This is a genomic window from Vreelandella hamiltonii (assembly GCF_014651775.1).
Classification (GTDB): Bacteria; Pseudomonadota; Gammaproteobacteria; order Pseudomonadales; family Halomonadaceae; genus Vreelandella; species Vreelandella hamiltonii.
This window is the reverse complement of the sequence record NZ_BMXN01000020.1, coordinates 1-56,385: the sequence shown is the minus strand read 5'-3', so window position 1 is coordinate 56,385 and position 56,385 is coordinate 1. Positions and strand designations below refer to the sequence as shown.

Annotated in this window: 53 protein-coding genes and 2 riboswitches (1 of these 55 only partly in view); of the genes, 35 read left to right on the top strand and 18 right to left on the bottom strand. The window is 61.9% G+C overall.

Annotated elements, in window-relative coordinates; translation table 11 throughout:
- The 9 genes from otnK to IE091_RS14555 all read left to right on the top strand — a co-directional run.
- Window positions 1–59, top strand: partial view of a 3-oxo-tetronate kinase gene (otnK, locus tag IE091_RS14595; protein WP_189463977.1) — the final stretch only. Its footprint begins 1,237 nt before the window's first position; 59 of the gene's 1,296 nt are visible here — the last part of the coding sequence; its start codon lies beyond the left edge, outside the window; the stop codon is at window positions 57–59.
- Window positions 56–715 carry a 3-oxo-tetronate 4-phosphate decarboxylase gene (otnC, locus tag IE091_RS14590; protein WP_189463976.1) on the top strand — a complete coding sequence of 220 codons (660 nt, stop codon included), beginning with the start codon at window positions 56–58 and terminating at the stop codon, window positions 713–715. Before otnK ends, otnC begins: the two co-directional genes overlap by 4 nt.
- Window positions 716–767: 52 nt before the next feature.
- Window positions 768–1,565 (top strand): 2-oxo-tetronate isomerase, encoded by a 798-nt coding sequence (otnI, locus tag IE091_RS14585; protein WP_096921969.1) that lies wholly within the window; start codon window positions 768–770, stop codon window positions 1,563–1,565.
- A gap of 58 nt (window positions 1,566–1,623) precedes the next feature.
- Window positions 1,624–2,598, top strand: coding sequence for a D-erythronate dehydrogenase (gene denD / locus IE091_RS14580; RefSeq protein ID WP_189463975.1), 975 nt, complete (start codon window positions 1,624–1,626; stop codon window positions 2,596–2,598).
- A gap of 103 nt (window positions 2,599–2,701) precedes the next feature.
- Entirely contained in the window at window positions 2,702–3,700 is a 999-nt protein-coding gene (locus IE091_RS14575; RefSeq protein WP_189463974.1) for a TRAP transporter substrate-binding protein, read from the top strand.
- 125 nt (window positions 3,701–3,825) lie between these two features.
- Window positions 3,826–4,419, top strand: a complete 594-nt coding sequence (locus IE091_RS14570) for a TRAP transporter small permease (RefSeq protein ID WP_189463973.1) — start codon at window positions 3,826–3,828, stop codon at window positions 4,417–4,419.
- On the top strand, window positions 4,416–5,693 hold the full coding sequence (locus IE091_RS14565; RefSeq protein WP_039175070.1) for a TRAP transporter large permease: 1,278 nt from the start codon (window positions 4,416–4,418) through the stop codon (window positions 5,691–5,693). The genes IE091_RS14570 and IE091_RS14565 overlap by 4 nt, the downstream gene beginning before the upstream one ends.
- 120 nt (window positions 5,694–5,813) lie before the next feature.
- Window positions 5,814–7,271, top strand: a complete 1,458-nt coding sequence (locus IE091_RS14560) for an aldehyde dehydrogenase family protein (RefSeq protein WP_189463972.1) — start codon at window positions 5,814–5,816, stop codon at window positions 7,269–7,271.
- Window positions 7,272–7,311: 40 nt separating this feature from the next.
- The gene (locus IE091_RS14555) at window positions 7,312–8,184 is read left to right on the top strand and encodes an NAD(P)-dependent oxidoreductase (protein ID WP_189463971.1); all 873 of its coding nucleotides are present in this window, start codon (window positions 7,312–7,314) and stop codon (window positions 8,182–8,184) included.
- A 27-nt stretch (window positions 8,185–8,211) separates the two neighbouring features.
- On the opposite strand, the gene IE091_RS14550 is transcribed toward IE091_RS14555, so the two are convergent.
- The gene (locus tag IE091_RS14550; RefSeq protein ID WP_039175073.1) at window positions 8,212–8,865 is read right to left on the bottom strand and encodes a TetR/AcrR family transcriptional regulator; all 654 of its coding nucleotides are present in this window, start codon (window positions 8,863–8,865) and stop codon (window positions 8,212–8,214) included.
- A 106-nt stretch (window positions 8,866–8,971) separates the two neighbouring features.
- Here IE091_RS14550 and IE091_RS14545 point away from each other — a divergent pair, with 106 nt between their 5' ends.
- The gene (locus IE091_RS14545; protein WP_229800850.1) at window positions 8,972–10,159 is read left to right on the top strand and encodes an efflux RND transporter periplasmic adaptor subunit; all 1,188 of its coding nucleotides are present in this window, start codon (window positions 8,972–8,974) and stop codon (window positions 10,157–10,159) included.
- Window positions 10,146–13,214 carry an efflux RND transporter permease subunit gene (locus IE091_RS14540; protein ID WP_189463970.1) on the top strand — a complete coding sequence of 1,023 codons (3,069 nt, stop codon included), beginning with the start codon at window positions 10,146–10,148 and terminating at the stop codon, window positions 13,212–13,214. Before IE091_RS14545 ends, IE091_RS14540 begins: the two co-directional genes overlap by 14 nt.
- Here IE091_RS14540 and madM read toward each other — a convergent pair.
- The 4 genes from madM to IE091_RS14520 all read right to left on the bottom strand — a co-directional run bounded on the left by madM (window position 13,211) and on the right by IE091_RS14520 (window position 17,529).
- Window positions 13,211–13,972, bottom strand: a complete 762-nt coding sequence (madM, locus tag IE091_RS14535; RefSeq protein WP_039175076.1) for a malonate transporter subunit MadM — start codon at window positions 13,970–13,972, stop codon at window positions 13,211–13,213. The genes IE091_RS14540 and madM overlap by 4 nt on opposite strands.
- 15 nt (window positions 13,973–13,987) lie before the next feature.
- Window positions 13,988–14,422, bottom strand: a complete 435-nt coding sequence (madL, locus tag IE091_RS14530; RefSeq protein ID WP_039175078.1) for a malonate transporter subunit MadL — start codon at window positions 14,420–14,422, stop codon at window positions 13,988–13,990.
- A gap of 189 nt (window positions 14,423–14,611) precedes the next feature.
- Entirely contained in the window at window positions 14,612–16,156 is a 1,545-nt protein-coding gene (locus IE091_RS14525; RefSeq protein ID WP_189463969.1) for a malonate--CoA ligase, read from the bottom strand.
- 38 nt (window positions 16,157–16,194) lie between these two features.
- Window positions 16,195–17,529, bottom strand: coding sequence for a malonyl-CoA decarboxylase (locus tag IE091_RS14520; protein ID WP_096923385.1), 1,335 nt, complete (start codon window positions 17,527–17,529; stop codon window positions 16,195–16,197).
- Window positions 17,530–17,661: 132 nt separating this feature from the next.
- On the opposite strand from IE091_RS14520, the gene IE091_RS14515 reads away from it, so the two are divergent.
- Window positions 17,662–18,324, top strand: a complete 663-nt coding sequence (locus IE091_RS14515) for a GntR family transcriptional regulator (protein WP_189463968.1) — start codon at window positions 17,662–17,664, stop codon at window positions 18,322–18,324.
- Window positions 18,325–18,372: 48 nt separating this feature from the next.
- Here IE091_RS14515 and IE091_RS14510 read toward each other — a convergent pair whose 3' ends face one another.
- On the bottom strand, window positions 18,373–19,614 hold the full coding sequence (locus IE091_RS14510) for a D-amino acid dehydrogenase (protein WP_039175082.1): 1,242 nt from the start codon (window positions 19,612–19,614) through the stop codon (window positions 18,373–18,375).
- A 59-nt stretch (window positions 19,615–19,673) separates the two neighbouring features.
- Window positions 19,674–19,781: riboswitch (glycine riboswitch) on the bottom strand.
- A riboswitch (glycine riboswitch) is annotated at window positions 19,782–19,872 on the bottom strand.
- A 128-nt stretch (window positions 19,873–20,000) separates the two neighbouring features.
- Between IE091_RS14510 and IE091_RS14505 the strand changes: the two genes are divergently transcribed.
- Together IE091_RS14505 and IE091_RS14500 are read left to right on the top strand one after the other, a co-directional pair.
- Complete coding sequence (locus IE091_RS14505; RefSeq protein ID WP_016915216.1) at window positions 20,001–20,294, top strand: hypothetical protein; 294 nt, start codon at window positions 20,001–20,003, stop codon at window positions 20,292–20,294.
- A 157-nt stretch (window positions 20,295–20,451) separates the two neighbouring features.
- Window positions 20,452–20,979 carry an HPP family protein gene (locus IE091_RS14500; protein WP_016915214.1) on the top strand — a complete coding sequence of 176 codons (528 nt, stop codon included), beginning with the start codon at window positions 20,452–20,454 and terminating at the stop codon, window positions 20,977–20,979.
- On the opposite strand, the gene IE091_RS14495 is transcribed toward IE091_RS14500, so the two are convergent.
- The gene (locus tag IE091_RS14495; protein ID WP_039175083.1) at window positions 20,970–21,557 is read right to left on the bottom strand and encodes a gamma-glutamylcyclotransferase; all 588 of its coding nucleotides are present in this window, start codon (window positions 21,555–21,557) and stop codon (window positions 20,970–20,972) included. The two genes, IE091_RS14500 and IE091_RS14495, sit on opposite strands and share 10 nt — an antisense overlap.
- Window positions 21,558–21,632: 75 nt before the next feature.
- Between IE091_RS14495 and IE091_RS14490 the strand changes: the two genes are divergently transcribed.
- The 3 genes from IE091_RS14490 to IE091_RS14480 all read left to right on the top strand — a co-directional run bounded on the left by IE091_RS14490 (window position 21,633) and on the right by IE091_RS14480 (window position 24,478).
- Window positions 21,633–21,884 (top strand): arginase family protein, encoded by a 252-nt coding sequence (locus tag IE091_RS14490; protein WP_229800849.1) that lies wholly within the window; start codon window positions 21,633–21,635, stop codon window positions 21,882–21,884.
- A 26-nt stretch (window positions 21,885–21,910) separates the two neighbouring features.
- Window positions 21,911–22,777: a sirohydrochlorin chelatase gene (locus IE091_RS14485; RefSeq protein WP_189463967.1), complete on the top strand. Its 867-nt coding sequence runs from the start codon at window positions 21,911–21,913 to the stop codon at window positions 22,775–22,777.
- Window positions 22,778–22,891: 114 nt separating this feature from the next.
- On the top strand, window positions 22,892–24,478 hold the full coding sequence (locus IE091_RS14480; RefSeq protein WP_189463966.1) for an ABC-F family ATPase: 1,587 nt from the start codon (window positions 22,892–22,894) through the stop codon (window positions 24,476–24,478).
- A gap of 1 nt (window position 24,479) precedes the next feature.
- On the opposite strand, the gene IE091_RS14475 is transcribed toward IE091_RS14480, so the two are convergent.
- The 8 genes from IE091_RS14475 to IE091_RS14440 form a co-directional block, all read right to left on the bottom strand.
- Window positions 24,480–25,073 carry a cell division protein ZipA C-terminal FtsZ-binding domain-containing protein gene (locus IE091_RS14475; RefSeq protein ID WP_189463965.1) on the bottom strand — a complete coding sequence of 198 codons (594 nt, stop codon included), beginning with the start codon at window positions 25,071–25,073 and terminating at the stop codon, window positions 24,480–24,482.
- A gap of 28 nt (window positions 25,074–25,101) precedes the next feature.
- Window positions 25,102–25,569: a TspO/MBR family protein gene (locus IE091_RS14470; protein ID WP_189463964.1), complete on the bottom strand. Its 468-nt coding sequence runs from the start codon at window positions 25,567–25,569 to the stop codon at window positions 25,102–25,104.
- A 167-nt stretch (window positions 25,570–25,736) separates the two neighbouring features.
- Entirely contained in the window at window positions 25,737–26,855 is a 1,119-nt protein-coding gene (locus IE091_RS14465; protein ID WP_039175090.1) for an alkene reductase, read from the bottom strand.
- 190 nt (window positions 26,856–27,045) lie between these two features.
- Window positions 27,046–27,417 (bottom strand): hypothetical protein, encoded by a 372-nt coding sequence (locus IE091_RS14460; protein WP_144980866.1) that lies wholly within the window; start codon window positions 27,415–27,417, stop codon window positions 27,046–27,048.
- A 119-nt stretch (window positions 27,418–27,536) separates the two neighbouring features.
- Window positions 27,537–28,739 carry a M24 family metallopeptidase gene (locus IE091_RS14455; RefSeq protein WP_096921984.1) on the bottom strand — a complete coding sequence of 401 codons (1,203 nt, stop codon included), beginning with the start codon at window positions 28,737–28,739 and terminating at the stop codon, window positions 27,537–27,539.
- A 70-nt stretch (window positions 28,740–28,809) separates the two neighbouring features.
- A complete protein-coding gene (locus tag IE091_RS14450; protein WP_039175092.1) occupies window positions 28,810–29,550 on the bottom strand; it encodes a sulfite exporter TauE/SafE family protein in 741 nt (246 codons plus the stop codon).
- Between the two features lie 11 nt (window positions 29,551–29,561).
- Entirely contained in the window at window positions 29,562–30,218 is a 657-nt protein-coding gene (locus IE091_RS14445; protein WP_052196287.1) for a transglycosylase SLT domain-containing protein, read from the bottom strand.
- A gap of 34 nt (window positions 30,219–30,252) precedes the next feature.
- The gene (locus tag IE091_RS14440) at window positions 30,253–31,680 is read right to left on the bottom strand and encodes an aminotransferase-like domain-containing protein (RefSeq protein ID WP_039175093.1); all 1,428 of its coding nucleotides are present in this window, start codon (window positions 31,678–31,680) and stop codon (window positions 30,253–30,255) included.
- A gap of 233 nt (window positions 31,681–31,913) precedes the next feature.
- Between IE091_RS14440 and IE091_RS14435 the strand changes: the two genes are divergently transcribed.
- From IE091_RS14435 to IE091_RS14410, 6 genes are all read left to right on the top strand, one after another.
- Entirely contained in the window at window positions 31,914–33,329 is a 1,416-nt protein-coding gene (locus IE091_RS14435) for an APC family permease (protein WP_039175094.1), read from the top strand.
- Between the two features lie 33 nt (window positions 33,330–33,362).
- Window positions 33,363–34,814 (top strand): NAD-dependent succinate-semialdehyde dehydrogenase, encoded by a 1,452-nt coding sequence (locus IE091_RS14430; RefSeq protein WP_189463963.1) that lies wholly within the window; start codon window positions 33,363–33,365, stop codon window positions 34,812–34,814.
- Window positions 34,815–34,825: 11 nt separating this feature from the next.
- Complete coding sequence (gene gabT / locus IE091_RS14425; protein WP_189463962.1) at window positions 34,826–36,097, top strand: 4-aminobutyrate--2-oxoglutarate transaminase; 1,272 nt, start codon at window positions 34,826–34,828, stop codon at window positions 36,095–36,097.
- Window positions 36,098–36,529: 432 nt separating this feature from the next.
- Window positions 36,530–37,771, top strand: coding sequence for an AAA family ATPase (locus IE091_RS14420; protein ID WP_189463961.1), 1,242 nt, complete (start codon window positions 36,530–36,532; stop codon window positions 37,769–37,771).
- Window positions 37,772–38,431 carry an HNH endonuclease family protein gene (locus IE091_RS14415; protein ID WP_189463960.1) on the top strand — a complete coding sequence of 220 codons (660 nt, stop codon included), beginning with the start codon at window positions 37,772–37,774 and terminating at the stop codon, window positions 38,429–38,431.
- A gap of 88 nt (window positions 38,432–38,519) precedes the next feature.
- Window positions 38,520–39,884: an ATP-binding protein gene (locus tag IE091_RS14410; RefSeq protein ID WP_189463959.1), complete on the top strand. Its 1,365-nt coding sequence runs from the start codon at window positions 38,520–38,522 to the stop codon at window positions 39,882–39,884.
- 298 nt (window positions 39,885–40,182) lie between these two features.
- Here IE091_RS14410 and IE091_RS14405 read toward each other — a convergent pair whose 3' ends face one another.
- Window positions 40,183–41,760, bottom strand: a complete 1,578-nt coding sequence (locus IE091_RS14405) for a cryptochrome/deoxyribodipyrimidine photo-lyase family protein (protein ID WP_189463958.1) — start codon at window positions 41,758–41,760, stop codon at window positions 40,183–40,185.
- A gap of 111 nt (window positions 41,761–41,871) precedes the next feature.
- Between IE091_RS14405 and hmuQ the strand changes: the two genes are divergently transcribed.
- A complete protein-coding gene (hmuQ, locus tag IE091_RS14400) occupies window positions 41,872–42,174 on the top strand; it encodes a heme-degrading protein HmuQ (RefSeq protein ID WP_016915196.1) in 303 nt (100 codons plus the stop codon).
- 36 nt (window positions 42,175–42,210) lie between these two features.
- Here hmuQ and menA read toward each other — a convergent pair whose 3' ends face one another.
- Window positions 42,211–43,137, bottom strand: coding sequence for a 1,4-dihydroxy-2-naphthoate octaprenyltransferase (gene menA, locus IE091_RS14395; protein WP_189463957.1), 927 nt, complete (start codon window positions 43,135–43,137; stop codon window positions 42,211–42,213).
- A gap of 186 nt (window positions 43,138–43,323) precedes the next feature.
- Between menA and IE091_RS14390 the strand changes: the two genes are divergently transcribed.
- From IE091_RS14390 to menH, 4 genes are read left to right on the top strand one after another with little or no spacing between them, the layout of a single operon-like run.
- The gene (locus IE091_RS14390; RefSeq protein WP_189463956.1) at window positions 43,324–43,806 is read left to right on the top strand and encodes a DoxX family membrane protein; all 483 of its coding nucleotides are present in this window, start codon (window positions 43,324–43,326) and stop codon (window positions 43,804–43,806) included.
- 6 nt (window positions 43,807–43,812) lie between these two features.
- Entirely contained in the window at window positions 43,813–45,162 is a 1,350-nt protein-coding gene (locus IE091_RS14385; protein WP_189463955.1) for an isochorismate synthase, read from the top strand.
- Between the two features lie 4 nt (window positions 45,163–45,166).
- Window positions 45,167–46,870 carry a 2-succinyl-5-enolpyruvyl-6-hydroxy-3-cyclohexene-1-carboxylic-acid synthase gene (gene menD, locus IE091_RS14380; RefSeq protein ID WP_189463954.1) on the top strand — a complete coding sequence of 568 codons (1,704 nt, stop codon included), beginning with the start codon at window positions 45,167–45,169 and terminating at the stop codon, window positions 46,868–46,870.
- Window positions 46,860–47,645 (top strand): 2-succinyl-6-hydroxy-2,4-cyclohexadiene-1-carboxylate synthase, encoded by a 786-nt coding sequence (gene menH / locus IE091_RS14375; protein WP_189463953.1) that lies wholly within the window; start codon window positions 46,860–46,862, stop codon window positions 47,643–47,645. Before menD ends, menH begins: the two co-directional genes overlap by 11 nt.
- Before the next feature lie 38 nt (window positions 47,646–47,683).
- Here the strand turns inward: menH and IE091_RS14370 are convergent, their stop codons facing one another.
- On the bottom strand, window positions 47,684–49,153 hold the full coding sequence (locus tag IE091_RS14370; RefSeq protein ID WP_189463952.1) for an anion permease: 1,470 nt from the start codon (window positions 49,151–49,153) through the stop codon (window positions 47,684–47,686).
- Between the two features lie 305 nt (window positions 49,154–49,458).
- Here IE091_RS14370 and frdA point away from each other — a divergent pair, with 305 nt between their 5' ends.
- The 7 genes from frdA (at window position 49,459) to IE091_RS14335 (ending at window position 56,090) form a co-directional block, all read left to right on the top strand.
- A complete protein-coding gene (gene frdA, locus IE091_RS14365) occupies window positions 49,459–51,246 on the top strand; it encodes a fumarate reductase (quinol) flavoprotein subunit (protein ID WP_096923386.1) in 1,788 nt (595 codons plus the stop codon).
- Window positions 51,243–51,977 (top strand): succinate dehydrogenase/fumarate reductase iron-sulfur subunit, encoded by a 735-nt coding sequence (locus IE091_RS14360; RefSeq protein WP_189463951.1) that lies wholly within the window; start codon window positions 51,243–51,245, stop codon window positions 51,975–51,977. The genes frdA and IE091_RS14360 overlap by 4 nt, the downstream gene beginning before the upstream one ends.
- Before the next feature lie 32 nt (window positions 51,978–52,009).
- Window positions 52,010–52,411: a fumarate reductase subunit C gene (locus IE091_RS14355; protein WP_016915187.1), complete on the top strand. Its 402-nt coding sequence runs from the start codon at window positions 52,010–52,012 to the stop codon at window positions 52,409–52,411.
- The gene (gene frdD / locus IE091_RS14350; protein WP_189463950.1) at window positions 52,408–52,803 is read left to right on the top strand and encodes a fumarate reductase subunit FrdD; all 396 of its coding nucleotides are present in this window, start codon (window positions 52,408–52,410) and stop codon (window positions 52,801–52,803) included. Before IE091_RS14355 ends, frdD begins: the two co-directional genes overlap by 4 nt.
- A 64-nt stretch (window positions 52,804–52,867) precedes the next feature.
- The gene (gene menB, locus IE091_RS14345; RefSeq protein ID WP_137093054.1) at window positions 52,868–53,728 is read left to right on the top strand and encodes a 1,4-dihydroxy-2-naphthoyl-CoA synthase; all 861 of its coding nucleotides are present in this window, start codon (window positions 52,868–52,870) and stop codon (window positions 53,726–53,728) included.
- Window positions 53,728–54,699 carry an o-succinylbenzoate synthase gene (gene menC, locus IE091_RS14340; protein ID WP_189463949.1) on the top strand — a complete coding sequence of 324 codons (972 nt, stop codon included), beginning with the start codon at window positions 53,728–53,730 and terminating at the stop codon, window positions 54,697–54,699. The genes menB and menC overlap by 1 nt, the downstream gene beginning before the upstream one ends.
- Window positions 54,696–56,090 (top strand): AMP-binding protein, encoded by a 1,395-nt coding sequence (locus IE091_RS14335; RefSeq protein WP_189463948.1) that lies wholly within the window; start codon window positions 54,696–54,698, stop codon window positions 56,088–56,090. The genes menC and IE091_RS14335 overlap by 4 nt, the downstream gene beginning before the upstream one ends.
- Window positions 56,091–56,385: the final 295 nt, after the last annotated feature.

Here is a 56,385-nt window from a genome sequence, read left to right as displayed (position 1 = left end):
AGTCCGGCAACTTTGGCGGCGTGGACTTCTTCACCCGGGCCTTCGAGGTGCTGGCATGAGCACGCCCCTTCGCCACCGACATCAGAACGCCCTGCGCGAGCAGATCAGCACGCTCGGTAAATCCTTGTTCGACCGCGGCCTGACCATGGGCTCCAGCGGCAACATCAGCGTGCGGCTGGACGATGGCGGCTGGCTGATGACCCCCACCAACGCCTGTCTGGGGCGGCTGGACCCGGCCCGTATTTCGCACCTGGACCCCAAAGGCCAACTGCTCAGCAGTGATGCGCCCACCAAGGAGCAGTTCCTGCACATGGCCATGTACGACGAGCGCCCGCAGTCTGGCGCCATCGTGCACCTGCACTCCACCCACTCGGTGGCGGTGTCGTGCCTGCCGGGGGTAGACCCCTGCGACTGTATTCCACCGCTCACCGCCTATTACGTGATGCGGGTGGGCAAGCTGCCGCTGGTGCCTTATCACATCCCGGGCGACCCCCAGTTGGGCGAGGCGGTACGGGGCCTGGCAGGCAAGCACAGCGCGGTGCTGCTGGCCAACCACGGCCCGGTGGTGGCGGGCAAGACCCTCGAAGCGGCGGTGTATGCCACCGAAGAGCTGGAAGAGACCGCCAAGCTGTACCTGCTGCTGCGAGGCGAGAACCCGCGCGGGCTGACGCCGGAGCAGGTTGCCGAGCTGGAAGCGCGCTTTCCCAGGGATTAATGACGCACTTGGACCCCTTTCACCAGGTACTGGATAACAACAAGAGCACGCCATGATTCGATTAGCCGCCAACCTCAGCATGCTGTTCAACGAACACGCCTTTCTCGACCGCTTTGCTGCTGCCGCCGAGTCGGGTTTCAAAGGGGTCGAGTATCTATTCCCCTATGCGTTTGCCGCGCGTGATGTGCAGCACGCGCTCAAGGATGCCCAGTTGGAGCAGGTGCTGTTCAATATGCCGCCAGGCGATTGGGACGCCGGTGAGCGTGGCCTGGCCAGCCTGCCGGGCCGGGAAGCCGAGTTTCGCGATTCGGTCACGGCGGCGCTGAGCTACGCCGAGGCGCTCGGCTGCCCGCGGGTTCATGCCATGGCGGGGCTGTTACCGGACAACGCCGATGCCGCGACCCAGGCAGAGCACCACGCCACGTATATCCGCAATCTGCGTTTTGCGGCGAACGAGGCGGCCAAAGTGGGCCGCGACATTCTCATCGAGCCGATCAATACGCGTGACATGCCGGGCTTTTTTCTCTCTCGCCAGGCCCAGGCCATGGCGGTACTGGAAGAGGTCGGTGCCAAGAATCTCAAGCTGCAGTTCGACCTTTACCACTGCCAGATCATGGAAGGCGACCTGATTCGCCATCTCGAACGCCAGTTCAGCGCCATTGGCCATGTCCAGATTGCCGGGGTGCCTGATCGTCACGAGCCCAATGTGGGCGAGGTGCACTACCCCGCCATTTTCGAACGCTTGAGCGCGCTGGGATATCGCGGCTGGGTTGGCTGTGAATACCGCCCACAAGCCGCCACCCGAGCGGGGCTGTGGTGGGGAGCACCCTGGGGGTTGACCCCACGCTGAGCACCACGCTGAGCCCCCCGGCCACCAACAATAACAACGCCATATCAGGAATCACATCATGCATATTGCCATCACCGGCGCAGCGGGTTTTCTAGGTCAGCGTCTTGCCCATCAACTGATCCAGCGGGGCGAGCTTCGCCAGCAGCCGATCACCCAGCTCACGCTGATCGATCAAGTGGAAGCCCCCGCGCCCGATGCAGGTAGCATCACCGTGTCCTCGTGCGCCGTGGACATTACCCAGCCCCAGGCCCTCGACGACGTGCTGGATCAGCGCCCTGACGTGATCTACCACCTGGCGGCCGTGGTGAGCTCCGCCGCCGAAGCCGATCTGGAGCTGGGCATGCGGGTCAACTTCGATGCCACCCGCGCCTTGCTGGAAGGCTGCCGCCTGCGCGGCCTGCACGCGACACGCTTGATCATGGCCAGCTCCGTGGCGGCCTACGGCGGGGCGCTGCCGGACGTGCTAGATGACATGACGGCCTTGCACCCGCAGAACTCCTACGGTGCCCAAAAGGCCATGTGCGAGCTGCTCATCAATGACTACAGCCGTCGCGGCGAGATCGATGGTCTGGTGCTGCGCCTGCCCACCATCGTGATTCGCCCTGGCCGCCCCAATGCGGCAGCCTCCAGCTTTGCCTCCAGCATCTTGCGGGAGCCGCTCAATGGCGAAACGACCATTTGCCCGGTGCCCACCACCCTTGAGATGTTCGTGATGTCGCCGGGCAAGGTGGTCGACGCGCTGGTGCATGGCGCCCAGGTGCCCAGCACAGCGCTGGCACCGTTCCGTGCCTTCATGCTGCCCGGCATCACGGTGAGCGTGGCCGAGATGCTCGATGCCCTGCGCAGCGCCGCAGGCGAAGACGCGTTCTCGCTCGTTCAGCATGAGCCCGACCCGCGCATCGAAGCGATTGTGGCCAGTTGGCCCGCACGCTTCGAAACCGCCAAGGCGCGCCAGCTCGGCTTTGTCGGTGACGACGACTTCACTCAGATCATCGAACGCTTCATGGCCGAGCAGCACCATGAACGCGCCTGATGTGGCTGCTTTTCCATCTGCCTGGCAAGGCAGGTAACCCATAGGAAGGCCTTGCGCCTTCTTGAAACACCCACCCTCACAACAACACCAAGAGGGATACATCATGACCAAGCGCTTCACCCGACATGCTCTCGTGACCGCCATGAGTGCCGTGGCCACCGCCAGCATCGCCCTGCACGCCCAGGCCGCCACCGATATCAGCCTGGGGCATACGCTCTCTTCTACCTCCCACTACTCGGTGGGCGCCAAGGCGTTCAAGGAGACACTCGAACGTTTATCCGACGGTGCCTTTACCGTCACCGAACACGCCTCCGGCTCCCTCGGCGGTGAGCGTGAAATGATCGAAGGGCTGCAGATCGGCACCGTGGATGTGGTGATCACCTCCAGCGGCCCGCTGGGTAACTTCGTACCCGAAACCTACGTGCTGGACCTGCCGTTCCTGTTCGAAAACTACGACCAGGCCCGCTGCGTGCTGGATAGCGAGATCGGTGACGAGCTGCTCGAGAAGATGAGCGACCATGACCTGGTGGGCATGGCCTGGTCGGAGAACGGTTTCCGCCATCTCACCAATAGCCAGCGTGAAGTCGCCAGCCCCGAGGATGCCAACGGCTTGCGGGTACGCACCATGGAAAACGCGGTGCACCAGGAAGCCTTCCGGCAGTTGGGCGCACGGCCCACTCCCATGGCCTTCCCTGAACTCTTCACGGCGCTGCAGCAGGGTACCGTCGACGGCCAGGAAAACCCGATCACCGTCATCGTGGCCACCAATTTCTGGGAAGTGCAGGACTACCTCTCCCTGACCGGACACGTCTACTCCCCGGCCATCGTGCTGGGGTCGCCGATCCTGCTGGATGGCTTGAGCGATGAAGAGCGTGACTGGTTCATGCAGGCGGCAGCGGCATCGGTGGACGCCACCCGTGAAGAGGTCTCGCGTCTGGAGCGTGAAGGGGTAGCGCTGCTGGAAGCCAATGGCATGCAGGTGAAAACCGATATCGATCCGGCACCTTTCCAGGCGGCCGTAGAGCCCGCCTACGAGATCTTCACGTCGCAGTACGGCAGCGAGATGCTCGAACGCATTCGTGAGAAAGCGGGCAGCTGCTGAGTACTGTCTTTACGCGCTTTCTCGACGAACTGTCTCGACGAACTGTCTTGACGAGCTTTTCTGACGCACTTTCTCAACGTCGGCCTCTGGCAGTGCCAGAGGCCATTCAAGCAGGGTGATCCTTTATGCTATCGGTCTTGCTCCGTATCGAGCATCAGTTAACCCGGCTGGCCCTGATGGTGGCGGTGCTGATGCTGGTGGTCTCGGTCACGCTGAGCTTCTATCAGGTGTTGACCCGGTTCGTGTTCAATGCGCCTTCCACCTGGACGGAAGTGGCATCCCGCGCCTCCATGATCTGGTGCGTGTTCATGGCCGCAGCGGCCACCTTCAGAGGTGGTTACATGATGGCGGTAGAAGTGATCTATAAATGGCTGCCGCGCCGAGGGCTGCTGTTGCTCGAAGTGGTCATCGTCGCCTGCTGTCTGCTGGTGCTGGGGGTGATGTGCTATTACGGCATCCTCATGACCCTGCGGGTCAGCAACCAGGTGATGTCGGGCATGAACATCTCCATGTCCTGGGCCTACGCCGCGATCCCGACCGGCGCGACCTTTGCCATGATCTCGGTGATGGCCAGGCTGGCCGCACAGCTCAGTGGGCGTGAGCCCGTAGGGCCGGAAAACAGTGAGGTGCTGCCGGAAGTTGCCATGCTGCAACCCGCCGAACAGCCGAACGCTGAACAGACCAACGCTGAACAGACCAACAAAGGGACGCCCCTATGAACATGGTGATTGGCCTGTCGCTGATTATTCTCTTCACCTTCGGCGTGCCCATTGCGATCTCCATCGTGCTGGCCTCCATCATCGGCATCGAGTTCTTCACCCGGCTGCCGCTGTTGCTGGTGCCGCAGCAGATGTTCATCGGGATCGACAAATTCCCGCTGATGGCCATTCCGTTTTTTATCCTGGCGGGTAACTTGATGGCCGCCGGGGGCATTTCCCAGCGGCTGGTGGATCTGGCCAAATCCATCGTCGGGCGGGTGCAGGGCGGGCTGGCCATGTCCTGCGTACTGACCTGCATGATGTTTGCGGCGGTGTCGGGCTCCAGCGTGGCCACCACCTTTGCCATTGGGGCCATTCTGATTCCGGCGATGGTCAAACATGGCTATCCCAAACCGCTGGCCGCTTCCATTCAAGCGTCATCGGCGGAGCTGGGAGTACTGATTCCTCCCTCCATTCCGCTGATTCTGTACGGCGTGAGTACCGATACCTCTATCGGGCAGCTGTTCCTGGCGGGGATTGGGCCAGGCATCCTGATCGGCGTGGCGTTGATCATCTTCCTCTACCTGTTCTGTAAAGTGCGTGGCTACGGCAAGGACGATTACAAGGACAGCACGGGTTTCATGACGTCATTGAAGCGTGCCTGGGTGGCGCTGCTGATGCCGGTGGTCGTGATTGGCGGTATCTACGGCGGGGTGTTTACGCCCACGGAAGCCTCGGCGGTGGCGGTGTTTTTTGCCCTTATCGTGGGGGCGTTCTACTACCGTGAATTAAAGTTGGCGGACCTGGGGCCTATCCTGCGCCAAAGCGTGATCTCCACGGCGGCCGTCATGTTGATCATTGCCGCTGCCGCGCTCTTCAGCTTTTTACTGAGCCGTACCGGGTTGCCCGCGCAAATTGCCACGCTGGTAACCAACACCATTGAAAGCCCGATGATGTTCTTGCTGGTGGTCAACGCGCTGCTGCTGATCGTCGGCATGTTCATCGAAACCTCGGCGGCGATCCTGGTGCTGGCACCCATCCTGACCCCCATCGCCATGCAGTTTGGCATCCACCCCGTGCACTTTGGCCTGGTCATGGTGGTCAACCTGGCGCTGGGCATGATCACCCCGCCGTTGGGCGTCAACCTGTTTGCCGCCTGTGCCGTGGCCAGGATCTCCATCGATCAGATGCTGCCGTGGCTGGTGCGTTTCGTGCTGGTGGTGCTGGCATGTCTGATGGCGATTACCTACATGCCATGGATTTCCATGGGACTGGTCAATCTCTTCTATGGTTAAAGGACCTGTGAGGTTAAAGGACCTGTGAGGTTAAAAGCGTGCGGGGATAGAAAACGTTCGGGATCAAAGAGCCGTCTGTATTAACCGTAATGACCACAATGACAATAAAAGGAGCCCCTGATGTCGCATACCATCGGCCTGCTGTCGCAGCAGGCGCTGATTGGAGGAGAGTGGGTCGATACCGCGCAGACCCTGCAAGTAGATGCCCCGGCCACGGGGGAGCCGTTGACCCGCATCGCCCGGTGCCAGGCCGAAGAGGTAGATGCCGCCGTGCAGGCGGCCCGCAAGGCCTTCGCCGGGGAGCTTGGGGAGTGGGCACGCTGGTCGGCGCGCCAGCGCGGTGAGTGGCTGCTGCGCTTTGCCGACGTGATCGAATCACAGCATGAGCAGCTGGCGGCGCTGGAGTGTGCGGATACCGGCAAGCCCATGACGCAGGCCAAGGGAGACATTGCCGCCTGTGCCCGCTATTTCCGCTTTTATGGCGGTGCCGCCGACAAGCTGCACGGTGAGACGATCCCCTTCGAGACGGACTTTGCCGTGATGACGCTGCGCGAGCCCTACGGTGTCTGCGCCCAGATCATCCCCTGGAACTACCCCGCCCAGATCTTTGGGCGCTGTGTCGCAGCGGCGCTGGCGGCGGGCAACACGGTGGTGCTCAAACCTGCCGAAGATGCCTGCCTGAGCGTCATGCGCCTGGCGGCGCTCGCGGTGAACCATGGGCTGCCCGAAGGCGCTCTGAACGTGGTGCCGGGGTTGGGCGTGGAAGCGGGTGCTGCGCTGGCTTCGCACCCCTGGATCGACCACCTCTCGTTTACCGGATCGCCTGAAACCGGTACCCGCGTGGCGCAGTTCGCCGCCCAGCACCATGTCCCGATTACCCTGGAGCTGGGTGGCAAGTCGCCGCAGCTGGTGTTTGCCGATGCCGACCTGGACGCCGCGCTGCCCGCCGTGGTGCGGGGCATCGTGCAGAATGCCGGACAGACGTGCTCGGCGGGTAGCCGACTGCTGGTGCAGCGGGAGATCGCCGATACGGTCGTTACGGCCCTTGCCCAGCGTTTTGCCGAGCTGCGCTGCGATGCGGGGGAAGCCGATGCCGACTGCGGCCCGCTGATCAACGAGCGTCAAAAACTCAAGCTGGAAGCCCGCCTGGCCGCCGCCGAAGCCGATGGCATCCAGGTGGCGGGGCAGGGGCAGTTGGCGCCGAGTGCGCCTGCCGGCGGGCACTTTGTGCTGCCACGGTTGCTGACGAACATTCCTGAGGGCCACGACGTACTGCGTGAGGAGCTGTTTGGGCCGGTACTGGTAGTGCAGGTGTTCGATGACGAGGCACAGGCTCTGGCGCTGGCCAACGCCACCGACTTTGGCCTGTGCGCCGGGGTCTGGACCCGTGACGGAGGGCGCCAGCTGCGCCTGGCCAAGGGCATTCGCAGCGGCCAGGTCTTCATCAACAACTACGGCGCGGCAGGCGGTGTCGAGCTGCCGTTTGGCGGGGTCGGGCGCTCGGGCCACGGGCGTGAAAAAGGCTTCGAAGGGCTGCGCAGCTATACCCGCATCAAGACCGTGGCCATCAAACATTGAGCGCTATCAACCATTGAGAGCTATCAACCAGGAGAGCACCATGACGACCGTTTATCGGGTAGGGCTTGTCGGCGTTGGCTTGATGGGCCACGGCATTGCCAGCAGCTTGCTGCGCGCGGAGCATTCGCTGTGTTTTCTGGAGCACGCGGGCAACCAGCCTGTGGAGGACTTGGTGGCGGCAGGGGCCGTGCCGCTGGCCAGTGGGCGGGAGGTTGCCCAGCAGGCCGATATCGTCATTCTGTGCGTGACCGGCTCACCGCAGGTGGAGGCCGTCCTGTTCGAACCCGACGGAGTGCTGGAAGGGCTGCGCCCCGGCAGCGTGGTGGTGGAATGCTCCACCGCCCTGCCCAGCTCGACGGCCCAGGTGGCGGCCCGTGTCGCGGCGGCAGGCGGGCGTTTCATGGACGCCGCCATGACGCGCACGCCCAAGGAGGCGGCCGAAGGGCGTCTCAACCTGATCGTCGGCGCGCCCACGCCGCTGTTCGAGGAGCTGCGGCCGTTGCTGGCAGCCTTCGCCGAAAACATCGCTCATGCCGGTGACGTCGGGGCGGGTCACACGCTGAAGCTGCTGCACAACTTCGTCTCGCTGGGCTTCTCGGCGGTGCTGGCGGAAGCCACGGCGGCATCGCGCAAGGCGGGCATCAGCGCCGATGCCCTGCTGGAGGTGCTGGGCGCGGGCGGCGGTGGCGGCGTGGTGCTGGAGCGTCTGCGCCCTTACATCGCCCACGACGACCCCTCCGGCTTTCGGTTTTCGGTCGCCAACGCCAGCAAGGACCTGGGCTACTACCACACCATGACCCACGAGCTGGGCGTGACTGGCGACATGGCTGGCGCCGTGCACGCGCTGTACCGCTCGGTGCCGGACCAGCAGCTGTCGATTCCTGAAGTCATCGGCGTGCTGGAGCAGCGCTGACCTACCTAATGCCGCCTATGGCCAGTCTCACCGCTTGCCATAAGCGGCCAGAAACACATCCACTGCCCCGGTGATCTGCCGCTTCAGCTCGTCCTCCGAGGGCGGCAGGCGAACCCCCATGCGGACCTCCTTGATCAGCATACCCTGCCACATGCTGCATAGCTGGTCGGCGGCCTGGGCGGGGGCTGGCAGCGAAAGGTGCCCTGCGCTGGCCAGGCCCTCCAGCTTTTCCTGAAGCCATTGGCTCATGGCCCAGGGGCCTGCTTCGAAAAAGGCCTGCAGCAGCCTGGGGTGCTGCTCGCCCTGATTGCTCATGACCCGCTCCACGGCCAACACGTGGGGCTCCATTAGAAACCGCACCATGCTGATGCCCACCTGAATCAACGACTGGCGCACGCCATCATGGGTGTCCGGCAATTGCTCCAGCCCCTGGCGAATCGACGCGGTTTCCCGACGAATGACGCTGCCGAACAGTGCTTCTTTCGTATCGAAGTGCCCGTATACCGTCACTTTGGAGACCCCGGCTTCCTTGGCCACGGCTTCCATGGTGACGGCATCCGGGCCGTTGCGCAGAAACAGGCAGGCGGCGGCATCCAGCATGGCATCGCGTTTGGCCAGGTCCTTGGGGCGGCCCGCGCTACGTTTCTGGCCAGCCGGAGAGGGGGGGGAAGCACTGGTCATGCCATTCATCCATGGGTTGAAAAAAGTGAAAAATAATTATTGAACGTTGCCGTACACATATTATAGTTGAACGCCAACGTTCAATAATATACCCGTCGAGGCCAGCATGGGCACGCACAACTTGGGTACGCACCACCTGGGCACACACACTAAAACAAGGCGATATTGGCTGGGCAGCGTGCTGGCGTCCCTGCTGACCGTGGGCGCCACCGCCGCCGTGGTCGTCGTGCTCACCAGTCAACACACCAGCGCCCAGCAGCTGCGCCAGCAAGGGGCCGACAACGCCTTGCTCCAGGTGGCTACCCAGCCCCTGCAGCTGGCCACTGAAATGCGCCGCGAGGTGAAGCTGACCGGGCGAGTAGTGGCGCGCCAGTCGGTGTCACTGGCCTTCGAACCTGCCGGGCGGGTCATCGACATCCGCGTCGATCGCGGTGACCGGGTGGAACAGGGCGAGGTGCTGGCTCGCCTGGACACCCGCCGCCTGGAAAGCCGCCTGGCCGAAGTGGCGGCGCGCAGCGAAGAGGCGCGTGCAGCGCTGGCGCTGGCCCAGCGCCAGGAAGAGCGCGAGTCGCAGCTGAATCAGAGCAACTTCGCCAGCCGCACGGCCCTGGACCAGGCGAGAACGGAGCGTCTCAGCCAGCAGGCGCGGCTGGCGGCTCTGGCCGCCGAACAGGAGAGCCTGTCGGCGGATCTGGCGGACAGCACGCTGACGGCGCCGTTTGAAGGGCAAATCGTGGCTCGGCAGGTGGACGTAGGCAGCCTGGTCAGTAGCGGCACGGCGGCCTTCGATCTCGTCGATACCCGCCAGTTGGAGGCGCACATTGGCCTGCCCGCCCGGCTGGCGGGCACCCTGGCGGCGGGGGATACGGTGACGGTAACGGTGCACGGGCAAGCCTTCGAAGGTGACGTGCGCGCCCGGCTGGCCCAGGTGGACAACGACAGCCGGACACAAACGCTGGTCGTGGCACTGGCAAATCCCGAGAACGTGGTGCCCGGCGATTTGGCGACGCTGACCTACACGCTGGCCGAGCCTGCCGAAGGGTACTGGGTGCCGCTGTCGGCCCTGCGTGCCAGCGACCGAGGCCTGTGGAACGTACTGATTGCCGAACCGCTGGAAGACGAGCGTTACCGTGTCGCTACCGCCAGCGTCGAGCTGCTGCATACCGAAGGCGACCGCGCTTTCGTGCGTGGTACGCTGCTGCCGGGCATGCAGCTGATCACCCAGGGGGCTCACCGTATCGTGCCCGGCCAGCAGGTGACGTTAGCCAGAGGCATTGCCCATGACGCGTCTTGAGTGGCTGTTCAACCGGCGCTTGCTGGCGCTGACGCTGGGCCTGCTGGTGGTGGCGGGCCTCTCGGCGATCAATACCCTGCCCCGCGCAGAAGACCCCCACCTGGTGGCGCGCATGGCGACCGTACTGGCGCCGTTTCCGGGCGCCACGCCCGAGCAGATCGAAGCGCTGGTGGCGCGCCCCATCGAAGACGAGCTGCGCACCATTGCCGAGATCAAGGTACTGGAGTCGACCTCGCGGCCGGGCATCGCGGTGATCAGCCTGGAGCTGGAGGATAGCGTCACCCAGGTGGTGCCGATATGGAGCCGGGTGCGCGACAAGCTCAGCGATATCGCCCCCTCCCTGCCCAGCGGTGTGCAAACCCCTGAGCTGCTGGATGATCGTGGCTACGCCTTCAGCCTCGTGGCCGCGCTGCGCTGGACACAGGACACGCCCCCCAACGCCCAACTGATGGAGCGTTACGCCGAGCGGCTGGAAGACCAGTTTCGTCGCGTGGCAGGCACCGAATATACCCATCGGTTTGGCGTGGCGGGCGAGCAGGTCGACGTGCTGGTCGACCCGCTGGAGCTGAATGCGCTGGGGCTTTCGGTGGGCCAACTGGCATCGGCCATCGACGCCAGCGACGGGCGCCGCACGGCGGGCCAGGTCATCACCCAGCAAAACCGCCTCACCGTGGGCATGAGCGGCGAGTTCGATGCGCTGGACCGCCTGCGTGACGTCAGCATCACGACCCGCCAGGGGCAGAGTGTCCGGCTGGGCGAAATCGCCGAGCTGCGCCGTGGTGTCCAGGACCCGCCCGCTGCCGTGGCACTGTTGAACGGTGAGCGAGCCGTCTTCGTTGGCGCACGCATGGCGCCCGGCCAGCGTATCGACGCCTGGGTCGAGCGCGCTCAACAGCAGCTGGCCGAATTTGCCGAGGAGCTGCCCGTCGGGCTGGCGGTAGAGGAGGTATTCGAGCAGGCCAGCTACACCCAGCAACGGCTCGGTGATGTGGCGCTGAGCCTGCTGATGGGGTTGATTCTGGTGGTGGCCATTCTCTTTCTCAGCATGGGCTGGCGCTCGGCGCTGACCGTCGGGCTGGCCATCCCGGCCACGGCGTTGCTGACCCTGGCGTTTTTCCGTCCGCTGGGCATGGAAATCCATCAGATGAGCATCACCGGTATTATCGTGGCGCTGGGGCTGATGGTGGATAACGCCATTGTCATGACCAACGCCCTGCGCGAGCGCTTCCTGAAGGGCGACTCGGTGCTGGCGGCCACCCGCGATACGCTGCGTCATCTTGCCGTGCCGCTGCTGGCCAGTACGCTGACCACCATTCTGGCCTTCATGCCCATCGTGCTCATGCCCGGCCCTGCCGGGGAGTTCGTGGGGCCGCTGGCCATGGCCGTCATGGTCGCGCTGGTCAGTTCGTATCTGGTGTCGCTGCTGCTGGTGCCTGCGCTCTCGCCGCTGCTGCTGGCCAAAGTGGCCGATAGCGCCCGTGTGCCCCGTGACAATGCCATCAAACGCGCCTTTCGCGGGACGGTCGCCAGTGCGCTGCGCCACCCGGTCGCCGCCATGGTGATGACCCTGTGTGTGCCGCTTGGCGGGATGGCGCTGATGCCGACCCTCGACGTGGCGTTTTTCCCGCCCGCCGACCGCGACCAGTTCCATATCGAGGTGAGGCTACCGGCGGCCAGCAGCATGGCCAATGCCCAGGCGCTGGCCCAGGAGGTGGAGCGCCAGGTTCGCGAGGTTCCCGGCGTCGTACGAGTATCGGCCTTCATCGGCGAAAGCGCGCCGATGATGTACTACAACGTGCTGACCCAGGAGGACAATAACCCGGCGTTCGTTCACCTGATCGTGGATACCACGTCGCTGGACGTGACCAACCGCGAAGTGCCGGGCCTGCAGCAGGCGCTCGACCAGCACTTTCCCCAGGCTCAGATCGTGGTACGAAAATATGAACAAGGCCCGCCGTTCAAGGCGCCCATCGAGCTGCGGGTGTATGGAGATGACCTGGAGGTGCTGTCGCAGCTGGGACAGGAGCTGGCCGGGTTGATGCACCAGTTGCCTCAGGTGACTCACGTCCGTGCCGGGATGCAGCGCGACTTGCCCAGGCTGACGCTGCAAGTAGATCAGGCGGCCCTGGGGGATGTGGGGCTGACGTATCAAAACCTGGCCGATCAGGTCAGCGCAGCGCTCTCCGGCCAGCCCGCAGGCCAGGTGCTGGAAGATACGCAGCAGCTTCCCGTGCGAGTACGCTACGCGGCGGAGTGGCGCAGCGATGCCCAGCAGCTGGCGGCGCTGCGTCTGGTCAGCGACCAGGCCAGTGAGGGGCTGCCCCTGGCAGCCGTTGCCGATACCGCCCTGACGCCTGCCTGGAGCGTGATTACCCGGCGAAATGCCGAACGTGTCCAGCTGGTGCAGGGCTTCCTCGTGTCCGATGCGCTGCCAGCGGTGTCCATGGCACAGCTGGATGCCAAACTTCAGGCCGCCCAGGCGGATGGTACGTTGGTGCTGCCCCCCGGGTACCGTATCGAGACCGGCGGTGAAGCTGCCGAGCGTGACGAGGCGGTGGGCCAGCTGCTGGCCTCGGTGGTCTTGCTGGTGATCGCCATGGTGGCCACCGTGGTGCTGGCCTTCAACTCCTTCCGTCGCGCGGCCATCGTGTTCATTGCCGGAGCCCAGGCCACCGGCATGGGAATCGTGGCCCTGTTGCTGAGCGGCCACGCGTTTGGCTTCGTGATCATCGTGGGCATCATGGGGTTGGTGGGGGTGGCCATCAACGCGGCCATCATCCTGATGGCTGCCCTGGATGACGACCCGGCCGCTCGCCAGGGTGACCTGTCGGCCATGCTGGCGGTGATCAGCGGCCCAACCAGTCGGCACATCGCATCGACCACCATCACCACCTTTGCCGGGTTGATCCCGCTGATGTTGGCGGCTGGGGGGCTATGGCCCCCCTTCGCGCAAACCGTCGGGTTTGGGCTGTTGCTCGCCACCCTGGTGTCGTTCTTCTTCACGCCCGCGCTGTATCGCTTGTGGGTGGCGAGGGGGGCGGTTGCTCGCGGTTAGAAAATGGCCCGCACTGCCAGGTAGAGCACCGATGGTGCCAGCAGGGCACCCAGCCCTGTGTAGAAGGTCGCCGTCATGGCGCCGTAGGGCACCAGCCGCGGGTTGGTGGCGGCAAGGCCTGCCGCGACCCCGCTGGTGGTGCCCATCAGGCCACCGAAGATCATCGCCGAGCGGGGGTTGTCGAGCCCAATATGCCGGGCCATGGCGGGCGTCATGATCATCACCAGGATGGACTTCACCAGACCGGCGGCAATCGACAGCGCAATGATGTCCGAGGACGCCCCGATCGAAGCCCCGGCAATGGGGCCGACGATATAGGTCACCGTGCCTGCGCCGATGGTGGTCAGGGACACCGGGTCCCGGTAACCGAAGGCGAAGGCCACGGCGACCCCGGCCACGAACGAGAGCACCACGCCAAGAAACAGCGCCACGACGCCGCTCATGCCCGCCGTGCGAATCTCCTGAAAGCGAACGCCATAGGCGGTGGCGATGATGGCCAGGTCGCGCAGCATGCCGCCGCCCATCAGGCCCAGCCCCGCGAACAGGCTGATGTCGGCCAGCCCCTTGCTGCCGCCCGTGGTGATCCCGCCCACATAGGCAAGCGCCAGGCCGACCATGATGGCAATGGCAGAGCCATGCACGCGGCCTTTGGTGAGCTTGTCGCTCAGCACGTATGAGAGATACATGGCACCGCCCACCAGGGCAAAGGCCGCCACCAGATGCTGTCGTTCCAGTTGCGTAAACAGTGATTCGATCATCGTCAAAGCCTCGGGTTAGCGCGCTTGGCTGGGCGCTGGGCGGGAGTGAGGTTGGGCATCGGCAGCAGGGCTTGTGGCTTCGTCGCCGTCATCGACGGCTGGCTCGCGCCGCCCAAACAGGGGGATGACCAAAAAGCTGGCCATGACGGCCACGAAGCCCGCCAGAATGGCGATCATGCCGCCATCCAGCGCCGCCGCGACATCCTGACTGGCGGCCATGGCCACCACGATGGGAATGTACATACCGTTCCAGAACGTGATCCCGCTCTCGGTACTGGCCGGCATTTTCTTCTTGTCCATGAGATAGCCGCCCAGAAAAATCAGCAGCAACATGGCGATACCCACACCGCCAACATTGGATGTAACGCCGAGCATCATGCCCAGCACGTCACCGGCCCAAAGGCCCACCAGCATGCACCCTGCCAGCAGGGCAACACCGTAAATCACCATGGTCATTTTCCTCTATTGTCATTGTTGTTAGGTAGTGCGTGTTCGATGGGCCGCCGTGTCTGGTTTCCTCGGTCGCGGCGGCGCCATCTTTCCCGTCAGCGGGGAATTCGTGCGTGTTCTATTGCTAAGTTCTATGGCTAGGTTCCAGGACTAAGTTCCAGGACTAAGTTCCAGGACTAAGTGCTATGACTAAGACAGGGCCGCGTGGCTTGCGTGGCGCTCGAAGGTGTCGGCGTAACGCTCGCGCAGCTGGTTTTTCTGCACTTTGCCCATGACGTTTCTGGGCAGCGCTTCCACGAACACGATGTGCTTGGGTTGCTTGTACCTGGCCAGCTCGTTTGCCAAGGCGGCGCGAATCGGCTGTTCATCCACCTGGTCAGGGGATGCCGGGACCACCACGGCGACCACGCCTTCGCCCAGGTCGGCATGGGGGACACCAACCACCGCCGACTCCAGAACTCCGGGAAGGTCATCGATAATGGCTTCGATTTCCTTCGGGTAAACGTTGTAACCACCTGAAATGACCAGGTCCTTGTCGCGGCCGACAATGTTCAGGTAGCCGTGCTCATCGATTTTTCCCAGGTCACCGGTAATGAAGAAACCGTCTGAGCGAAACTCGGCGGCCGTCTTTTCGGGCATCCGCCAGTACCCCTTGAATACGTTGGGGCCGCGCAGCTCCACCATGCCGGTCTCGCCATCTGCCAGGGGGGTGCCCGATTCACGGTCGGTAATACGCACTTCCACGCCGGGCAGCGGCATGCCCACGGTTCCAGGCCGACGCTGGCCGTCATAGGGGTTGGAGGTGTTCATGTTGCTTTCGGTCATGCCGTAGCGCTCGAGAATCGCATGGCCGGTGCGGGCTTCGAAGGCTTCATGGGTGTCGGCCAGCAAGGGTGCAGAACCGGAGATGAACAGCCGCATGTGGGCGGTGGCCTGCCGATCGAGCCGGGGTGACTGCAGCAGGCGGGTGTAGAACGTGGGCACACCCATCAACACCGTTGCCTTCGACATGCGCGTAATCAGGTCTTCCACCTCCAGCTTGGGCAAGAAGGTCATGGAGGCGCCATTCACCAGCGTGATGTTACAGGCCACGAACAGGCCGTGGGTATGGAAGATGGGCAGGGCATGCAGCAAGTGATCGTGCTCGCTGTAGTGCCACGCTTCGGTCAGCGCCTGGCAATTGGACGCCAGGTTGCGGTGGGTCAACATGGCGCCCTTGGAGCGCCCCGTGGTGCCGGAGGTGTAAAGGATGGCGGCCAGATCGTCCGGCCCGACCTGGCAGACGTCGCTGGTTTCCTCCACCTGTGCCAGGTCGTGCATCAAGCTGCCGTCAGCCTGGGTGCCCAGGCTGACGATATGCGTGACGCCGCTGGCCTCGCCGTGCTGGGTGGCACTGTCGAGGTCGTCGGGGCGGCAGACATAAATATGCGGCTCGGCATCGGACAGAAAGTAAGCGATCTCCTTGCCCGTGTACGCCGTATTGAGCGGCAGGTACACCGCCCCCACTTGCAGGCTGGCCAGATAGAGCATCAGCATCTCGGGGCTTTTGTCGATCTGCACGGCTATGCGGTCGCCGGGCTGAAGACCCCAGGCGCGTAATCGGCTGGCCAGGCGGCGGCTGGTCGAGAGCACATCCCGATAGCGATACTGGCGGCCATCGTCGGTATCCATCAATACCTTGTCAGGCTGGCGCTCGAAGTGGGGGTAGAACAGGCTGAAAAGATTATGGTTCATGGTGGGTCCTTGTTGTTGTAGTGAAGTCAGGGTCATGCCTAGGCCTCGACGGTCATGTAGTGCTGTGCCTGGCTTGCCAGGCGGCGAATGTCGCTGGTGCATACCACGCTCTGCTGTTGGCTGAAGGCTTCGTGGTTCTGCTCGATGCGATTGAGCTGGTAGAGGTAATTGACCATCACCCCATGGGCCTGCTGCCACCCTTTGGGGGACGTGTCGGCGGGCCAGTTGAGGCGGTGCAGGCTGGCGCCGTTCCCCAGGTGGAAGCGGGCCACCGGGTTGAGCGGCTGGCCGCTCTTGTGTTTGACCTCGGTGAGGTAGTAAGCCACCAGGCGCAGCAGCGCTTTCTGGTTCGCGGAAGGCGTGTCGTGCTGGGTCAGCGTGCCTTCTTCCAACTGCTGTTCCAGCGCTTCGGGCAGCGTGACCGCCCCCGAGCGGCGCTGGGTGGCCAGCCACTCCGCAAAGCCGGGCACCGGGGAAAGGGTAACGAAGTTCTTCAACTGGGGCAGTTCGCGGCTCAGCTCCTGCACGACCTGCTTGATCAGGAAGTTGCCGAAGGAAACGCCCTTGAGCCCCGCCTGACAGTTGCTGATGCTGTAGAACACGGCGGTGTCGGCATCGGCCAGCGGCAGCTCTTCTTCGTTCTCCAGAATGGCCTGGACGTTGTCGGGAATGCCCTTGCACAGCGCGACTTCCACGAAAATCAGCGGCTCATCGCCCGTGGCAGGGTGGAAAAAGGCGTAGCAGCGGCGGTCTTCCGGGTCCAGGCGGCGGCGCAGCGCGGTCCAGTCGCTGATCTCATGCACCGCCTCGTAACGGATCAGTTTTTCCAGCACGGCCGCCGGGGTGTTCCAGTCGATGCTCTCCAGCACCAGAAAGCCGCGGTTGAACCACGAATTGAAAAGATGCGAAAAGTCGGCATCCAGGGCCGCAAAGGAGGGCGAGGCGCTGAGCCGTTTCAGCAGGTTGGCGCGCATCTTGACCAGCTCGTAGGTGCCTCCCGGGCAGAGGTTGAGGCGGCGCAGCAGGTCTTGCCGCCGGGGCTCGCAGGCGCTGAAAAGCCGCGCCAGGGCTTCGTTGTCCTGGCGCTCGCGGTACACTTGGTAGGCTGTGTGTATCTGTTCGGGGTCAGCCGAGTAGGCATTGGCCAGCAGCGAGAAAAACGCGTCCTGTTCCTGCTCGGTCAATTGGCTATAGTGGCTAAGGGCTGCTTGAGCGGTCAGTATTTGCGTGGCTTCGCCACCTGGCAGCATCAGCTTTTCACAAGCGTCGAACAGCCCCTTGAGGTGCACTTCGGGCGAGTAGGAGGTCACCGAGCGGTATTTGGTGCGGGTGCGTTCACTGATGTTCGTGAGCAAGCCCTGTAAAAACGTCATGTTCATCTGCATACATCTGGCTCCGCGCATGATTGTTATGAGATTGTGGCTGCAAGGATGTTTCGATGCGATGTGTTATATATAACAAATAGACTTTTAAAATATTTCAGTCAAGGGAAACAGAGGCGACTTATGGCTAAGGTGTCACAGGCACATCGACTGCGCGATCTACTGGAAGACGCCATCGTGGAAGGGCGCTTTCTTCCGGGCGACCGCCTGGACCCTGATGCGCTCGCGCTGGAGTATCAATGTTCCAGAACGCCCATCCGGGAAGCCATTCAGCAGCTGGCCATGTCGGGCATGGTGCAGGTGGTCGCCAAGCGCGGCACTTTCGTCACCGAGCTGAGCATTTCAGAGCTGGTAGAGCGGTTCGAGGTGATGGCTCAGTTGGAGGGGCTATGCGGCCGGTTGGCGGCGCGGCGCATCAACGCCGACGAGCTGGCACTGCTGCAGGACGTTCATCGAGCCTGCCAGGCCAAGGTGGAGGCAGGCGACAGCAATGGTTACTACTACGAGAACAGCCTGTTTCACCAGCGCATCTACGAAGCCAGCCATAACCAGTTCCTGGCGCAGGAGGCCGCGCGGCTGCATGCGGCCCTGCAGCCTTATCGCAGAATGCAGCTACAGGTGCGCATGCGTCTGGAAAGCTCGTTTGCCGAGCACGACGCCATTGTGGCGGCGATAGCGGCAGGGGAGGCCCAGCAGGCGGAAACCCTGCTGCGCGACCATGTGATGATTCAGGGGGAGCGCTTCAATGACCTGGTGGCGTCGGTGCAGCAGCTCAAGAGGGCGTAGCCTGCCAGGCGCCTGATCGGCGCCCGGCAGGGAGCGCAGGTGCCAGCCTTACCGCGAGGCCGCCAGCGGTGTGGCCACGGTGGTATCCACCGCATCCGCCAGCATCTCGGCGGTGATGGCCGAGAGTGTCCAGCCCAGGTGGCCGTGGCCCGTGTTGTAGAACACCGTCGGCAAGCGGCCCGGGCCCACTTTGGGCAGCATGTTCGGCATCATCGGGCGCAGGCCAGCCCAGGGTACGACCCGCTGGGTGCTGACACCGGGAAAGCACTGCTCCACCCAGCGCACCAGCGGCTGAATGCGGTCGTTGCGAATGTCGCGATTGGCACCGTTGAACTCTGCGGTGCCCGCCACGCGGAAGCGGTCGTTGCCCAGGCGGCTGGTCACCAGCTTGGTTTCGTCATCCAGCAGGCTCACGGTGGGGGCGGCCTGTTGCGAGGCTTCGTCGTCCAGCTGCACGGTGATCGAGTAGCCCTTCACCGGGTAGATATTGACGCGATCACCCAGCTTGGCGGCCACCGCCCGGCTGCCGACCCCGGCACACACCACCACGCTGTCGAAGCTTTGCTGCACCGCCTCGCCATCGACCACCGCCTTGACCCAGGCGCTGTTCTCATCGGCGCCCAGGTCGGTCACCTGATGGCCGTAGTTCAGGCGCACGCCGCGTTTCGCGGCGGCTTTCGCCAGCCCATTGGTGTACTTGTGAATATCCCCCGTGGCGTCACTTTCGGTAAAGAAACCGCCGTAGTAGCTGCCGGCCAGTGTGGGTTCGATGGCGCGCATTTCATCAGGGGTCACCGCGCGGCGTTCGAGCCCGCCCTGGTGCAGTAGCTGCGATACCCTGGCGGCATGCTCATAGCCTGCCTTGTCGCGGTAGATATGCAGGATGCCTTTCTGCTTCACGTCGAAATCGATCTGCTCGTCACGGGCCCACTGGAACAGGTGTTCTCGGGCGGCGATGGCCAGGCGGGTCGTTTCGGTGGTGTTGTCGGCATAGCGAGGAATGGCGGCGATGAATTCCGCAAACCAGCTCAGCTTGTGCCAGCTCGGGCGCGGGTTCACCAGCAGCGGGGCGTCGTTCTTGAGCATCCAGCGCAGGCCCTTGATGACCGTGGGCCAGTGGTTCCACACCTCTGCGTTGGAGGCAGACAGCTGCCCACCGTTGGCAAACGAGGTTTCCATGGCGGCGTAGCGATGCTTTTCGAAGACGGTGACGTCGAAACCGCGCTTTACGAGGGCGTAGGCACTGGTGATGCCAGTGATCCCACCGCCAATGATGGCAATGCGTTGCATGAGTCTCTCCACAGATTGTATGAGCGTCGGGCGATACCCCCGGCAGCCTATTGGCCGGGCGTACCCCTTCCGTCATGGAACCTGAGAGATTCACGCCGCTGGAATGGCGCTTGCTCCTTCGGTGGGCTGAGTGACGCAGTCATCAACCGCTCTTCGGAACGTCATGGATGGCCGTCGCGGTCCGTTGGCCTGAGAGTTTCCGGGGTCGTTGCTCCTTCGGCGCTGGTGGCAGGCACCAGTCTCTCCCGCGATGGCATACTGACGTTGTAACGCGACGGTGCTAAAAAGGGAATAGGCGAAAGGTGGAAACATGAGCAGCAGCTGCTTTGCCAGCCACCGCGTTTTCGCTGACAATAGCGAATCCCTTCGAGCAATGGAAAAAGCGCATGCAGGCAAACGGATTTTTTGAGGGCATTGGCGAGGCGATTGGCGATGCGATCCGCATCGTGGTCGAGTTCTTGCTGGGTATCTTCACCAACTTTTTCGGTGCCTTCGACGATTTCATCGGCGGGCTGACGCGCTCGCTGGGCATCAACGACTCGTTTTTGAGCCTGGCGATTCTGCTGATTGGCCTGCTGGTACTGTGGGGCGGGCTGCGTGCGTTTTTGCGTGGCTCCATTATTGGCGGCATTTTCCGCACGCTGATTGGGCTGTTTATCCTGTCGTGGCTGATGATGTAGCACCGCGGCGGGAGGGCAAACGCTAAGGCGTCGGCTCGTCCGGCTGTCTTCGGTAGCGTTGGCTTGAGCGAATCTCATCTATCCATGACGCATTGTCATTTGCTTCTTTGGTGCATTTTGTCATCATCTGCACTCTTTTTGTGCAAAGGCGAGTGCGATGAAAACGTATCTTGGCAAGATGCGCGGAGAACGAACGCCGCGCCCCCGGGTAGGCTGGCAGGATGCCTGCTGGTCGTGGCTGGGTGCCTTTACTGGCATGGCGCTGATTTGCTGGCTAAGCGCCGAGTGGCTCTCCCAGCAGCTGTTGATCGTGGGCTCGTTCGGAGCAACCTCGGTGCTGATTTACGCCGCCCCGGAAAGCCCTTTTGCCCAGCCCAGCCATGTGCTGTTTGGCAGCGTGCTCTCTGCCTGTGTGGGCGTGGGCTGCTATCAACTGTTGGGGGCCACGCCGCTGTCGATGGCGTTGGCGGTGTCGCTCTCCATTTTGGTCATGCAGCTTACCCATACCGTTCACCCGCCAGGGGCTGCCGCTGCGCTGATTGCCGTGGCAGGCGGTGCCAGCGTGCATCAGTTGGGCTGGTGGTATCCGCTGATCCCCATTGGCGCAGGCTGCATCGTCATGCTGGTGGTGGCGATTCTGGTCAATAACCTGGCGCGCCACCGCCGCTATCCGCGCTACTGGTAGCGCTGTAGCTGCGCTTCCAGGGCAAAAATATGTGCATCCTCGGTGCCCAACTCGCGCAGCGCTTGGGCGAGGTTCAGCAAGTAAGCGCTGTTGGGGCCGCTGGGGCCATGGGCCTGGGCTATTTGCTGGGCGATATCGGCCAGCGGGGCATCGCCTAAAAACGCCGGGTTGTCTTCGCTGGCCAGATAAATCAGCCCCTCGCTAGGCGCTTGGTCGGCGTCAGGGTTACCCGTTTCATCCAAAAACGTCAGCGTGACTTTTTCCCGCAGGTAGCCGTTTTTCTCCCGCACATCCAACGGTGCGAGCACCTCTGGGGTGATGCGGTAGGCCATGCCGTGACACACCGCGCCTTCGGCCCGAGTCAACGTCGCCACTCGCCCCGGCGCGTCCGGCGTGCCGCGGTGGTCGTGGGAGCCCTGCCAGAAGCGCCGCGCCCAGCCGGTAATCGCTGCAGGCCGGCGCTCTAAATAGTCAAAATCGGCTTTCCAGATCAGCGAACCGTAGCCAAAAAGCCAGATATCCGCATGGCCGTCGAAGAAGTTTCTTTGCTGGTTTAACGTCGTGGTATCAAGCAACATAAGCGATCTACATTTGTGACCAAAGTGGCTGCACGCGCATGGCGTTAACGGTGGTTCATCATCCGGGTTATACGATTGATTTACCAGCTAGACGTAGTGCTCTATGACGCGGGCGTAGATGTGCATCACGACGACCGCCTAGGCTACCTCTCACTGAGCAGCGACGGCCTCTACGCCCGCGACCGCTATGTGCTCGATCTCTGCCGTCACGCGGCCATTCCCGTGGCGGCGGTGATTGGTGGTGGCTACGACCGCGACATTACCGCCCTGGCCACACGCCATGCCTTGCTGCATCGCGCGGCGGCAGACGTACTGGCGGCTCATTAACGCTCCGATTGAAAAGGATGAACCCGATGCGCGCTATTTTTCTGGTCGATAACGGCTCTCTGCGGCCTCAGGCAACCCACAGCCTGCGCCGCGTGGCGGCAGCGCTGAGCGAGCAGGTGGGCGACACCGTTCAAGCGGCTTCGCTGCTGCACTCCAACAAGATCCCCGCTGAAGAGGTCGATGGTATTCCGGCCATTACCCTGGGCCCCGCCGCCGAGCGCAGCGCCGAAGCGGGGGCCACCGAGATCGTCGTGCTGCCGTACTTCTTTGGCCCCAGCCAGGCGCTGACCGGCTACTTGCCCGAGCGGATGGCGGCCCTGCAGGCCCGTTTTCCCCAGGTGAAAGTACGCGTTGCCCAGCCGCTGGTGGACGAGCGGGGCGGTAACGACCTGCGCCTGGCCGCGCTGCTGGCCGATCACGTGCGCGCGCAGTTGCCCGATCGGCAGGCGGCCAGGGTGGCGCTGGTAGACCACGGCAGCCCGCTGCCGGAAGTCACTGCCGTACGCAACCGCTTGGCGGGGCAGCTCAGCGCGCTGCTGGCCGATGACGTGCACTGCGTGGCGGCAGCCTCCATGGAGCGCCGAGAAGGCGATGCATACCGCTTCAACGAGCCGCTGCTGGAGCATCTGCTGGATACGCCCGAGTTCAGCGCCAGCGGCGACGTGGTGCTGGCCATGCTGTTTCTCTCGCCTGGCCGCCATGCCGGGGAAGGTGGCGACATCGCCGAGATTTGTGCCGCCGCCGAACAGCGCCACCCAGGCCTGCGGGTGCGGCCGACGGCGCTGGTGGGCGAGCATCCTGCGATTGTCGATATCCTGGCCACGCGACTTCGCCAAGCACTTGATGGCGAACGCTTTCTACTGGAAATGCCCGCCCAGCCGCCAAACGCCTGATGACCGGAAACGCGCCGGGGAGATGTAACGTCGCCCAAAGGCGCGTAGAATCGCGTGCTTTTGCACGCGTGCCGCTCTTCCACCAGGGCTATTTCGCCAACCAGGGTTTCTATCTTGATCGCAACCGCCAATATCACCATGCAGTTCGGGGCCAAGCCCCTGTTCGAAAACGTCTCCGTCAAGTTCAATAACGGCAATCGCTACGGCTTGATTGGCGCCAACGGCTGCGGCAAGTCTACCTTCATGAAAATCCTCGGCAGCGAGCTGGAGCCCTCTTCAGGGCAGGTGATGCTGGACAGCAGCACGCGGCTGGGCAAGCTGCGTCAGGACCAGTTTGCCTATGAGAACGAGCGGGTGATCGACACCGTCATCATGGGCAACGCGGAGCTGTGGAAAGTAGCCGCCGAGCGGGAGCGGATCTACTCGCTGGCCGAGATGAGCGAAGAAGACGGCATGGCCGTGGCCGACCTGGAAGTGCAGTATGCCGAGCTGGATGGCTACACCGCCGAGTCCCGCGCGGGCGAGCTGCTGCTGGGGCTGGGCATTCCGCTGGAGCAGCACACTGGCCCCATGAGCGAAGTCGCCCCCGGCTGGAAACTGCGCGTGCTGCTGGCCCAGGCACTGTTCTCCGACCCGGACGTACTGCTGCTCGACGAGCCCACCAACCACCTGGACATCAACACCATCCGCTGGCTGGAAGATATTCTGAAAGCGCGCAGCAGCACCATGGTGATCATTTCCCACGACCGTCACTTCCTGAACAGCGTCTGCACCCACATGGCCGACCTGGATTACGGCGAGATCACCCTGTTCCCCGGTAACTACGACGACTACATGACGGCGGCCACCGCTGCGCGTGAGCGTCAGTATGCCGACAACGCCAAGAAAAAAGCGCAAATTGCCGAGCTTCAGCAGTTCGTCAGCCGCTTCTCGGCGAACGCCTCCAAGGCCAAGCAGGCCACCTCTCGGGCGCGCCAGATCGACAAGATCAAGCTGGAAGACATCAAACCCTCCAGCCGCGTCAGTCCGTTCATTCGTTTCGACCAGAACAAGAAGATTCACCGCAACGCGGTAAACGTCGATGCCATTACCAAAGGCTACGACGGCGAGCCGCTGTTCAAGCGTTTTTCCATGACCGTGGAAGCGGGCGAGCGGATTGCCATTATCGGCCCTAACGGCATTGGTAAAACCACTCTGCTGAAAACCCTGGCCGGTGACCTGCGCCCCGATGCTGGCGAAGTGAAGTGGACCGACGCCGCCGAGCTGGGCATCTTCGCCCAGGACCATGCCGACGACTTCGCCAATGACGCCACCCTGTTCGAGTGGATGAGCCAGTGGACCAAAGGGGGCGAGCAGGTGGTGCGCGGCGCGCTGGGCCGCATGCTGTTTTCCAGCGACGATATCGGCAAATCGGTGAAGGTGATTTCCGGCGGCGAGCAGGGGCGGATGCTGTTCGGTAAGTTAACGCTCACCAATCCCAACGTGCTGCTGATGGACGAGCCCACCAACCACCTGGACATGGAGTCCATCGAAGCGCTCAATCTGGCGCTGGAGAACTACCCCGGCACGCTGCTGTTCGTCAGCCACGACCGCGAGTTCGTCTCCAGCCTGGCCACGCGCATCATCGACATGCAGCCGGAGGGCATCGTCGACTTCAGCGGCAGCTACGACGACTACCTGCGCAGCCAGGGCGTGATCTGAGTCAGCCGATGATCTGCGCGTAAGTGGATTCGCTGGCCGGTTCTCGGTCAGCGTCCAGCATCTTCCCGCTGAAGGTCTCGTTCATCTCCTTGGCGAGCTCTACATACACGTGCATCTGCTGATTGCGGCGTTTATGCAGCGGCGGCTTCACAAGCAGGCTCACACCACGGATCGGCTCGTGGGTTTCGCCCCTCAGCAGGTCGGGCATTTCCCCCGGCGGAAAGGCATTGGCCACGGTGACGGGGTTGGAGGGCTGCTGGCCGTCGATCAGAAAGACTTTCTTGATGGCATCGTAATGGGCGCCTTTTTCCCTCAGCCACTCGGTCAGTCGGGCATCGGTCGAGGCATCCGGCTGATGGAAGATGACGAACAGCGAATGCTGTTTTACCTTGCCGGTTCGTTTGGTGGGCGGCGGCGGAGGCTCTTCAGCGGGCGGGGGCGTGGTGTCCTTGGCCACGGCGGGGGTGGGCTCTACGGCCTTTTCCCTGGCACGCCGCCGCTTGGGCATGACGACGTAGATGAAGATCAACGCGGCCACCACGCCCAGTAACAAGGAGGCGAAAGCCAGCAGTACGGGAAGAGAAGTCATATCCATGGAGTGAATCCCTGTTGTCCGTTAACGCCTAGGCGCTATTCAACCGCCAGATGGATGCATTGAGCGCCAGGGCCAGCGCGACCCATAGCCAGTAAGGCACCATCAGCCACGCAGCGAGGGCATTGACCTGAGCAAATAGCGCGATGGTGAGCGTAATCAACCCCAACAGCAGCACGATATCCGCCAGCGCCACCGCAATACGCTTGCGCCCAAAGAAAAGCCAGGACCACGCCGCATTGGCCAGCAATTGCGCGCCATAGACGGCCAGGCTGGCACTGCGCAGAGGCGCATCTTCGGTCATGTAGACCCGCCATGCCGCGATGGCCATCAGCAGGTAAAGAATACCCCAGGCAATGGGAAAAGCGAGGTCGGGCGGTGTCCAGCGGGGCTTGCGCAGTGCCCGGTACCAGCCGTCGGGGCGAAAGCGTGCCCCCGTCATGGCGGCGGCTCCCACCAGCAGTAGCGAGACGAGCAGCGCCATCAAAGAACCGAACATGAGCGACCTCTCCAGCAGTAGGGGTATCGCGTTAAAACGATAGAATCAACAGATTAACAGCGTTTCACGCGTTCAAGGCATAAAAAAAGCACCACCTGAGTGATGCTTTTCATGCTTAAGGGTTCCCCCCGGTGGGGAAACCCCGAACACGCGTTGGCCTGAAATGCTTAGCCGATACGGTCGTAACCGTTATCCAGGAAAGGATAATCGGTGTAGCCCTTTTCGTCGCCGCCGTAGAAGGTTTCGTGGTTCGGCTCGGTCAGCGGAGCGTTGATGCGGAAACGCTCCGGCAGATCCGGGTTGGCGATGTAGGGGCGGCCAAAGGCCACGGCATCGGTGGTGTTTTCCTTGATGCGCGCTTCGGCACGTTCGGCGTCGTAGTTGCCGCAATAGATCAGGCTGCCGCTGAAGCGCTCGCGCATCTGCTCGCGGAAACCATCGGGGAAGGTGATATCGCCACCGGCCCAGTTGGGCTCGTTCAGGTGCAGGTAGGCCAGGCCGCGCTTGGAAAGCTCTTCGGCCATGTAGAACGCCATGGCTTCCGGCTCGTCGTCGGTCAAGCCAAACAGCTCGATGAACGGCGTCATGCGGATGCCGACACGCTCGGCGCCAAACACGTCCACCACGGCATCGACCACTTCCAGCGGGAAGCGGGCACGGTTTTCCAGCGAGCCGCCGTACTGGTCGGTACGCTGGTTGGTGCCGGTGGCCAGGAACTGGTTCAGCAGGTAAGCATTGGCAGCGTGTACTTCGACCATGTCGAACCCTGCCCGCTTGGCGCGAATGGCCGCCTGACGGTAATCCTCCACGATACCGGGGATCTCGTCGGTCTCCAGCGCGCGGGGCGTGCTGGTGGGGTGCTGGCCCGCGGTGCCGTCTTCGAACTCGACGAAACACTGGGCGCCTTCCCCTTTCAGGGCGCTGGGGGCAACCGGCTGCTGGCCATCGGGCTGCACCATCTCATGGGAAACGCGGCCCACGTGCCATAGCTGCAGGGCAATTCGGCCACCCTTGGCATGCACGGCATTCACCACTCCTTTCCAGCCCGCTTCCTGCTCATCGGTCCAGATGCCGGGCGTATAGACATAGCCACGAGCCGTAGGGGAGATATTGGTGGCTTCGCTGATGATCAAGCCCGCGCCTGCACGCTGGCCGTAATAAGCTTCCTGCATCTTGCCCGGCACGCTATCCGGTGTGCGCGAACGGGTCAGCGGCGCCATGATGACGCGGTTAGGAAGGTTCAGGCTACCCAGCGTGGTGGGGGACAGCAGCGTTTCGTACGCCATGAGGCAAACTCCTTGTAACGCGGTGAGAGTGACAGTGGCAAAAGAATAGACCAGTTTACTACTTGGTGCCAATGATTGAGCCAGTGCCAACGATTAACCTATGGACGTATTAGTGGGGACGCTTCAGCAAAACAAAACCCCTCCGGAGGAAATTAAGCGGGGAAGGGCAAGGGAAGAGCAGGTGTTTGATTCACTGGCGCTGCCAAGGCCAGCGGCGCTTGGCGGGCGTGTCGATCTGCCCGATGGCGCTGGTGAGCGGCAGCATGATAGCGCTGAGCTGGCGGTGGCAGACGGCGCTGCTGAGCACGCCGGGGCACTGCTTGAGCAGCAGGTCGCACTGCTGCGAGGCGATGAACAGCTGCTCGACCACCGCCGGGGCGAACAGCGGCTTGGCTTGCTGGCAGCAGCGGGTCAGCTCGCGGGAGAGCAGGGAGAGCATGCTGCTATCCAGCCAGCAGGGCAGCGGGTCTTCCAGCCGTCCTGCAATCGAGTGCTGAACGGCTTCAAACGACGTGCGTAAAAACAGCAGGGTTTGACGAAGCTGACGCTGTTCACTGGTCATGGGACGTTCCTTCACCTCAACGGCTCTTTCTCTGCCAGGGGGATGGCTAAAAAGATAGTGTTTCTCATTTGCATCTTTTGGTGAAGATAGCCTCCTTCAATCGCAGTGTCAATCACAGGCTATGAGCGGGCAGGGGTGTCGCTTGCCTGATAGAGCTGCCAATCATTGTGGGTCAAGGGGATTGCCCCGTGCTCCGTCACCACGACCGTATCGCTCAAGCCAACGCCCCATTGGCCTGGCACCCGCAAGCAGAGCGGTAAATGAAACACCATGTTGGGTTCGAAGGTACGCTGCTGGCCTTTGGCAATATAGCCCGTGCCTTCGACCCAACTGGGCGGAAATTGCGCCCCCACGGCGTAGCCAAACACCTCGGAGAAAAACAGCTGGTCGCGTTGAGAGGCCAGCAGCTCATCGGCCGCCTGAGCCGCTGCATCGAAGGTGTGGCCGGGGCGCATGGCATCGCAGAGTGTCTCGAAGATGGCTCGGCAGAGGTCCTGAGTGGCGATAAGTGCAGCGTTTGGAGAGCCGGTGACGGCGGTGCGCATCATCGGTGCGGTGTAGCGCTGGTAAGCTGCGCCAAACTCTAAAAAGACCGGCTCATTGGCCTGGATTACGTGGCGCTTGTGGTTGACGTGAATCACCCCGATACGCTGCCCGCTAGTGACGATAGGCTGCAGGCTCATGAACTCGCTGCCGTGTGCGATAAGCGCTTGCGCGCCGATGGCGGCAATGTCGTTATCGGTCATGCCGGGGCGAATGGCGGCTATCGCCGTATCCAGCCCGGCGGCAGTGATGCGGGCGCTTTCGGCCAGCATCTCAAGCTCGGCACTGCTTTTGACGATCCGAATGGCATCGAGCAGGTCGCCCGCCTCCTGGAAGCGCTCCTGGCCGATGGCCTGGGACAGGGCGTTCATCACGCCGACTCGCAGCCCGCTGCTCCAGCCATCGATGCCCACGCGTGGGCAAGGGCGCAACAGGTCGACCAGCGGGGCGATGACTTCATCCAGGTTTTCCCATCGGTAGCCGATGATCTCATCGACACGCGCGGTCACCACCGCAGCGCCGGTTTCAATGGAGGCCACCTGCAGGACAAGTGTTTCGTGGGTACAGACCAGGCAGGCATGCACCGACACTTCAAAGGTGTGGTAACCGGTCAAATAATTGATATCGGCGGGGTCGGTGAGCAGCAGCGCGTCCAGCTCGCGCTGCGCCATGGCGTGGCGCACGTTTTCAAGGCGCACTTGATACTCAGCGGGGGGAAACGGCAGCTCGCGTTGAGCAAGCGATGAGGCAAGGGCTTCGCGGTAGTGGTGGTAATCCATGGCGACCTCCAGCGTTGGGTAAGGTCAGTATAGGTCGCCATCTCACGGGTGTTCTGCGGGTTCTCAACGCTTAGCGTGTCAGCAGGTAAACCCCCTGCAGGAAGTAGAACACCCCGATGCCGGTGACGATCCAGCGGGTCCAGGTGCGGAAGTTGGCATCGGTCAGGCGGTGCAGGATCCGCGTGCCGGTTTGGGTGCCCAGCATGGCAAAGGGCGCGGCCAGCAACACCATGGCCCACTCGCCAGCGCTGAGTGCCAGCGCTGCCCCCAGGTAAAAGATGATCTTGATGGAGTGGGCGACGACCTGAATCATTGCCTTGGTGGCCACCACCTGGCGGCGGTCCATGTGGGAGCGCACGAAGAAAATGTCGATCAGCGGCCCAGACACCCCGGCGGCGATGGTCAGGCCGCCGGAGGCCAGGCCGCAGCACACGGCATGGCTGGGACGTTTGGCGTCCAGTTGAAACCAATGTTTGGGCATCCAGACCAGCAGCGGCATCAGGCCGATCAGCAGCGACACCGTCGCTGCGTTGGGCGCGTAGTTGAAGAGCAGCAGTAACCCGGCGGCGCTCGTAACCCCCAGCGTCATGAGCGCCACGATCCGCCAGACGATGAAGTGTCGCGATAGCCACGCCCGCGACGCATTGGCGGTCAGCTGAATGACCCCATGTACGGCCATGGCGGTGCCCGCCGGGAAGATCACCAGCAGAAACCACAGCAACACCAGCCCGCCCGCCATGCCAAACACGCCAGACAGCAGGGAAGTAAAAAACACCACGCCAACGAATAAGCTACCTACCAACAGGGTCATGATGCGTGCCCTCAGCTACGGCAAAAGGGCCAGACCTGATAGAAGCGTCGACACTGAAACTCGGCTTCACAGCTGTTCAGCTGGGCTTGATAACGTCCGGCTCGCTGGGCGACTTGGCGGCCCGCGCTGAGCACGTGGGGTTTATTGCGGTAGGTGCCGCGCTGATAGCCGCCCGCACCTTCATGGTAGGCGTAATAAAGGTGTTCGGGGTTGCTCAGGGAAATGCCGGTTTGCGCGCGGGTGCGGGCGTTGTACCAGCCGATGAAGTCGGTGGCGTGCTTCATGTGAGTGCGCCGCGCAAACATACTGCCCGCCTGGTCGCGGTATTCGCCCCACACCGGGTCCTGTGCCTGGGCATAGCCCCTGGCCGATGAAGGGCGCGGGCCGGGAATGAAGCCCAGGTAGCGCTTGCGGTCGGGGCGCACATGGCTACGGAACGAGGACTCCTGCTGAATGAACGACATCTGGGTGGCAATCGGCGTGCCCCACTGCTCCTGAGACTCCCGCGCATAGTCGTACCAACTGGGCTGCTCGCGGAAGATCTCGCAGATGTTGCTCTGGTCCTGTGGCGGGCTGGGCGCCAATGAGGCACACCCCGACAGCAGCAACAGCGCCGCGATGCTCAACCATAGGCGCCAGGCCAGAGAGTTATCAACAGGGCGATGCATAGGACGTTCCTTGTGAATAAGTGGTTATACGGGGTCAGTGCCCCTGGCGCAGCAGTGGTTCCAGGCAGCGGCGCAGGCGCTGCGCTTCGCGTGCCAGGGTTTCCCCCGACAGCATACCCACCCCCATCACCAGGCCCACGCGAGGATCAGAGGCGGCACACACCGGGCTCAAAGGCCGCACGATCAAGTGCTCTTTCAGCAGCGCCTGGGCGATGGCCACGTCGTTGACGCCCGGCGCAAACTCCACGCACAGGCTGATGGCGCTGCTGGGCGGCGAGACCGAGCGCACCTGGGGCAGTGAGCACAGCTGGTCGTGCAGCACCTGCTGGCGGCCTAGATAATCCCGTTGAATACGCCGACACCAGGCATCCAGGTCGCCGTCGAAGATGAACTGGGCCAGCACCGCCTGGTCCAGCATGCGGCCCTCACGAAACAGCTCGCTGCGCAGGCGGTTCATTGGCCCCGCCAAGTGGCGCGGCACCACCAGATAGCCCAGCCGCAGGCCGGGAAACATCATCTTGGAGAACGAGCCTACCAGCAAATGGCGCTCAGAGGTGGTATCAAAAAGTAGATTGGCATGATCGTCCCGGTTGAACTCGTAGTCATCCTCGACCACGTAACGGGGCGCAAGCGCCTCGCACAAGCGCTGCTTGTGGGCGGCACGGGTCGGCACGCTGAGCGGGTAGTGGTGCGAGCCGGTGAGGTAAGCCAGCGTGACCGGGCCGGAAGCGGTGGGCAATGTATGGCCCGTGTCCGGCTGCCAGGGCAGCATGTCGATGTTCAAACCTGCCGCCGTGAAGACGTTGCGCGCGCCCCAGTAACAGGGCGACTCCATGGCCACCGTATCGCCCACATCCGCCAGGGCCACGGCGCACAGCTCGATACCGTTGTGGGTGCCGTCGGTAATGATGATCTGCTCGGTATCGCAGTGAATATTGCGCCAGCGGGCCAGAAATTCGCGGATGGCCCGCTTCAGCGGCCCGTAGCCGCCGGTGGAGTAGGAGAGCAGCAGGGCGTTCTGCGGCACCGTGACGCTGGCATAGAGCTGGCGCCACTTGCGCATCGGAAACTGGGCAATATCCGGGATGCCCGGCACGAAGGCGCCGCTTTGAATCATGCTGGCACCAGGCCCCTGCAAGACGCGCTGAGCGCGACGCGAAAGCCGAGGCGGCAGCGGTGGCTCGTGCGCTGGCGCGCTGGGCTTGCAGGTCCAGGTGCCCTGGCCGTGGCCGGTGGTCAGCAGGCGCTCCTCCTGCAGGGTGGCCATGGCCAGGGCCAGCGTTTGGCGGGCCACGCCGAAGGCCTCTGCCAGGGCGCGGTGCGAAGGCAGCCGCAGCCCGCCAGGCCACTGCTGAATGATGGCCTGGCGCAGCGCCTGCTCTATTCGTACCTGCTTGCTGAGTCGTTCAGGCTGCAGTGCATAAAGTTGTACGCATTGGTGCAACACCCGCTCGCGATCCATGAAATTGCCTCTTTTTTTCTGCCAGGCCGCTCACGATCAGCCTCTTAGACGAAAGCATCATGCGGAATATGCACCTCCATGGTGCATTCAAAAAGTGGTCTAGTCGAACGCCAAAGTGGTCCATTACGCGGTTTGGCAGCCACCTGCTAGCGTGACGTTATTCCCTTGTCGGAATCAGGACACTGCGCCCAGAGCGCCAACCATAATCTCCAAAAACGTGCAGGAAAACGATAATGACGACTCCCTCTTCTGAACAGGACAAGCTTGTCCGGGTGCTGGCCCGGGGCGACGTGTTGGCCCTGGCCTTTGGCGCCATGATCGGCTGGGGCTGGATTGTACTGACCGGCACCGCCATTCAATCCGCCGGTAGCCTGGGCGCTATTTTAGCCTTTATCGTCGGCGGTCTGGCGATCGTGATGGTCGGCCTCACCTACGCCGAGCTGGCCTCGGCCATGCCCAGGGTGGGCGGCGAGCACGTCTACAGCTACCGCGCCCTGGGCCACTTGCCCTCGTTCCTGTGCACCTGGGCCATCATCCTGGGCTACTTGAGCGTGGTGGCGTTCGAAGCCGTGGCGCTGCCTACGGTCATCGAGCACCTGGCCCCCAACTACGCCGTGGGCCACCTGTGGACCATCGCCGGCTGGGAAGTGAAAGCCACCTGGGTCGCCGTGGGCGTGGGCGGTTCGCTGGCCATGATGATCATCAACTACTTCGGCGTGACCACCGCGGCGCTGATTCAGAAAGTCGTCACGGGCATGATTCTGCTGGTGGGCGTCATGTTTGTCACGGGGGCGCTGTTCGAAGGCGAAACCATCAACATGATGCCGCTGTTCACCCAGGCCGATACCGGCGTGGTGGCGGGCATCGTCGCGGTGCTGGTCATGGTGCCGTTCCTGTTCGTGGGGTTCGACGTGATTCCCCAGGCCGCCGAAGAGATCAACCTGCCGTACAAGGCCATCGGCAAGGTGCTGATGATGTCGGTGATCCTGGCGGTGGTGTGGTACGCGCTGATCATCCTGGCCACCAGCCTGGCCCTGAACAGCACCGAACTGGCCGCGAGTTCCCTGAGCGTGCCGGATGCCATGGGCAGCCTGTTCAACGCCCCCTGGGCCAGCAACCTGATGGTATTGGCCGGTATTGCGGGCATCATCACCAGCTGGAACGCCTTCTACATCGGCGGTTCTCGGGCCATTTACGCCTTGGCCAAAGCGGGCATGCTGCCTGCGCCGTTTGCCAAGCTGCACCCGCGCTATAAAACGCCCACCAATGCCATCTTCCTGATGGGCTTTCTCTCCTGTATCGCGCCGTTCTTCGGCCGCCCGGCGCTGGTGTGGATCGTCAATGCCGGTGGCCTGGGCATCGTGATCGCCTACCTGTTCGTGGCCATCTCCTTCGTGGTGCTGCGGGTTCGCGAGCCGGAAATGGAGCGCCCGTTCCGCATTCGTCACGGCAAGCTGTGCGGCACCCTGGCCGTGGTGCTCTCCTTCGGCATGGCCTGCCTCTACCTGCCCGGTAGCCCGGCGGCCCTGAGCGGTGCGGAGTGGTCGATCTTCGCGGGCTGGTCTTTGCTCGGTGTGGGGCTGTACATCCATGCCCTGCGTACCTACGGCCGCGCCTACAGCGACCGCCACATGCTGGCGGATCTATAACCCCTTCCAACACCCTAATAGTAGGAGCACGCCATGAGTTTTATCGAACAGTGGTTGCACGATGCCGTACCGGCCCTGGTGGGCGGTGAATGGCGCAAGGGCCAGCAGACCTTTGCGGTGGACAACCCCGCCACCGGCGAGACCATCGCCCATGTAGCGGACTTGAGCGCCGACGACACCCGCGACGCCGTGGCCGCCGCTTATGAAGCCGGTGCCGCCTGGCGCGCCATCCCGGTCAAACAGCGCTCGGCCCTGCTGCGCCGCTGGTTTGAGCTGGTCAATGAGCACGCCGACGACCTGGCACGCCTGATGACCCTGGAGCAGGGCAAACCGCTGGCGGAAGCCAAAGGCGAAGTGACCTACGGCGCCTCGTTCATCGAGTTCTTCGCCGAAGAAGCCAAGCGCATGGCCGGGGAAACCCTGCCCAGCCACGGTGCCGACAAGCGCCTGCTGGTACTGCGCGAGCCGGTAGGCGTGGTGGCCGCGATTACCCCGTGGAACTTCCCGCTGGCGATGATTACCCGCAAGTGCGCCCCGGCCCTGGCCGCCGGTTGCACCGTGGTCATCAAACCCGCTGAAGCCACCCCGCTCACCGCCCTGGCCGCCGCCTACCTGGCGCTGGAAGCGGGCCTGCCCGCCGGTACCATCAACGTGGTAACGGCCTCCAAACCTGCCGCCGTGGGCGAAGTGCTCACCACCGATGCGCGGGTGCGCAAAGTGTCGTTTACCGGCTCTACCCCGGTGGGTAAGCACTTACTTGCCCAGTGCGCCAGCACGGTGAAGAAGACCGCCATGGAGCTGGGCGGCAACGCCCCGTTCATCGTCTTCGATGACGCCGACGTGGACGCCGCCGTGAACGGAGCCATCGCTTCCAAATTCCGCAACGCCGGGCAAACCTGCGTATGCACCAACCGCTTCCTGGTGCAGGACGGCATTTACGATGCCTTCGTCGCCAAGCTCACCGAACGCGTGAACGCGCTGAAGGTAGGCGACGGCCTGGCCGACGGCAGCATCATCGGCCCGCTGATCAACCAGGCGGCGGTGGATAAAGTGCAGCGCCACGTCGATGACGCGGTAAATAAAGGCGCACGGCTGCTGTGCGGCGGCCAGCCCCACGCGGCGGGCGAGCGCTTCTTCACCCCCACGGTGCTGGCGGATGTGACCACCCAAATGGCCGTGGCCGACGAAGAGACTTTCGGCCCGGTGGCCCCGGTGTTCCGCTTCAAGCAGGACGAAGAAGCCATCGCCATGGCCAACGACACCCCGTTTGGCCTGGCCGCCTACTTCTACGCCACGGATTACCGCCGCATCTGGCGCACCATGGAAGCGCTTGAGTACGGCATGGTCGGCGTCAACGAAGGGTTGATCTCCACCGAGCTGGCGCCGTTTGGCGGCGTGAAGGAGTCCGGGTTGGGCCGCGAAGGCTCCCACCACGGCCTCGATGAATTTACTGAACTTAAATACGTCTGCGTTGGCGGCCTGTAAAGAGAACGATGATGACTAATCAAGAACTGAACGACCTGAAAAACCGCTTCGTGGCCAACGGTGCCGCCACGCCCACCACCCAGTTTGCCGAGCGTGCCGAAAACGCCGAGCTGTGGGACGCCGACGGCAACCGCTGGATCGACTTCGCGGGTGGCATCGGCGTGCTCAACCTGGGCCACCGCCACCCGAAAATCGTGGCCGCCGTGGAAGCGCAGCTCAAGAAAGTCATGCACACCAGCGCGGCGGTGATCTCCTACGCGCCCTACGTGCAGCTGTGCCAAAAGCTCTGCGAACTGACGCCGGTACGCGGCCCCGAGCGCAAAGCCATGCTGGTGAACACCGGCGCCGAAGCGCTGGAAAACGCCGTGAAGATCGCCCGCGCCGCCACTGGCCGCACCGGCATCATCACCTTCGATGGTGCCTTCCACGGCCGCACCATGATGACCCTGGCGATGACCGGCAAGGTGCTGCCCTACAAGAACGACTTCGGCCCCATGCCGGGCGACGTATTCCGCGCCCCGTTCCCCAACCCGCTGCACGGCATCAGCGAAGAAGCCTCGCTGAACGCCATTCGCACGCTGTTCAAGACCGATATCGCCCCGCACCGCACGGCGGCCATCGTGATCGAGCCGGTCCAGGGCGAAGGCGGCTTCTACATCGCCTCACCGGACTACCTGAAAGCCCTGCGCGCGCTGTGCGACGAGCACGGCATTCTGCTGATCGCCGACGAAGTGCAGTCCGGCTTCGCCCGTACCGGCAAGCTGTTTGCGCTGGAACACAGCGGCATCGAAGCGGACATTCTCACCACCGCCAAGAGCCTCGCCAACGGCATGCCGCTCTCTGCCGTGGTCGGCACCGCCAAGGTGATGGACGCCTCCGGCCCCAACTCCCTGGGCGGCACCTACAGCGGCAACCCGCTCTCCTGCGCGGCAGCCCTGGCGGTGATCGAGGCCATCGAAGAAGAGAACATCCTGGCCCGCAGCGAACAGATGGGCAACATGCTGGCCGAACGCTTCGCGGTATGGGAAGCGCGCTTCCCCGCCGTCGCCCACGGCCGCCAACTCGGCGCCATGGCCGCGTTCGAACTGCTCAACGGTGAAGGCAAGCCCGACCCACAACTCACCGCCGCGCTCTGCGCCAAAGCCCGCGAAAAAGGCCTGATCCTGCTGTCGTGTGGTTTCTACGGCAACAGCATCCGTATTCTGGTACCGCTGACGGTATCGTCTGCGGTGTTGGAAGAAGGGTTGAGTATTATCGAGGAGTCGTTGGAAGCGCTGAGCTAATACCTTTCGAAGCATTATCTGACCCGCCGTCGTTAAACAGCGAAAGCTGCTGGCGAGAGCGGGTTTTTTTATGGGCCCTGATCATTGAGCCGCTAAAGGGAGGTTATTAAGAACTTTCTTATTTATAGTGGCGCCTGTTGACCTGACAACATCGGCGTTGAAAGCCCTGAGCTGAGAAAAGCAGTCGTCTTAAAAATTCTGTGCTAATCTTGATTTGGTTAGATAGCTTCCCAAGGTGGAGGTGCTGGGAAATGCAACAAAAGCGTGAATTATTGATATCAAGCCTGATGAAAAATAATCAAAGACTTGGAAGCGATTGGCAGGCTTTATGGTTGGACATTATATTGGCGCGTTTATCCAATCAGGGGGAACGATTTCTAACACCTGCTGTAGACATGCTCAGTATCCTAGCAACTAATTACGAGGTAAATTTTGGAAAAATTCATCGATAAAATATCGACTACGATACCCTTCACAGAAGAGCGAGTTGATATTGAGCTAAATGGAAAGAACCTAATCATTACTGGTGCAAACGGCTCCGGTAAGACCTCGTTAGTTGATGGTATCTATAAAAAGCTAGTCGACATTGTCCGCTCTAAAAAGCTAGATCAGCTGCCACAATGGAGGCAGAATAAGGAACACTGGGCAGCGGAGCTAGAAAAATCAGAAAAAGGGTCAGCACAATATCAACAAGCTGAAAGGCAGCTAGAGATTACTGTAAAAAATATAGAAAGTGTGATAGGGGATCCTAATATAACAATCAATAATCACTTGGAATTCTCACGGAAAGTCGATAGCGAATTAGGAATTATAGAGCTATTTACCGCAGTAAGACAGTCTCAGATTCAGGACGCAAGAAGCGCATCAGGAACGAATTATAACAAAGGCGATCTTGCTAACCAGCGACCTAGTATTCAACTTGGCGATCAGTTGGAACAGCATCTAGTCAACCTGTACACAAGGCGTTCATTTTCAATCACTGAAAAGAGAAATCCAGAGCTGGAAGTGGAAATAACCAACTGGCTAAAAGAGTTTGATAAAAATCTTAAATTTCTAATGGAAGATGATTCGGTTCATCTGTCTTTTGATGCCGACAACTTTAAGTTTTTTATACAGCAAAAGGGGAAATTTCCTTATACATTTCAAAATCTTTCTTCTGGTTACTCTTCTATTTTTAGTGTTTTTTCTAAGCTGTTAATGAGGTCAGAGTACTTAAAAATTAGTCCGTCTAAACTATGTGGTGTTGCAATTATTGATGAGATTGACGCCCATTTGCATGTGACGTTACAAAGGAAAATATTGCCGTTTTTATCTGAGTCATTTCCTGGGATTCAGTATATTGTCACTACTCACTCGCCTTTTGTATTAACATCAGTAAGCAACTCTGAGATTTATGATATCAGCAGAAGAGAGCAAGTTGGGGAATTGTCATCTTATTCTTATGAATCTGTATTAGAGGGCTTGTTTGACGTAAGTCCATCCTCAGATATTTTGAAAAATAAAATCCGGAAGATTGCTAGAGAAATAGAAAGGGATGATGTCAATATAGAGATGTTGAAAGAGCTTGTAAGTGATATTGGATCCGACTCAAGCTATCTCGATGAAGAGTCAAAGTTTTATTTAAATAGCGCTAAGCTGGAAATAAAAAAATATCATAAAGGAGCTGGCAATTAGATGTTTAACGTTACAAGATCACCAGAGATTCCAGCTTCTTTGGCGACTCAAAGGAGTTACGCAGAAGAAGATGTACTTCTAAAGCTGAAAGAAATATTTCACGATAAGTGTTATTTGTGTGAAATAAAAGATCCAACATCTATAAATGTTGAGCATTTCTATGCCCATCAAGGGGATAATAATAAAAAGTTTGATTGGAATAATCTATACTATGTTTGTGGTCGATGCAACAATATAAAGCTGGCTAAATATAATAATTTAATTGACTGCGCAGATCCTGGTTATGATGCTTTTAGACTTGTCAAACACCTTCCGCCGCATACGCCTTATCAGAGCAAGCTTATTATTGAGGCAATGAATGATGATGATAAGACAACGGAAACTGCTGCGCTACTTGACGAGATATACAATACTGATAAAACTATAAATAAGAAAATTACGGGAAGGTACTTGCGCAGAAAAATTTTTAGTAGATACAATCGATTTTTAGAGCTTGTTAATGTTCACATCGATGATGAGCTTTCCCAAGAAGTAAAAGACGATGCCCTTATGAGGTTGAGAAATTTGGTATCAAAAAAACAGGAGTTCTCAGCATTTATCAGATGGATAGTGATAGAGGATGATTATCTTTTAGACATTTTAGGTGAGTATATTGATTAGTGGGCTGTTAAAAGGAATAACATATGCAATATTTTCATTCATTCTGGTTATCCGCGAGCTAATTTTCATTTAAAAGAGATGTCGTATAATGAGTATCGAAAACTATTCAAAAGAAAAATTTAAATCTCAATTGAATGAATATCTCTCTGCCTCGGGGCCAGTTAGAAGCATCGAGCATCTATGCGGCCGAGAGAAGGAAATGGCTCTTATAGAGGAAGCATTATGTGCGGAAGGCCGCCATGTTTTTATTTATGGAGATAGAGGTGTAGGCAAAACATCATTAGCATCCGCAGCGGCGGCTCAGTACCAGTCTTCAGATAATACGTATATTCAGATTGGGTGTGGTCCTGATACTGAATTTTATAAAACGATAGAGGATTTAGCCGAAAGGATAATTAAAAAAGCTTCAGGAAAGAGAAATTACTCTGTATCACACTCTTTAAATGTTAAATTCTACAGTGTTAAATGGAATCAGCAAGATGTAGATGTAGCAATTCCAAGTGTAGATTCTATGTACACTGCCGTAGAGGCAATTGAAGAGGTGGCTAAATTCCACTCAAAAACTCCAATAATAGTCATCGATGAATTTGATCAAATAGATTCAGAAAAGGAGAGGCGGTTATTTGCAAGTTATCTTAAAGACTTGGGCGATAGAGGAGTGAATATAAAATTAATTTTTACTGGTGTAGCCCAGTCATTAACTAAGTTGTTAGGCGAGCATGAGTCTAGTTTTAGGCAATTGCATACTATTGGTTTGGATAGATTATACTGGGGTGCAAGGGAGAAAATAGTAAATGATGCTATTGCTTCTTTTGAAATAAACATAGATCCAGAAGTCGTCTATACTATTGCTAAAATAAGCAATGGATTCCCTTATTTTGTCCATCTGCTAACTGAAAAAATCTTGTGGGCCGCTTTTGAATCAGAAGAAGAGATAGAGTATGTGGATTTCAAACTTTTTAGAGTAGCATTGGAGAAAGCTATTTCTAGCATTAGCGCTCATCTTCAAATGCCTTATGATGCAGCAACACTTCACAGAACAAATGATTACCGAGAGATACTATGGGCGACAGCTGACTCTGAAAGCACTATTAGATATATAGATGGAATGTTTAATTCATATTTGCGAATTAATAATCAGTTGTATGGCTATAATCCAACTGAAGATCATCGCCCCCTTTCGCGTCAAAAATTTACTGCTCGGTTAGGGAACCTAAAAAAGAAGGAATATGGTGAGGTGTTAGAGAGTCCTTTAAGTAGGAAAGGGCTTTACTCTTATCGGGAAAATTTATTACGCGGTTATGTCGCTATGAGAGCTCTTGAGTCCGGCGTAGAACTCCAAGGTGATGTTCCGGATGAACCAAAACGTCCCACAGCTTGGGGTAAAGAGCAAAAGCAATACTCAGCTAATAAGGATTATACTCCAAAAATTAAATTTAGGGGTGAGCTGTGAAGACATAGATAATAAATGAAATCACTTTAAAAACTCGATTTTTCAGCACTTACTATACTTGAAAGCTTTACTATTAAGTAAAGTAAGCGCAGGTGGCATTAGGTTAAGTCATGAAAAATCCGATTAAGAATGGATTTCATTATATTGATAATGTTATTTTTAATAGTATGGCTCCTATCATGTATCGGTAATTGCATCGTTAAGCAGATGAAGGTCAGCACTATATTTTATCATCAGATGAATATGTTCAGTGTATTAGCTTTCATCCCATTTAGCGGTGCCGAGTTATGTTTGCGATTTACCCCTCTACCTCACCATCATCAAACAACGAAAGCTGCTGGTGATTGGCGTGCTTTGCTTTTTTAGCGCGCTGCTTAGAAGGCCGTCGCTGACTCGCCAGCTTATCCACAATCGCTTGGCTGGCATCCCTCGCTTCCGGCGTGTGGCGGAGTTCATACAACATCTTCTTCCAGTGGCTTGCTTCGGCTTCGAAGTCGTTGGGGATGGGGTAGTCAACGCCCGGCTGAAAGCCGAAGCGTTTTTGCAGGCTTTCCGGTAGCGCCCAGGGTTTGGCACGCCATTCCAAAGGCAGGGGCGCAAGCTCCGGCACCCAGCGGGCGACAAACTCGCCGGTGGGGTCGTTATCTTCTGCCTGCTTGATGGGGTTGTAGACCCGCAGGGCGTTGGTGCCGGTGGCGCCTGCCTGCATTTGCACCTGGGGGTAGTGAATGCCGGGTTCGAAGTCGGTGAATAGCCGCGCCAAGTGTAAGGCTGGCTCAACCCAGTGCAACCCCAGGCCGAAGGTGGCGTGGGATATCAGCATGGCGCGCATGCGAAAGTTGATCCAGCCGGTGGCGGTCAGGCTGCGCATGCAGGCATCCACCAGCGGCACGCCGGTTTGGCCCTGTTTCCAGGCGATCAGGTGCGGGTGTTCCGGGTCGCGCTCCCGCAGGCTGCGCAGCGCCGGGTGCAGGGTTTGCTGCTCGATGCTGGGTTCGCTTTCCAGCTTTTGAATGAAGTGGCAGTGCCAGTAGAGCCGCGAGGTAAAGGCGCGCAGCGAGCGGGCCCAGGCGGTGTCGTCGGCGTGTTTTTGGCGCTGGCGGCGCAGGGATTGCACCACTTCACGCATCGAGAGCGTGCCCCAGGCCAGGTGCGGGGAAAGCCGCGAACCAAACTCCCAGGCCAGTAACGGTTTGGAAAGCGAGCCGCGATAGCGCCGCCCGCGCTGGGTAATAAAGCTCAGCCACAGCGCGCGGCCTTCACTGCGCCCGCCGCGCTGGCGTTGGGGGCAGGGCGTGGTATCGAACCCCAAGGTCAGCGAGGGCAGTTGCGTTACGTCTACGTGATGAAAGGCTTCCCAACCGGGTGCGGCAACCGCTGCTTGTGGCGCGGGGCAGGTGGGGGCGGCCATCAGCGTTTCCCAGTGGCTTTCCCAGCGGGATTGGTGCCCGGTGCGGCTGCTCAACCCGCGAATCACGCCCTGCTGGCGGGCTTCCTGCCAGGGCACCTGGTGGGCCTGGCACCAGGCCTGAACGCGCTGGTCCCGCGCGAAGCTCCAGGCGTTGCCGGTCTCCTGGTGGGAGTGCAGCACCAGTTCGCCGTAGTGGGCTTTGAGGGCGGCCAGGCACTCCAGCATATCGCCTTGCCACAGGCAGAGCGGCAGGCCCAGGGTGTCGAGCGCCTGGGCCAGGTCAACTAGCGAATCGGCGGCAAACTGCCAGTGGCGCAGGGCGCTGTCGGGCGCTTGCCACTGGTCGGGCTCGATGGCAAACAGCGGCAGCACCGGGCCTACCGCTGCGGCGTTGGTCAGCGGTACGTGATCGTGAATGCGCAAATCGCGTTTGAACCAAACGACCTGAAGGGGTGCCTGAGCCATGAGCCGTAACGCCTGTTCGTCGCAATCTATTCGTGATGAACGGAAGACGTTACCATCAAGCCAGCGTTGGCGTAATCACTCTATCTACTCCCGCTCAACAGGAGAGTCTCGATGTACATTGCCATGAACCGTTTTCGGATTGCCCCAGGCCGCGAAGAGGATTTTCTGGAGGTGTGGCGCAACCGCGATTCCCACCTGGAGGAAGTGCCGGGCTTCAAGGAGTTTCACATGCTGCAGGGCGAAAGCCAGGAAGAGCACACCGTGTTCATCTCCCACAGCGTGTGGGAATCCGAAGAGGCCTTTCGCGCCTGGACCAAGTCAGAGGCTTTCCGCAAGGCCCACGCCAATGCCAAATCTCCGGAAGGCATCTACCTGGGGCCGCCCAAGTTCGAAGGCTATGAGGTAGTGCTGTAAGGCCCCAGGCCCTTGGCCCCAAGCCCCAAGCCGCCGTCAGGCCAGCGCCAGCCCCACCGCGAGCAGCAGGCTGTAAACCAGCGTGGAAAGCGCGGTTTTCTTGAGCATGCCCGTTAGCTGCTCGCCATTTTCGGTGCGGCTGAGCGTGCGCCCGGCGTCGTAGAGCGGCTTGGCCACCACCAGGCAGCTCCAGCCCACCCAGGGCACGGGCAGCCACACCAGATACCCCAGCGTAAGCAGCAGGGCGGCGCCCAGAAGCGCCCAGTGGTAGAGAACGGCCCGCCGTTTGCCCAGCCTCACGGCCAGCGTCATCTTGCCGTGGCGGGCATCGCTGTGGATGTCGCGCACGTTATTGACGTTGAGCACGGCGGTGGCCAGCAAGCCGCACACGGCGGCGGGCAGTATGGCCAGCCCGCTCAGGCTCTGGGTATGCAAGTAGAGGGTTCCCAGCACGCCCAGCAGCCCAAAAAACACGAACACCGCCACATCCCCCAGCCCACGATAGCCATACGGCTTGCCGCCCAGCCCCACGGTGTAAGTGATGGCCGCCAGCAAGGACGCAGCTCCCAGCAGCACGAACACCAGCCAACTACGCAGGTCGCTGCCAAAGGCGACGAACAGCAGCGACAACCCCGCTATGGCCGCCGCCAGCCCGGTGAGCAGCATGCCCCGGCGCATGGCGTCTGGGGTCAATAGCCCGCTGGCCACCGCCCGCGCGGGGCCGGTGCGGCTAGCATCGTCCACCCCCGATTGGGCATCGCCATAATCGTTGGCCAGGTTGGAAAGCACCTGCAGCAGAATGGCCGTGAGCAGCGACAGCAGCAGCACCCCACCCTGAAAGCCACCCGCCTGCGCCGCCATGCCCGAACCCAGCAGGATCGAGGCGCAGGCCAGCGGCAGGGTGCGCAGCCGTGCGGCGAGCAACCAGGCATGGAGTGGGCGGTGTGGGGTGGTGTGTTCCATGGTGAGCATTCCTGTTGCAGTCGCTGAACTGGTCAGCGTGGCCGGTCGGTGTAGCCATCGGGCAGAGTAAACATTCAACTCTGTATCATTAATGGCAAAAACCACGACCTGGGTCAAAAAAGAGGTATCCGTCCTGACGCACACTGGGGCTTCCCCCTGAAAGTGAACGTGGCAGGAGTCTACGCGATGATCGGCGAGTTTTTCAGACAAAACAAATATGCTGCCCTGGTTTGGCTACTGTTGAGGCTGTACCTGGGCATTACCTGGCTGACCCTGGGCATCGGCAAGATGACCGGCGGCTTCAATGCCGAAGGGTTTTTGCGCAACGCCGTGGCCAACCCGGTCATGCGCGAAGGCAGTATGGTCTACCCCAACTACGTGGCGTTTCTGGAGCATGTCGCGCTGCCGTATGCGGATGTGATCAACGTGATGATCCCGCTGGGGGAAGTGCTGGTGGGGCTGGGGCTGATCGTGGGCGTGTTGACCTGCTATGCCGCTTTCTTTGCCATCGTCATGAACATGTCGTTCCTGATGGCGGGCACGGTGTCCACCAACCCCTGGATGATTGCCCTGAGCTTTTTCCTGCTGGTGGCCGGTGCCAACGCCGGGCGCTATGGCGGCGACCGCTGGGTGCTACCCTATATCAGGCATCGGTTATTAGGGAAGTAACGCACTATGCAGGTGATCCAGGCCGCGAAGGCGCTGGCAGCACAGCTGTCGGCGCTGGACCTTTTGGCATGCCGGGGTACGCAGAGCCTGAGTGTGCCCTGCGAGGTGGAGGATTTGGTGGGGTGGTTGAACGCCCAGGGCGTGACGCCCCGCCTTTATTGGCAGCCGCGTGAGGCTTCGGCGGCGGGCTATGCCGTGCTGGGCGAGGCGCGGGCATTTGACTCTCTGGTGGCGCTGCAGGTCGATATGCAGGCTCAAGCTCAAGCTCAAGCTCAAGCTCAGGCCCAGCCCGCCAGCGGCTCGCCCGACTATTTCGGCGGGGTGGCCTTCGATGCCCAAGCGGCGGGTTGGCCCGGGTTTGGTGACTGCCGCTTCATACTGCCCCGGGTGCTGCTCCAGCGCCAGCAGGGGCGGTGTACGCTTTCCGTGAACCTGTGCTTCGATGACCGCCCTCCTGCCGAAGAGCTGGCCGCCGCCCAGGCGTGCCTGGCGGCCATCGCCCCGGAACGGCCGCTGCCCCCGGTGGCTCATGGCAGCTACCAGCGGTGTGATACGCCCACTCGGCCGGAATGGGCCCACTGGGTGTCGCAGGTGACCCAGCCCGAACGGCTGCAGCAACTTCCCAAAGTGGTACTTTCTCGAGAAACCTGCCTGACCGCCGAGCGCGTGCCCAGCCCCTGGGCCTTGCTGGGGCGCTGGCAGGCCGAGGCGCGGCACTGCTTTCATTTCGGGGTGCAGTGGGCGACCGGTACGGCGCTGATTGGCTGCTCCCCCGAACGGCTCTATCGCCGCCAGGGCCAGCAGCTGGTGACGGAGGCACTGGCCGGTACGGCCCGGCGGGGGCGTGACACGGCGCAGGACGAAGCGCTCGCCGGAGCGCTGCTGGCCGATAAAAAGAACGGCCTGGAAAACCAGTGTGTTTACCAGCAGCTGCTGACCCAGCTGGAGCCGCTGGCCCAGCGCCTGGAAATGGGCGAGGCCCACGTGGTGCCGCTGCGGTCCGTGCAGCATATTCGCCGCGAAATTCACGCCGAGCTGCACCCCTTCATCACCGACCAGCAGCTGCTCGCCGTGCTACCGCCCACGCCCGCCGTCGGCGGCACCCCGCGGTCGGCGGCGCTGGCCAGAATCCGTGAGCTGGAGCGCCACGCCAGGGGCTGGTACGCCGGTGCTTTTGGCCGCGTGGGGCATGACTCCAGCGAGCTGGCGGTGTCGATTCGCTGTGCCCAGGTCAGCGATACGGCGATCCGCCTGTATGCGGGGGCGGGTATCGTGGCGGGGTCGCAGGCCGAAGACGAGTGGCACGAGCTGGATGCCAAGATTGCCGATATTCTCTCGCTGCTGGGAATGGGATAAGCCGATGCATTACGCCACCTTTAACCACGTTTGGGCGTCGCTGCTGTTGGAAGAGCTGTACCGCTGGGGGCTGCGCGAGGTAGTCGTGGCGCCGGGCTCGCGCTCCACCCCGCTGACCATGGCGGCCAGCGAGCACGCCGGGCTGCGCTGCCATACTCACTTTGACGAGCGCGGGCTGGGGTTCATGGCGCTGGGCCTGGCCCGAGGCGCCCAGCAGCCGGTGGCGGTGATCACCACGTCCGGCACGGCGGTGGCCAACCTTTATCCGGCCGTGGTGGAAGCCGCGCTGCTGGGCGTGCCGCTGGTGATTCTGTCTGCCGACCGGCCCATCGAGCTGCTGGATAACGGCAGTAACCAGGCCATCGACCAGCGGGATATCTTCGCCCGCCACACGGTGGCGCACCACGACTTGCCGACCCCCAGCCGCGAGATTCCCGCCGCCTATTTGCTCAGCACGATCGACCAGACCATGGCGCGGCAGCACCGGCTGCCGGGCCCGGTGCACTTCAACTGCCGCTACCGCGAACCGCTCTACCCCTCCGGCCCGCCCGTGGAGGCCAGCGACTACCTGGCGCCGCTTTCGCGCTGGCAGCACAGCGATGCCCCCTGGAGCGCCTGGCAAACCGCCCCCGCCGCCCTGCCGGTGGCATGGCCCGCCGCCTTCACCCGGCAGCGCGGGGTAATCGTGGTGGGGCGAATCGATGACCCCCAGCAGGCGGCCCCCATTGCGGCCCTGGCCGAGCAGTTGGGCTGGCCGCTGCTGGCCGACCTGCAAAGCCAGCTGCACGGCGACCCGCGCCACCTGGTGCACATGGACCTGGCCCTTCAGGACCCGCAGGTCAGCGCCGAGCTGGGCCGCGCCAACGTGCTGCTGCAGTTTGGCGGCCGGCTGATTTCCAAGCGCCTGACCCAGATGATTGCCCGCCACCCCTGGCAGCAGGCGTGGCTGGTCGACCCGTTACCCCAGCGCCTGGACCCGGACTTCACCCTTACCCAGCGGCTGGTGTGCACGCCCGCCGAGGCCATCGCCACGCTGCCCGCAGGGCCCACCCAGCTCCCCTGGCATACTCTGGCACGCCTGCAGCAGCGCACCCGCCAGGGCATCGAACGCTATACGGCGGAGTTTTCCGAGCTGGGGGTGTGTCATCAGCTGGCCCAACTGGCCAGAGGGGCGCTGTTCGTGGGCAATAGCCTGCCCGCCCGGTTGATGAACATGCTGGGCTCGACCCGTTCGACGCCGCTGCGGGTGATGGCCAATCGCGGAGCTTCGGGCATCGATGGGCTGCTGGCCACCGCGTATGGCTTGGCCTGCACGACTGATGAACCCACCACGGTGATTCTGGGCGACACCAGCGCGCTTCACGACCTCAACAGCCTGGCGCTGCTGGCCAGGGCCCAGGCGCCGCTGGTCGTGGTGGTGCTGAATAACGATGGCGGCAGCATTTTCCACATGCTGCCGGTGCCGGACGAAGGCGACCTGCTGGAGCGCTACTATCGCCAACCCCACGGGCTCGCGTTCGAGCATGCGGCGCGCATGTTTCACCTGAACTATGCCGCACCGACCACGCTGGCGGCGTTTTGCGAGGTCTACACTCAGGCGCTGGAGGCCGGGGTGACGCTGATCGAGGTCACGGTGCCCCATCAGCAGGCCACCGATGCGTTGCAGGCTCTGGGCGCGTGGCTCAGGGAGGCACCCGATGCATCATGACCCTTCGCCGCCCTTTACGCTGGTGATGCTGCACGGCCTGCTGGGCGATCAGCAAGATTGGCAAGCGCTTGGCGAGGCGCTGGAACAAGTGCTGCCGGGCGTGCGCTGCCTGGCGCTGAACCTGCCGGGGCATGGGCAGCCCACCACGCCTGCGGTGGGCTCTTTTGCGGATTTTCATGACTGGCTCAGCGGCACGCTGGCCGAGGCGGGCGTTGGGCGTTATGGCCTGCTGGGCTACTCCCTGGGTGGCCGGCTGGCGCTCTATCATGCCAGCCGGCGGCCCGCTGGTTTGGAGGCGCTGTGGTTGGAGAGCGCGCACCCCGGGCTGGCCGCGCCAGAGCGGGAAGCGCGCCTTGCCCACGATGAGCACTGGGCGAAGCGTTTTGAGCAGTCGGCGTTGGCCGACGTGCTGACCGCATGGTACCAGCAGTCGGTGTTTGCCGATTTGACGCCACCACAGCGCCAGCGTCAGATTCAGCGCCGGTTGGCCAACCATGGCCCCGCCGTGGCGCACATGCTGCGGGCTACCTCGCTGGGTCGGCAGCCCTCTCTCTGGCAGTGGCTGGCCGAGACCGACCTGCCGGTGGGCTATTTCTCCGGCCTGCGGGACCCTAAGTTCAACACCCTGGCCAACCGCCTGGCGCAGCACGCGCCGCGCCTGCGCCACTGGGCGCTGCCGGGCGGCCATAACCTGCACGTGGAACACCCCAAGGCCATGGCAGGGCATTTGGCACGGCAACTGGCGCAGCACTTGGCACAAACGCTGCCGCGCTGAGGCGCGGCAGCGTCTGGTTCACTGAATCAGTACATGGCTCACTGAATCAGCAGTAGCCAGGGCAGGCCAATGGCCAGCCAGGCCACCAGGAACAGCAGCCCGAAGATGGCCCCCAGGCGCCAGTACAGCGCGCTGGGCAAGTATCCGCTGCCGTAATACACCGGGCTGGGGCCGGTGCCATAAGGGGTCAGGATGCCCATGAAGCCCAGGGTGGGCAGTAACAGCAGAATGAACAGCTGCATGTCCAGCCCGGCAATGCCCGACGCCGCCGCCAGCATGACCGGCAGCAGGGCAGTTACGTGGGCGGTGACGCTGGCGAAGAAGTAGTGCAGAACATAGAAGATGACCACCAGGGCGACCATGGCCAGCAGCGGGTCGAAGTGGCTGATCTGCCCACCCACCAGGTTGCCGAACCAGCCCACGAAGCCCACCTGGCTCAAGCCGCCCGCCAGAGCCACCAGGGTGGCAAACCACACGAAGGTGTTCCAGGCAGCGCGGTTATCGAGAATGTCGTTCCAGCTCACCATGCCGGTCAGCAGCATGCCGCAGATGACCACCAGCCCCACCAGCGACGCCGATACCCGGTCGCCAGCGAAGATCCATAGCAGCAGCGCGGTGCCCACCATGATGACCAGCACGATTTCGTGGCGGGTCAGTGGGCCCAGGTTCTGCAGTTCCCCTTTCGCCCAGTCGGAGATCTCATGCCCGGCCTTTACCTCCGGGGCGCACAGCCAGTAGCACAGCAGCGGCACCAACAGCAGCAGAAGTACCCCCACCGGCACCACCGCCACGAACCACTGCCCCCAACTGATATGGATGCCCGTGGCGCTTTCGGTGAGCGCGATGGCCAGCAGGTTCGGTGCTAGGGCGGTGAGAAACATCGAGCTGGTCACGCAGGTGGCCGCAATGGCGGTCCACATCAGGAAGCTGCCCATACGCTTCATGCTGGGGTCGTTGGGGTGCGAGTCGTACAGCGGCGGCAGGTTACGAATGACCGGATAGATGGTGCCTGCGCTGCGCGCCGTATTGGAGGGCGTAAAAGGGGCCAGAATGCCATCGGCGATCATCACCGCGTAGCCCAGGGTCAGCGTGCGCTTGCCCATGGCGTGCACCAGCCACAGCGAAATCCGCCGCCCCAGCCCGGTCTTTTCATACCCCAGGGCAAACATGAAGGCACCGAAAATCAGCCAGACGGTGGCGTTGGTGAACCCCGAGACCGCCCAGGCGAAGGCCTGGTTGGCGGCGTTGAAGCCGTCGTTGGCCAGCTGCTCCGGGGAGAACAGCACCCAGCGGGAAAGCAGCGCCACCAGGGTAACGCCAACCAGCCCGATGACCGCGCCGGGCAGGGGTTCCAGAATCAGGCCGACTACGCAGCCCATGAAGATGGCAAAGAAGTACCAGGCATGGGGCGGTAGCCCGGCCGGGGTAGGCAGCAGGGCGATCACCAGCGTGGTGGCCAGTGGCGCGAGCAGCGGCCAGCGAGTGCGGAGCGAAGCGCTGAGGTTCATGGCGACCTCTCGATAAGTTATCGGCAAGCCGTAGCGCCTTGCCTGAGTGAGCACAGCAGAGATGAGGTTCAGCGTGGTGTTTCACGGGTGTCAGGGAAAGCATAGGCAAGGCAAGTCGCGGTTTATTTGATCTACATCAATCATGCTTTAGATCAAGGCCGAGGGCCTGTCGGGCTGTGATAACGTCGCTTCATCAGCAGGGCGGCAGGCCGTGCGCAGGCCGGAATCGCGTCATGAGAATCGCGTCATGAGAATTGCGTCATGAGAAGTCCGTCATGAGTAGTGCAGCCGCACAAGGGGGTGCCATGCAGCAGCAGGATGTGGATATCGTCATCGTCGGCGGTGGGGGCGCGGGCCTGCGGGCCGCCATCGCGGCCGCCGAGCAGGCTAAACAGGGCGGTCACGCGCAGCGTATTGCGCTGGTGTCCAAGGTGTATCCCATGCGTTCCCACACGGTGGCGGCCGAGGGGGGCGCAGCCGCGGTGACCAGTGACGAGGACTCGTTTCAGGCGCACTTCGACGACACGGTTTCCGGGGGCGACTGGCTGGTGGAGCAGGGCGTGGTGGACTACTTCGTGCGCCACGCCTACCAGGAGCTGGTGCAGATGGAGCGCTGGGGGTGCCCCTGGAGCCGCCAGCCCGATGGCCGCATACAGGTGCGCCGCTTTGGCGGCATGAAAACCGCGCGCACCTGGTTTGCTGCCGACAAGACCGGCTTCCATATGCTGCACACGCTGTTTCAGACCTCGCTGAAATACCCCGAGATCGAACGCTTCGACGAGTACTTCGTACTGGACCTGGCCGTGCACGAAGGGGCCGTGGTGGGCGTCATTGCCCTGCAGGTCGCCACGGGCGAGCTGCTGCTGTTGCGTGCCAAGGCGGTGGTGCTGGCCACCGGCGGGGCCGGGCGGCTGTTCCGCTTTAATACCAATGCGGGCATCGTCACCGGCGACGGCATGGCCATGGCCTACCGCCACGGCGTGGCGCTGCGCGACATGGAATTCGTGCAGTACCACCCCACCGGCCTGCCCGGCTCGGGCATCCTGATCACCGAAGCGTGCCGGGGGGAAGGCGGTATTCTGCTCAACAAGGAGGGTTACCGCTACCTCCAGGACTATGGCCTAGGGCCGGAAACACCCCTGGGCAAGCCGGAAAACAAGTACATGGAGCTGGGCCCTCGGGACAAGCTTTCCCAGGCGTTCTGGCAGGAGCAGCAGGCCGGGCGCACCGGCAAGTTTGGCGACAGCGACGTGGTCTATCTCGACCTTCGCCACCTGGGCGCCGACTATCTGCATGAGCGCCTGCCGTTCATCTGCGAGCTGGCCAAATCCTATATCAATGTCGACCCCGTCAAGGAGCCGATCCCGATTCGGCCTGCGGTGCACTACACCATGGGCGGCATCGAAACCGATCCCCAGTGCGAAACCACCATCGCGGGGCTGTACGCCGCCGGGGAGTGTGCCTCGGTAGGCCTGCATGGGGCCAACCGGCTGGGCTCCAATTCGCTGACCGAGCTGCTGGTTTTTGGCCGCTTGGCCGGGGAGCAGGCCAGCCAGCGGGCTGCCCGCACCGACTGGGTGGCGCTGCCGGTCTTGCAGGCGCAGGCCCAGCGGCAGCAGGCGCGGCTGGCCACGCTATGCGATGGCCAGGGCAGCGGTGAATCCTGGGTGACGCTCAAACACGCTATGGTGCAGGCCATGGAGAGCGGCTGCGGCATTTACCGCACCGAAGCAGGCATGCAGCAGGCGTTGGACACCCTTCGCCAGCTGCGCCAGCGCTATGCCCAGGTGCGGGTCAGTGACACCAGCAAGATCTTCAATACCGAGCTGCTGGAGTGTCTGGAGTTTGGCTACGGGCTGGAGATTGCCGAAGCGTCGTGCCTGGCCGCGTTGGAGCGTCGCGAATCCCGGGGTGCCCACCAGCGCCTGGACGAGGGCCTGCAGGCCCGTGACGATGTGGGCTATCTCAAGCATAGCCAGGTGTTTTACCAGGGTGACGCGCCCGCCGAGCTGCGCTGGCAGGCGGTGGATACCCGTTTTTCGGCCCCGGCCGCGCGGGTTTACGGGGATGCGGCCAAGGGAGGCAAGGCATGAACAAGCACATCAGCATCAAGCGTTACCTGCCCGACAGCGCAGCGGAACCCTACTGGCAAACCTACGACGTTGCGGTGGAGGACAGCACCTCGCTTCTCGACGCGTTGAACCATATCAAGGAGCAGCAGGACAGCACGCTGAGCTACCGCTGGTCTTGCCGAATGGCGATTTGTGGCTCCTGCGGCGTCATGGTCAACGGCATTCCCAGGCTGGGCTGTAAAACCTTCCTGCGCGACTACCCTGACGAGATTCGTATCGAACCGCTGGCGCACTTCCCCGTGCAGCGGGACCTGGTCGTGGACATGGCGCTGTTCCTGGAGCACCTGGCGGCGGTGAAGCCCTACCTGATCGAACAGGACCCGGTGCAAACCTTCGACCCCGGCCAGGCGCAGCCCCACACACAAATGCCTGAACAGCTGGCGCGCTATCGGCAGTTTGCCAACTGCATCAACTGTGGCCTGTGCTATTCGGCGTGCCCGCAGTTTGGTTTGAACCCGGAGTTTCTGGGGCCTGCGGCGCTGACCCTGGCACACCGTTACAACCTGGACAGCCGGGATCAGGGCAAACGCCAGCGCATGGCGCAGCTCAACCGCCATGATGGTGTCTGGAGCTGTACCTTCGTGGGCTTCTGCTCGCAGGTATGCCCCAAGCACGTCGACCCGGCCGCTGCGGTCAATCAGGGCAAGGTCGAGGCCGCCAAACATACGCTGATCGCACTGTTCAAGGGCTGATTGGCCAGAACGAACCGTCGGGAGAGTGCCTCATGGAAAAATCATCATCACAACGGCTGCCGCCCCTGAAGCGCAACTGGTGGCTTAAGCACGGTTTCTTCAAGCGCTATATGCTGCGCGAAGCCACGGTGGTGCCGCTGGTGTTTTTCATTCTCTGCCTGTTGGCAGGGGTGTTCGCGCTGTTGCAGGGCCCGGCGAGCTGGCAGGGCTGGGTGGCCTTCATGGGCTCGCCGCTGGTGCTATTGCTGAACGCGCTGGCGCTGGTGGCCAGCCTCTATCACGCGGCCACCTTCTTCGTGCTGTTTCCTCGGGTCATGCCGCTACGCGTGGCGGGGCGCAGCGTACCCGCTGGTGCCATCGTTGCTGGCCAGTGGGCGGGAGTCGTGGCAGTGGCGGTCGTGTTGTTCTGGCTCTTGGGGAGGGGCGGCGCATGAAAACCTCACATCAAAAAGCACCCCTGGGTCAGCCTCGGCAAGCCTATGACGAACCCCTGTGGTGGGGGCTGTTCAGTGCCGGGGGCGTCTGTTTTGCCGTGGTCTTGCCTGCGGTGATTCTGTTCATCGGGCTATTGCTGCCGTTGGGCCTGCTGCCCGCCGAGGCGCTTGGCCACGAGCGGGCCTCCCGCCTGCTGTTCAGCCTGCCCGGCGTGCTGTTCATCGGCGCCGCCGTGTGCTTGCCGCTGTTTCATGCCGCCCACCGGCTGCGCCATGGCCTATTCGACCTGAGCCTGGGCCAGGACACCCGCAACAAATGGCTGATGTACGGCCTGGCGTCCCTGCTGAGCCTGTTGGCGCTGGCTCTGGTGATCGTGGGCTGGCTGCGCTGAGGCCCGCTCGCGAATATGGTCGTATCAAAAATAATGCACACCCCTGATAAAGCACGAGGTCAGCATGATCGAAGGACTCACGGAACAGGCGCTGTATGCCCCCATCGCGTGGCAGGATGCCTCGCAGGAGTACCAGGACATCCTCTATCACACCGCTGAGGAGGGCATTGCCCGGATCACCATCAATCGCCCTGAGGTACGCAATGCGTTTCGCCCGCAAACGGTGAGCGAGATGATCCATGCCCTGGGCCGCGCGCGCCACGACAGCGCCATTGGCGCGATTCTGCTGACCGGGGCAGGCGAACAGGCCTTCTGCTCCGGGGGCGACCAGCGCATTCGTGGCGACTACGGCGGCTACCGCGACGAGGCGGGCACCCATCACCTCAACGTGCTGGATTTCCAGCGTGACATTCGCACCTGCCCTAAGCCGATTATCGCCATGGTGGCGGGCTACGCCATTGGCGGTGGCCACGTGCTGCACATGATGTGTGACCTGACCATCGCCGCCGACAACGCCGTTTTCGGGCAAACGGGCCCCAAGGTGGGGTCGTTTGACGGGGGCTACGGGGCTTCTTACATGGCGAGAATCGTCGGCCAGAAAAAAGCCCGTGAAATATGGTTCCTGTGCCGACAGTACAGCGCCGCCCAGGCGTTGGAGATGGGGCTGGTGAACCACGTGGTGCCGGTGGCCGAGCTGGAGCGAGAGAGCGTGCGCTGGTGCCGTGAAATGCTGCAGCATAGCCCCATGGCGCTGCGCTGCTTGAAAGCGGCGCTGAACGCCGACTGCGACGGCCAGGCCGGGCTGCAGGAGCTGGCGGGCAATGCCACCATGCTCTTCTACATGACCGACGAGGGGCAGGAAGGGCGCAACGCCTTCAATGAAAAGCGCCGCCCGGACTTCTCGCGCTACCCGCGCAACCCCTGATGGCGCTGGCGCTTTACCGCTACTCGCTACCGTTTCGCCAGCCGCTGATGTTCAAAGGTCAGCGGTTGGCGAGCAGAGAAGGCCTGTTAGTCACCATCAACGGCCAGTGGGGCGAGATAGCCCCTTTGCCTGGCTTTTCCCGTGAGAGCCTCGCTGACGCCACCGCCGAGAGCCTGGCCTGCCTGGCGGCTATAGAGCGCGGTGAGACAGCAACGCCAACGTTACCTTCAGTACAGTTTGGTTTTGACTGTGCCCGGCACCGCTGGCCTGCTTCCCTGCCTGCTCCTCTGCCGCCTTACCCATTGCTGCAGGGCACCCCGCAAGCGCTGATGAGTGCACTGCCGGAGCGCGCGGCCCAATGGCAGGCCGCCCCACCAGAGCGCATCAAGCTGAAGGTGGCCCGCTACCCGAGCGATGCGGAGCTGGCCTTGATCGCAAGCCTTGCCAAGTGGCTACCCAACACGCGACTGATCCTCGATGCCAACGGTGGCTGGCAGCGCGAGCAGGCACTGCGCTTTTGCCAGCAGCTCTCGCCTGCCCAAATCGATTACCTGGAGGAGCCCTGTGCTACGCTGGCAGACAGCATCGCCGTGGCGGACGACACGGGCATCGACATCGCCCTGGATGAAACCCTGCAGCGCGGCACTGCCTGGGCGCCGCACCCCCGGCTGGCGGCGCTGGTCATCAAGCCGACGCTGATTGGCGGGTTCGCGGCCTGCCAGGCGTTGGTTCAGCGCGCCAGGGCCCACCGCTTGCGGGTGGTGATCTCATCCAGTTTCGAATCTCAGTGGGGGTTGGGGCAGTTGAGCTGCCTGGCCCGGCAGTGGGCTCCCGAGGAGCCTGCGGGGCTGGATACCGCCCAGGCGTTCAGCGAATCACTTCTCTCGCCAGCCGGTGAGTTGCGGCACGCGCGGCTGCACAGCCTCTACCACGCCGCTGCTGGCGACGACCGCAAGGAGCTTTCCCCGTGACCGAGACATGCCCCATTCACTACTGGGCCCAGCAGACGCCGGAGCATATCGCGGTGGAGGCGGGCGCGGTGCGCCTGAGCTATCGCACGTTGAACCGGCGCGTGGCATCCCTGGCCCAGCAGTTGGCCAGGCAGGGCCTGATGCCGGGCATTCCCCTTTTGGTACCCACCCGAGGGTCGTTGCAGGGCGTGCTGCTGGCCTGGGCCTGCCTGCGGGCAGGGGTGGTGTTCTGCCCGCTGAATCCGGCGTTTCCCGTGGCTCAGCAGCAGGCGCTGGCGCGGCGGATGCAGGTCACCCGGGTGTGCCAGCCGGAAAGCGACTTTGCCTACTCTTCCGAGCTGCCGCCGATCTCCCTCGACTACCGCGCGGAGGCCGACCCCGGCGAGCCACCGGTCTTGTACGCGAGCCAGCGCAGCAACACCATCCTCACCTCCGGCTCCAGCGGCCCGCCCAAGGCGGTGCTGCACCGGGTGGGTAATCATCTGGCTTCGGCGCGGGGTTCGGCGTCGCTGATTCCTGTGGACCCGGATAGCGGCTGGCTGCTTTCGCTGCCGCTGTTTCATGTGGGGGGCTATGCCATTGCGTTTCGGGTCTTTCTGGCCGGGGGGCGGCTGGTGCTGGACGATGCGACTCGCCCGCTGGCTGAGCGCCTGATGCAGCAGCCTATCACCCACCTTTCATTGGTGCCGACGCAGCTTTGGCGGCTACTGAGGGAAGGCTTCGACCCTCGACACACCCAGCTTCGCGAGCTACTGCTGGGGGGCGCGGCCATTCCCGCGCCGCTGGTCGAACGCTTGCAGCGCCTGGGGCTGACGCCCAAGGTCAGCTACGGGCTGTCGGAAATGGCCAGCCAGGTGTGCACCGGCTTGCCCTCCGCCCCTGGCGTGGTAGGGCAGCCCTTGCCGGGGCGTCAGGTGCGGGTGGTGGATGGCGAAATTCAGGTCAAGGGCGACACGCTGTTCAGCGGCTATCTGGCCGATGGCGCGCTGGACCCCGCCGTCAACGACGAGGGCTGGTTCGCCACCCGTGACCGAGGCTACTTCGACGACCAGCAGGCGCTCGTCGTCGAAGGGCGGCTCGACAACGTGTTCATTTCCGGCGGTGAAAACATTCAGCCAGAGAGCATCGAGCAGCGGCTGGTCGACTACCCGGGCGTGGCCCAGGCGCTGGTGGTGGCCGTGCCCCACCCGGAGTGGGGCGAGCGCCCGGTGGCCTTCATCGAACCGCAAACCGATGCGCTCTGCCACAAGGCCCTGGCCGCCTGGGTACGCGAGGTGCTGCCGGGCTTCATGGTCCCCGATGCCTGGCTACCCTGGCCACCGCAGGTGGCGCTCAAACCCTCGCGCAAACAGTTCGCCGAGTTGGCACGCAGGCAGTTGGCTGACGTTTAGCCTCTGTGTCAGGCCTGTTATGGGGGCGCGTATTCAGGTGGCGTTAATAGCGGCAAATAGCGCTCAAGCAACTGTGCAGCGTGCAGCACCTTGAGGTCCTGGTATTTTCCGGCCACCAAATGCAGGCCCACCGGCAGCCCTTGCTGATCCAGCCCGCAGGGAAGGGAAGCGGCGGGTTGCTGGGTCAGGTTGAGTTATTGTCAAATTCTGTGTATGGCCGGTCAGGCGGCAGTCCTGTCTGACTGATCGGTCAAGGGTTCGCCGTCCTTGAACTGGACGTTGTTCACGACCAGCT

Bases quoted from the DNA above. Each gene is read 5' to 3' on its own strand.
- otnC (WP_189463976.1), top strand. From the start codon at position 56: ATGAGCACGCCCCTTCGCCACCGACATCAGAACGCCCTGCGCGAGCAG.
- otnI (WP_096921969.1), top strand. From the start codon at position 768: ATGATTCGATTAGCCGCCAACCTCAGCATGCTGTTCAACGAACACGCC.
- denD (WP_189463975.1), top strand. From the start codon at position 1,624: ATGCATATTGCCATCACCGGCGCAGCGGGTTTTCTAGGTCAGCGTCTT.
- IE091_RS14575 (WP_189463974.1), top strand. From the start codon at position 2,702: ATGACCAAGCGCTTCACCCGACATGCTCTCGTGACCGCCATGAGTGCC.
- IE091_RS14570 (WP_189463973.1), top strand. From the start codon at position 3,826: ATGCTATCGGTCTTGCTCCGTATCGAGCATCAGTTAACCCGGCTGGCC.
- IE091_RS14565 (WP_039175070.1), top strand. From the start codon at position 4,416: ATGAACATGGTGATTGGCCTGTCGCTGATTATTCTCTTCACCTTCGGC.
- IE091_RS14560 (WP_189463972.1), top strand. From the start codon at position 5,814: ATGTCGCATACCATCGGCCTGCTGTCGCAGCAGGCGCTGATTGGAGGA.
- IE091_RS14555 (WP_189463971.1), top strand. From the start codon at position 7,312: ATGACGACCGTTTATCGGGTAGGGCTTGTCGGCGTTGGCTTGATGGGC.
- IE091_RS14550 (WP_039175073.1), bottom strand. From the start codon at position 8,865: ATGACCAGTGCTTCCCCCCCCTCTCCGGCTGGCCAGAAACGTAGCGCG.
- IE091_RS14545 (WP_229800850.1), top strand. From the start codon at position 8,972: ATGGGCACGCACAACTTGGGTACGCACCACCTGGGCACACACACTAAA.
- IE091_RS14540 (WP_189463970.1), top strand. From the start codon at position 10,146: ATGACGCGTCTTGAGTGGCTGTTCAACCGGCGCTTGCTGGCGCTGACG.
- madM (WP_039175076.1), bottom strand. From the start codon at position 13,972: ATGATCGAATCACTGTTTACGCAACTGGAACGACAGCATCTGGTGGCG.
- madL (WP_039175078.1), bottom strand. From the start codon at position 14,422: ATGGTGATTTACGGTGTTGCCCTGCTGGCAGGGTGCATGCTGGTGGGC.
- IE091_RS14525 (WP_189463969.1), bottom strand. From the start codon at position 16,156: ATGAACCATAATCTTTTCAGCCTGTTCTACCCCCACTTCGAGCGCCAG.
- IE091_RS14520 (WP_096923385.1), bottom strand. From the start codon at position 17,529: ATGACGTTTTTACAGGGCTTGCTCACGAACATCAGTGAACGCACCCGC.
- IE091_RS14515 (WP_189463968.1), top strand. From the start codon at position 17,662: ATGGCTAAGGTGTCACAGGCACATCGACTGCGCGATCTACTGGAAGAC.
- IE091_RS14510 (WP_039175082.1), bottom strand. From the start codon at position 19,614: ATGCAACGCATTGCCATCATTGGCGGTGGGATCACTGGCATCACCAGT.
- IE091_RS14505 (WP_016915216.1), top strand. From the start codon at position 20,001: ATGCAGGCAAACGGATTTTTTGAGGGCATTGGCGAGGCGATTGGCGAT.
- IE091_RS14500 (WP_016915214.1), top strand. From the start codon at position 20,452: ATGAAAACGTATCTTGGCAAGATGCGCGGAGAACGAACGCCGCGCCCC.
- IE091_RS14495 (WP_039175083.1), bottom strand. From the start codon at position 21,557: ATGTTGCTTGATACCACGACGTTAAACCAGCAAAGAAACTTCTTCGAC.
- IE091_RS14485 (WP_189463967.1), top strand. From the start codon at position 21,911: ATGCGCGCTATTTTTCTGGTCGATAACGGCTCTCTGCGGCCTCAGGCA.
- IE091_RS14475 (WP_189463965.1), bottom strand. From the start codon at position 25,073: ATGGATATGACTTCTCTTCCCGTACTGCTGGCTTTCGCCTCCTTGTTA.
- IE091_RS14470 (WP_189463964.1), bottom strand. From the start codon at position 25,569: ATGTTCGGTTCTTTGATGGCGCTGCTCGTCTCGCTACTGCTGGTGGGA.
- IE091_RS14465 (WP_039175090.1), bottom strand. From the start codon at position 26,855: ATGGCGTACGAAACGCTGCTGTCCCCCACCACGCTGGGTAGCCTGAAC.
- IE091_RS14460 (WP_144980866.1), bottom strand. From the start codon at position 27,417: ATGACCAGTGAACAGCGTCAGCTTCGTCAAACCCTGCTGTTTTTACGC.
- IE091_RS14455 (WP_096921984.1), bottom strand. From the start codon at position 28,739: ATGGATTACCACCACTACCGCGAAGCCCTTGCCTCATCGCTTGCTCAA.
- IE091_RS14450 (WP_039175092.1), bottom strand. From the start codon at position 29,550: ATGACCCTGTTGGTAGGTAGCTTATTCGTTGGCGTGGTGTTTTTTACT.
- IE091_RS14445 (WP_052196287.1), bottom strand. From the start codon at position 30,218: ATGCATCGCCCTGTTGATAACTCTCTGGCCTGGCGCCTATGGTTGAGC.
- IE091_RS14440 (WP_039175093.1), bottom strand. From the start codon at position 31,680: ATGGATCGCGAGCGGGTGTTGCACCAATGCGTACAACTTTATGCACTG.
- IE091_RS14435 (WP_039175094.1), top strand. From the start codon at position 31,914: ATGACGACTCCCTCTTCTGAACAGGACAAGCTTGTCCGGGTGCTGGCC.
- IE091_RS14430 (WP_189463963.1), top strand. From the start codon at position 33,363: ATGAGTTTTATCGAACAGTGGTTGCACGATGCCGTACCGGCCCTGGTG.
- gabT (WP_189463962.1), top strand. From the start codon at position 34,826: ATGACTAATCAAGAACTGAACGACCTGAAAAACCGCTTCGTGGCCAAC.
- IE091_RS14415 (WP_189463960.1), top strand. From the start codon at position 37,772: ATGTTTAACGTTACAAGATCACCAGAGATTCCAGCTTCTTTGGCGACT.
- IE091_RS14410 (WP_189463959.1), top strand. From the start codon at position 38,520: ATGAGTATCGAAAACTATTCAAAAGAAAAATTTAAATCTCAATTGAAT.
- IE091_RS14405 (WP_189463958.1), bottom strand. From the start codon at position 41,760: ATGGCTCAGGCACCCCTTCAGGTCGTTTGGTTCAAACGCGATTTGCGC.
- hmuQ (WP_016915196.1), top strand. From the start codon at position 41,872: ATGTACATTGCCATGAACCGTTTTCGGATTGCCCCAGGCCGCGAAGAG.
- menA (WP_189463957.1), bottom strand. From the start codon at position 43,137: ATGGAACACACCACCCCACACCGCCCACTCCATGCCTGGTTGCTCGCC.
- IE091_RS14390 (WP_189463956.1), top strand. From the start codon at position 43,324: ATGATCGGCGAGTTTTTCAGACAAAACAAATATGCTGCCCTGGTTTGG.
- IE091_RS14385 (WP_189463955.1), top strand. From the start codon at position 43,813: ATGCAGGTGATCCAGGCCGCGAAGGCGCTGGCAGCACAGCTGTCGGCG.
- menD (WP_189463954.1), top strand. From the start codon at position 45,167: ATGCATTACGCCACCTTTAACCACGTTTGGGCGTCGCTGCTGTTGGAA.
- menH (WP_189463953.1), top strand. From the start codon at position 46,860: ATGCATCATGACCCTTCGCCGCCCTTTACGCTGGTGATGCTGCACGGC.
- IE091_RS14370 (WP_189463952.1), bottom strand. From the start codon at position 49,153: ATGAACCTCAGCGCTTCGCTCCGCACTCGCTGGCCGCTGCTCGCGCCA.
- frdA (WP_096923386.1), top strand. From the start codon at position 49,459: ATGCAGCAGCAGGATGTGGATATCGTCATCGTCGGCGGTGGGGGCGCG.
- IE091_RS14360 (WP_189463951.1), top strand. From the start codon at position 51,243: ATGAACAAGCACATCAGCATCAAGCGTTACCTGCCCGACAGCGCAGCG.
- IE091_RS14355 (WP_016915187.1), top strand. From the start codon at position 52,010: ATGGAAAAATCATCATCACAACGGCTGCCGCCCCTGAAGCGCAACTGG.
- frdD (WP_189463950.1), top strand. From the start codon at position 52,408: ATGAAAACCTCACATCAAAAAGCACCCCTGGGTCAGCCTCGGCAAGCC.
- menB (WP_137093054.1), top strand. From the start codon at position 52,868: ATGATCGAAGGACTCACGGAACAGGCGCTGTATGCCCCCATCGCGTGG.
- menC (WP_189463949.1), top strand. From the start codon at position 53,728: ATGGCGCTGGCGCTTTACCGCTACTCGCTACCGTTTCGCCAGCCGCTG.